The organism is Aeromonas taiwanensis, from assembly GCF_000820165.1.
GTDB lineage: Bacteria > Pseudomonadota > Gammaproteobacteria > Enterobacterales > Aeromonadaceae > Aeromonas > Aeromonas taiwanensis.
On sequence record NZ_CDDD01000001.1, the window covers coordinates 55,580 to 100,590 of the forward strand.

The window sequence follows — 45,011 nt, forward strand, 5'->3', positions numbered from 1 at the left end:
GGCGAAGCCGTAGACGTCGAGCACGCTCAGGAAGAACTGGTAGTACTGCTCCTCATTGAGCAGGTCGTAGCTGCGCACGTTGATCTTGCCGCGCACCGAGGGCTCGATGATGATGGTCTTGTTGAGGTTCTTGCCGACCGTGTTGATGAACTCCTCGATGTCGGCATTCTTGAAACTCGCGGAATACTCGGTGGCCCAGGCAGAACCTGCCATCATCAAGGCCGCGGCCATGGTGGCAAGACCCCAGCTCTTCCCTTTATTTATCATTCTTGGTGTTACTCCGATTCATTATTCTGACAAGCCGACATACACGTCGTAGAGCTGTCCTTGCCGCTCGACGGTGACGGTCATTTCCGTGGCGCCCGCTACCTGCTGCATCGCCTGCATGGCCTGTGCGTTATCCCGCAGATCCAGGCCATTGATGCTGACCGCCAGATCGTTGGCGACCAGTCCGAGTTGATTGAACAGTTCCGGATTGCGGCCCGGGTTGAGTCGATAGCCGACCATGCGGCCATCCACCCGGACCGGGGAAATATTGAGATAATCGGTGATCTTGCCTGGATTGCTCAGCAGCTCGCTGCGCACCGCGGTGAGCCCCTCCCCCTGGCGGGCCGCCTTGGGCAGAGGTTTGCCGTACTCTTCCCCGTCCAGCATCAGGGTCTCGTCACGGCCGTCGCGGGCAATGATGACCCGGTCGGCGAACACCTGGCGGATCTTCGCCTGGGTGCCGTCGATGTAATCTCCGATGCCGTAAGAATTCTGTACCCCGTTATGGGAGATGATGGCGATGGATTTGGCCGGATCCGAGCTGGCCAGCACGCCGTTGAGCTGGGCGTTGAGCTGGGTCTTGGGGGCATCGGCTGCGACAGCCTCCGCCATTTTGTCGGCCTGAGGCTGCTGCGCCTTGCCAAACAGCGAGAGGCGACTGAGGTTGGCAAGATCGAGGCGATCACCGCCGCGGCCCTGAGCCGAGGTGACGGATGGCTGCCAGGATGCGCTGCCGGATGGCTGGGCCAGTTCAAACAGGCGCCAGGTGAGCACGGCACACTGCTGCGCCAGCAACAAGAGCAGCAGCCAGAACAGGGGTTGGCTGAAACGGGAGAGTGGCACTGCCTTGCAGCGAGCCAGAAGGGAGTTCAACAAATCATCCCTGAACGGTAGCGTCATCTTTATCAAAATTGTCTGGCATCCTAGTCGGTTAGCTATTGTGTACGGCAATGGACCCAGAGACAACCGACCGGATGGGACCAAGGGGAGAAAATTCAGATTCCGTCACACCCGCCCCCAGTTTCTATCCCGGGGGTTGCCTCTGGTATAATCATGCACCTTTTCAGTCATCCCGGAGCCGAACCATGCCAAATACAGCACAGAGCAGCCCTCAGGTCCGTCTCGACAAGTGGCTGTGGGCCGCCCGCTTCTACAAGACCCGCAGTCTGGCACGGGATCAGATCGATGGCGGCAAGGTGCATTACAACGGCCAGCGCAGCAAACCGGGCAAGACCGTCGAGGTCGGCGCCCTCGTCCGTTTCTGGCAGGGCCAGGACGAGCGGGAGGTGCGGGTGCTCGAGGTGAGCGAACAGCGCAAGTCCGCCCCCCTGGCCCAGCAGCTCTATGAAGAGACCGAGGCCAGCCTGAAGAGGCGGGCAGAAAACAGCGAGGCCAGACGCTTCAACAGCCAGTTTGCCCCGAGCCCCGAACGCCGCCCCGACAAGCAGGAGCGACGCCAGCTGATCAAGGTCAAGCAATCCTAATCTGCCTGCGTGACCCCTTTATGACGGCAGGTGGAGGAAATAGTTCCTAACCACCTGTTTAACAATGTAATTATTCCCCCAAGCACATCCTAGGAAAACATGATGAGTAACCAAGACCTCCTGTATCGCTATCTGTTCGAAGAGTACGAAGTGCGGGGTGAGCTGGTCCAGCTGGATCATACCTATCGCCACATCATCGACGCCCAGAACTACCCGGTACAGGTGCAGCAACTGCTGGGTGAGCTGCTGGTCGCCACCAGCCTGCTGACCGCCACCCTCAAGTTCGAAGGCTCCATCACGGTGCAGCTGCAGGGGGACGGCCCGGTGCGCCTGGCGGTGATCAACGGCGACAACAACCAGCAACTGCGCGGCGTGGCCCGCTTCGAGGGTGAGCTGCCGAGCGATGGCAAGCTGCAGAGCCTGATCGGCAACGGCCAGCTGGTGATCACCATCACCCCGGAGCAGGGCGAGCGCTATCAGGGCATCATCGCCCTGGAAGCCGACACCCTGGCGGCTTGCCTGGAGCAGTATTTCGCCCAGTCCGAGCAGCTCGCCACCCGCCTCTGGATCCGCACCGGTCATCATGAGGGCCAGCCCCGCGCCGCCGGCATCCTGCTGCAGGAACTGCCGGCCCAGAGCGAGGATCACAGCGAGGACTTCGATCACCTGGTCCAGCTCACTACCACCATCAAGGATGAGGAGCTGTTCGGTCTGGAAGCGGAAGAGATCCTCTACCGCCTCTACCACCAGGACAAGGTGCGGGTGTTCGATCCCCAGGCCATCGAGTTCCGCTGCACCTGTTCCCGCGCCCGCTGCGAAGGGGCTCTGCTGCAGATAGAGAAGCAGGAGGCGGTGGCCATGGTGCAGGAGCTCGGCAAGATCGACATGCACTGCGATTACTGCGGCGCCCACTACGAATTTGATGGGATCGACATCGAAACCCTGTTCAGCAGGGCTCCCGGTAATGATGCAAACAAGTTACACTAATCAAAGGCGGGCAAAACCCGCCTTTAACTTAAATAACAAAAAAATACCCTATTTTATAAAGTTTGATGGCGATCGCTAAAAACTACCACCTAGGTGGTAGCATGAACGTCAGATAGAACCCTACACACCTCTGAACCCAGGAGAATACAATGACAATCGTGGTAGAACCCACCCTGGCCCAACAACTGAAGCTGGACCAGTACGGTATCAAAAATAGCCAGGAAATCGTTCGCAACCCCTCCTATGAGCAGCTTTTCGCAGAAGAGACTCGCCCTGACCTGGAAGGTTTCGAACGGGGCGTCGTCACCGAGCTCGGCGCCGTCAATGTCAACACCGGCATCTTCACCGGCCGCTCCCCGAAAGATAAATATATCGTCAAAGATGCCACCACCCAGGATACCGTGTGGTGGTCTGACCAGGGCAAGAACGATAACAAGGCGATCACACCCGAAGTGTGGTCACATCTGAAATCCCTGGTGACCAAACAGCTCTCCGGCAAGCGCCTGTTCGTGGTGGACGGCTTCTGCGGCGCCAACCCGGACACCCGCCTGGCCGTGCGCATCATCACCGAGGTAGCCTGGCAGGCACACTTCGTGAAGAACATGTTCATCCGCCCGAGCGAGGAAGAGCTCAAGACCTTCACACCGGACTTCGTGGTGATGAACGGTGCCAAGTGCACCAACCCGAACTGGAAGGAGCAGGGTCTCAACTCCGAGAACTTCGTCGCCTTCAACATGACCGAGAAGATGCAGCTCATCGGTGGCACCTGGTACGGTGGCGAGATGAAGAAGGGCATGTTCTCCATGATGAACTACTTCCTGCCCCTGCGTGGCATCGCCTCCATGCACTGCTCCGCCAACGTGGGCAAGGATGGTGACGTGGCCATCTTCTTCGGCCTCTCCGGCACCGGCAAGACCACCCTCTCCACCGATCCCAAGCGCCAGCTGATCGGTGACGACGAGCACGGCTGGGACGACCACGGCGTGTTCAACTTCGAAGGGGGCTGCTACGCCAAGACCATCAAGCTCTCCGAAGAGGCCGAGCCGGACATCTACCACGCCATCCGTCGCGATGCGCTGCTGGAGAACGTGACCGTGGCGGCCGATGGCACCATCGACTTCGACGATGGCTCCCGCACCGAGAACACCCGGGTCTCCTACCCCATCTACCACATCGACAACATCGTCAAGCCGGTCTCCAAAGCGGGTCACGCCACCAAAGTGATCTTCCTGACTGCCGATGCCTTCGGTGTGCTGCCCCCGGTCGCCAAGCTGACCAAGGAGCAGACCAAGTACCACTTCCTGTCCGGCTTCACCGCCAAGCTGGCCGGCACCGAGCGCGGCATCACCGAGCCGACCCCGACCTTCTCCTCCTGCTTCGGCGCGGCCTTCCTCAGCCTGCACCCGACCAAGTACGGCCAGGAGCTGGTGAAACGGATGGAAGCGGCAGGGGCAGAAGCCTATCTGGTCAACACCGGCTGGAACGGCACCGGCAAACGCATCTCCATCAAGGACACCCGCGCCATCATCGACGCCATTCTGGATGGTTCCATCGAGCAGGCGCCGACCAAGGTACTGCCGGTGTTCAACCTGGAAGTGCCGACCGAGCTGCCGGGCGTCAACCCCGCCATCCTCGATCCGCGCGACACCTACGCCGACAAGGCCGAGTGGGATGCCAAGGCGGCCGACCTGGCCGGGCGCTTCATCAAGAACTTCGAGCGCTTCACCGACAACGACGAGGGCAAACGCCTGGTCGCGGCGGGTCCGCAGCTGTAATCACGGCCCCAACCTGCATCAATCCCATACCGGTCAGCCCTGCTGGCCGGTATTTTTTTGGCCGATACGCGGCATATGGCTCCCGCCAAGCCTTGCCTTGCGCGCCCTCGCGCGTTAGATTCAGCCAAACTTTATACAATATACAATTTTGCAACCTGCCCGTGACGCCAGCATGACCCCACCCTACAAGACCCGTACCCAGATGGTGATGGAGAACCTCCGTGGCCGGATACTGCGCGGGGAATTTCCCGCCGGGGCCCCCCTGCGCCAGGACGCCATCGCCAAGGAGCTGGCGGTGAGCCGCATCCCGGTGCGGGAGGCCCTGATGCAGCTGGAAGCCCAGGGGCTGGTGAAGTTCGAGGCCCATCGCGGCGCCGTCGTCACCATGCTGGACGCCTCCGCCGTCGAAGAGCTCTTTTATTTGCGGGCGCTGCTGGAAGCCGATACCCTGTTTCACGCCGTCGACAAGATGACGGAAGCCACCTTCGCCGAGGCGGAGGCCATCCTCGCCCAGTTTGATCTGGCGCTGGAGTCCGGCACCCAGATCGAACACTGGGCCGAATTGAACCACCGTTTTCACGCCACCCTCTATCAGGTTGCCAATCGCCCCCAGGCACTGGAGCTGATCGCCCAGATCAATCTGAGCTGCGACCGCTATGTGCGTTTCGAACTGCTGTTTGCCCAGGGCGGCGTAGACAAGGCCGAGCGCGAGCACGCCCGGCTGCTGGAGCTGTGCCGCGCCCGGCGCAAGCACGAGGCCGTGGTACTGCTCAAGCAACACATCGAGGCGGCAGGCCAGTCGGTCAGGCAGATCCTGGCGAACAGCCACCACCCATGAACACTCACATCATCACAATCTGGCAATAACGACATGAATCATTTCGAGATTATTGAAACCCGCGTCGCCCAGGTCAGGACCACTCTGGCCACGCTGGAACTGGACGCCTTCATCGTTCCCCACGACGACGAGCACCTGGGGGAATACATTCCCGCCTACGCAGAGCGGCTGGACTGGATCACGGGTTTCAACGGCTCCGCCGGCCTTGCCATCATACTGGCGCAGCGGGCGGCCCTGTTCATCGACGGTCGTTATACAGTACAGGCCCGCATGCAGGCACCGGCCGACCTGTTCGAGTTCCTTCATCTGGTGGAAAATCCCCACGTGCAGTGGCTGGCCGAGCAGCTGCCGTCCGGCGCACGGGTCGGCTTTGACCCCCGCCTCCACAGCCTGGCCTGGTACCAGAACGCCAGGGCCGTGCTGGCGGATCGCGGTATCGAGCTGATCCGGGTCGACGACAACCCCATCGATCTGCACTGGGTCGATCGCCCCGCCCCGACCAAGAGCCCTGTCATCCTCTACAGCGAGGAACTGGCGGGCCAGTCCAGCCAGGCCAAGCGCGAGCTGCTGGCCAGCGATCTGCGCAAGCGCGGGCTGGATGCGGTGCTGCTGACCCAGGCCGAACCCATCAACTGGCTGCTGAACCTGCGCGGTCGCGACGTGGAGCGTCTGCCCGTGGTGCTGGGCTTCGCGGTGCTCTACGCCAACACCACGGTGGACTTCTTCGTCGACACCGACAAGATCGACTGCTTCGCCTTCAGCCAGCACGTGGGCCAGGATGTCTCCGTCTACCCCATCGACAAGCTGGGTGACGTGCTCAAGCGCATCGGCGAGGATCACCAGAAGGTGCTGGCCGACCCCAACACCGCCAACGCCTGGACCCAGCTGGTCATGGAAGAGGCGGGCGCCATCCTGGTGGCAGGTCAGGACCCGACCATGCTGCCCAAGGCGTGCAAGAACGCCGTGGAGCTGGCCGGCATGCAGCGCGCACACCTGCGCGACGGCGTCGCCGTCACCCGCTTCCTCGCCTGGCTGGATCGCCTGATCGCCAGCGGCGAGTTCGACGGTGTGGATGAAGGCACCCTGGCCGATCGGCTCGAGGCCTTCCGCCGCGAGCAGGATCACTATGTGGAGCCGAGCTTCGACACCATCTCCGCACTCGGTCCCAACGCCGCCATGTGCCACTACCGCCACACCAACGGCACCCCGCGCGCCTTCGGCCAGGACAGCATCTATCTGGTGGACTCCGGCGCCCAGTATCTGGACGGCACCACCGACATCACCCGTACCGTCAAGGTGGGTGAGGTGACCGACGAGCACAAGGCGATGTTCACCCGTGTGCTGCAGGGCCACATCGCCCTGGATCAGGCCCGCTTCCCGCGCGGCACCGCCGGCATCCAGCTCGACGTGCTGGCCCGCATGCCCCTGTGGCAGGCCGGCTACAACTATGACCACGGCACCGGCCACGGCGTTGGCCACTTCCTCAGCGTGCATGAAGGCCCACAGCGCATCGCCCCCAAGGGCAGCCTGGTGGCCCTGCTGCCGGGCATGGTGCTCTCCAACGAGCCGGGCTACTACCGGGAAGATGGGTTCGGTATCCGCTGTGAAAACCTGGTGGTGGTGACCGAGCAGGAAGCCCGCGGCGAACTCGCCATGCTGGGCTTCGAACGGCTAACCTATGTACCGTTCGACACCCGCCTCATCGATCGCAGCCTGCTGAGCCCGGCCGAGTTCCGCTGGATCAACGAATACCACGCCGAAGTCTATCGCCGCCTGAGCCCGCTGCTGGCCGGCGAGGATCTCGCATGGCTGGAGCAGGCGACCAGCCTCCTCTGATGACACAGGGCCTGCGGGCCCTGTTTTTTTGCCTGCGGATTGACCGCCCCTTTCCCCGACCAGGACAGACCCGCTTGCATCGCCCCGCCCGGCCTTCTACCCTGTGCCTCTTTTTTCGCTGCCAGCCGGCAGCAGAGACCCGTGACAGGAGCCCGGATGCACCCGCCCCCCGTTTTACGCATTGCCACCCACGCCGACATGCACGCCATAGGGCAGCTCGACGCCGACATCTTCGGTGAGGATGTCTATCCTCCCTTCTTCTTCCGTCAGGCCATGGATTTGTGGCCCGATCTGCTGATCGTGGCGGAGCGGGAAGGCAGACTGCTGGGCTATGCCCTGGGAGGGCTCGGTCAGGATCGGTCGCAGGGCTGGCTGCTTTCCCTGGCGGTGCGCCCCGAGGCGCGCGGCTTCGGCCTGGCCGAGCGCATGATGCTGCAAGTGGAGCAGGGCCTGACGGCACTGCAGGTTGCAAGGGTCAGACTGACCGTGGATCCGGCCAATCCCGCCCGGCGCCTCTACCTGCGCCTCGGCTATGCCTTGCTGTCCGAAGAGGCGGGCTATTTCGGTGCGGGTGAGGATCGCCTGTTGCTGGAAAAGTCCCTGATCTGACGGTCATCAGGGGTGCCGGACGGCGTCCACACTCATACCTGGTTACATTTTGCAGGTTTCATGAGCAACCTGGTTGGCGTAAAGTTGAATCCATCACCAGATTAATCCGATGCCCGCCCAGGAGGCACATCATGTTGAAACGTATTGCCCTCGTCACCCTGCTGGCCGCCACCACCGCCATCACGGGCTGTGCCAACAGCGACGTCTACTCCGGCGATGTCTACACCAAGGATCGCGCCAAGCAGGTGCAGACCGTCAGTTACGGCACCATCATCTCCACCCGCCCGGTCAAGATCCAGGCAGACGAAAACTCCCTGATCGGCACCATAGGCGGCGCCGTGGTGGGTGGCCTGCTCGGCAGCACCATAGGGGGCGGTCGCGGCAGTGACATCGCCGCCGCCGGGGGGGCCATCGCCGGTGCTGCCGCCGGCAAGGCCGCCGGTGACAAGCTCAATCAGGTGGATGGCGTGGAGCTCGAGATCAAGAAGGAGAGCGGTGAATCCATCGTGGTGGTACAAAAAGCCAGCCCGACCTTCGTGCCGGGTGCCCGGGTCCGCATGACACAGGGCAACGGCACCATCAACGTGGCCGTGGTGAACTGATCCCGCCTGAGTGCCTGAAACAACGAGTGTCCAATAAAAAAAGGTGAGCCCAGGCTCACCTTTTTGTTGTCTGTCGGGTCTGCTAGCCTGGCCCACTGCTCGCCTCAGGCATTCAGATGCAGCCAGGCGGCGATGGCCAACTGCAGGCCGACCAGGTTGGCATCGTGGAGCCGGGTCTGGAGTGATGCCGTCTCCCCGGTCGCCTCGGCCAGCAGGCGCTGCTGCACCAGAAGCTCGGGCAGCCAGGCCGGCGCAGGGCTCAGGGCCGCTGCGGCATCGGCCACCAGGGCGCAGCCCTGCAACATGCCTTGCAACGCCGGTGCCCGCACGGCATCGTCCCCTTCCAGCCAGAGCTGCTCGTGGTGTTGCCAATGCTGCAGGCCGGCCGTGATCCCAGCCTTGCCCTCCGACGCCTCGGGCAAGGGCTGCACGGCCAGGGGCTTGCCGAGCCCGGCCAGCCGGTAGCCACGCTGCGCCTTGGACTGGGCCCCCAGCCGCAATCCTCCCAGCGCCGCCAGCTGCTCCGCCAGCCCGAACAGGGCTGCGGGCTCGCCGGATTTGATCTCCAGCTCCAGCTCGTCAATCCCGGAGCGCCCCAGGGTCCCGACAATCTCCCCCCGATCCCAGGCCAGCTCGATCAGGGCGCCGTCGAAGGCAACCAGCCAGTGCCGACGCAGGAAGTCGGTGCTGAACTGCGCCACCAGACGGGACTGGATCTCGTCGCGCACCACCGGGCTCGGCCAGATCTCTGCCGGAAAGGCCGACAGGGTGGGCAGGGAACCGTCGATGGGAGCGTTGTACTCGGGTCTGGCATGCAGCCCCCCCACCACCTGACCCCGACACTTGATGGTCTGTTCAGAAAAATGATCGCTGCGGCGGATGCGCAAGCCCATGTCGAGCCGACGCAGATCCAGGGCGGGCGTGTCGAAGTAGACATTGCCGAGTCTCGCCTGATCGGAGGAGATAATCTCGAGTGAATTCAGAAAGTTGGATAGGGAATCTTGAATATCGCTGGTGACGAAAAACTTTATCTCGATCTCAGTTTGCATAGTCATTCCGGGCGGGCAGGCAACTTTGGGGGGCATGATCCGGGTCGCGAGGATATAATGCCAGCGACAGCTCAGGATTAATTCACGGTTTTATTGATGGCACAGTTCGGTTACCATGCGCCCCTCATAAAATCGTATCGAGTGTTTTTTCACCGACACAGGTTTGGCCATGCCAGTAAATACTATTTTGGGTCTTTTTGCCAAGTCCCCCATCAAGCCGCTGCAGAAGCATATCGTCAAGGTTCACGTGTGCTGCGAGCAGCTCATTCCCTTCTTTGATGCCGTTGCCGAAGACCGCTGGGAAGATGCCGAGAAAATCCGGCAACAGATCGCCCAACTGGAAAAAGAAGCGGACATCCTCAAGCGCGAAATTCGCCTGAAACTCCCCCGCGGCCTGTTCCTGCCGGTCGCCCGTACCGATCTGCTGGAGCTCTTGACCCAGCAGGACAAGATAGCCAACCGTGCCAAGGATATTTCCGGCCGCATGCTTGGCCGCAAGATGGAATTCCCCACCGAGATGCGTGCCGATTTCATGGCCTATCTCAAACGCTGTATCGATGCGACCGCCCAGGCCGAAAAAGCCATCGAAGAACTCGATGAGCTGCTCGAAACCGGCTTTAAAGGACGTGAAGTTGAAATGGTTGCCGAGATGATCCACCAGCTGGATCTCATCGAGGACGATACTGACACCATGCAGATCGGGCTGCGCCAACAGCTGCAAGCCGTTGAGCACAAATACAATCCGATTGACGTTATGTTCCTCTACAAGATCCTCGAATGGGTAGGTGACCTGGCTGATCAGGCAGAGCGCGTTGGCGCCCGTCTGGAATTGATGCTGGCTCGTTCGTAATCGACTGACTGGGTAAACACTACTAATGGACATTATCGCAAATTACGGCACCACCCTGGTGCTCGTGGCGGCCTTGTTCGGCTTTTTGATGGCCTGGGGCATTGGTGCGAATGACGTCGCCAACGCCATGGGGACATCGGTCGGCACCAAATCCCTGACCATCCGTCAGGCGATCATCATCGCCATGATCTTCGAGTTCGCCGGTGCCTATCTGGCCGGCGGCGAGGTGACGGCCACCATCCGCAGCGGCATCATCGACAGCAACGCCTTCGCCGACACGCCGGATCTGCTGGTGCTCGGCATGATCGCCTCCCTGCTGGCGGCGGGTCTGTGGCTGATCCTGGCCTCCTATTTCGGCTGGCCCGTCTCCACCACCCACTCCATCATCGGCGCCATCGTCGGCTTTGCCGTAGTGAGCGTGGGCCCGGAAGCGGTACAGTGGAGCAAGTTTGGCGGCATCGTCGGATCCTGGGTGGTCACTCCGGCCATCTCGGGCATCATCGCCTACTTCATGTTCATCAGCGTGCAGAAGCTCATCTTCAACACGGACAACCCCCTGGACAACGCCAAGCGTTATGTCCCCTTCTACATGTTCCTGACCGCGCTGGTCATCTGCCTGGTCACCATCAAGAAGGGGTTGACCCACGTCGGTCTGCACCTGAGCAATGGCGAAGGCGTCCTGCTCTCCGTTGCCCTCTCCATCGCGGTGGCATTCGCGGGCTGGCTCTATATCCGCGGCCAGAAGTACAACCCCAAAGATGACAGCAAGATGCACTTCGCCAACGTGGAGAAGGTGTTCGGCATCCTGATGATCATCACCGCCTGTGCCATGGCCTTCGCCCACGGCTCCAATGACGTGGCCAACGCCATCGGCCCGCTCTCCGCAGTCGCCTCCATCGTGGCGGCCGGCGGCGAGATCGGCGGCAGCTCCCACATCGCCTGGTGGATCCTGCCCCTCGGCGGCATCGGTATCGTCATCGGTCTGGCCACCATGGGCGAGAAGGTGATGGCGACCGTCGGCACCGGCATCACCCACCTGACCCCGAGCCGTGGCTTTGCCGCCCAGCTGGCGACCGCCGCCACCGTGGTGATCGCCTCCGGTACCGGCCTGCCCATCTCCACCACCCAGACCCTGGTGGGTGCGGTCATGGGCGTAGGTCTGGCCCGCGGCATCGCGGCGCTGAATCTGGGTGTGCTGCGCAACATCGTGGTCTCCTGGGTCATCACCCTGCCCGCAGGCGCCATCCTGGCCATCGCCATTTTCTATGTGCTGCAGGCCTGCTTCTCCTAAGCAGTCCAGGCCGCACGAAAAAAAGCCCGGGTCACAGACCCGGGCTTTTTTTATGTTTCGCTGTTGTCTCAAACGGTCGATGATGCGCCGCCAATCGGCCCCGCAGCGGCAACTACTCCTCGATAAAGGTCCACTCGTCGCGCACCCGGCTGATGGCATCGAGCCGGCGCTTGGCCAGTTGCTCGCGGATCGCCTCCCCCTTGAAGCCCGCCGCCACTATCTCCTTGACCGGCACCGCCAGGGCCGCGTCCAGGGCCTGGGCGACGTAGTCCGGCTGGCTGTAGACCTTCTCTTCGAAGCCGGTGCGACCATGGAAATCGGCGCGGCAGGCATCCAGCAACTGGGCAAAACGCTCCGGCTTGCGCCAGGCATCCGCCTTGTCGAACACCTTGAGCAGAGTTGCCGGCTTGAGCTCGAAGGCAATGTGAATGTGAGTATGCAGATCGCTCACCAGCAGCGCGAGATCGCGGCACTCGTTCGGTACCCGGAAACGCTCGCAGAAGTCGCGAATGAGGGGCAGCCCCTTCTGGCCATGGCCGTGGTGACTGGGCCAGAACGCCGGTGGCGTCACCCCCTTGCCAAAGTCGTGGCACAGGGCGGCGAAACGCACCGCCAGTTCGGGGGAGAGACGGCACGCCTGCCCCAGCACCATCATGGTGTGGATGCCGGTGTCGATCTCCGGGTGCCACCTGGCAGGGGCCGGCACGCCGAACAGGGCATCGAGTTCGGGGAAGAGCGCCTTGAGGGCGCCGCATTCCCGCAGCACCTCGAAGAAGACGTGGGGCGTCGGACCAAGCAGCACCTTCTCGAGCTCCTTCCAGACTCGCTCCGGGGTCAGGTGGGCAAGCTCCCCAGCCTCCGTCATCTCACGCATCAGCCCCAGCGTCTCGGGGGCCACCACGAAGCCCTGTGCATGGAAGCGAGCGGCGAAGCGGGCCACCCGCAGGATACGCAGGGGATCCTCTGCAAACGCCGGGGAGACGTGGCGCAGTACCCGCCGCTCCAGATCCTGGATACCGCCGTAGGGGTCGTGCAGCTGTCCCTCTTCATCTTCGGCGATGGCATTGATGGTGAGATCCCGGCGCAGCAGGTCCTGCTCCAGCGTCACCTCGGGGGCAGCATGGCAGACGAAGCCGGTATAGCCCTGCCCCTGCTTGCGCTCGGTGCGGGCCAGGGCGTACTCCTGCTGGGTCTTGGGGTGCAGAAACACGGGGAAGTCGCGACCGACCTGGGTAAAGCCCAGCGCCAGCATCTGCGCCACAGTGGCACCGACCACCAGGTGATCCCTGTCACCCTGCGGCAACCCCAACAGGCGATCCCGAACCGCCCCTCCGACCAGATAAATCTGCACGCACACTCTCCCTCGATAAACCTGTCGCCATGATACCGCTTTTGTCCGCCAGAGACGATGAGAGGCCGCCACGGCGTCGCCCGCCAACCCTGTACCGTTGTTCCATGCTCCGGGTGCCATCCACCCGGAGTTCGAGCCGCCCCCTCTTATGGTTCCCGGGTCTTTGACATCCCTCTGGGGAGGCTTTAACCTCCCGCCCATAACAATGGAATGGATCCTTATGTACACACAGTTCTTCGGTCTGTCGGAGCCCCCGTTCTCCATCTCGCCCAACCCCAAATACCTCTACATGAGCGAGCGTCACGGGGAGGCCCTCGCCCACCTCAGCTACGGGTTGCAGGACGGTGGCGGCTTCGTGCTGCTGACCGGGGAAGTGGGTACGGGCAAAACCACCGTCTCCCGCTGCCTGCTCCAGCAGCTGCCCCCCGAGACCGAGATCGCCTACATCCTCAATCCCTCCCTGACCGAGCGGGATCTGCTGGCCGCCATCTGCGACGAGTACCAGCTGCCCTACGCCGACGAGGCCAGCCTCAAGCAGCTGTTCGACCTCATTCGCGATCACCTGCTGGCCAACCTGGCGGCGGGCAAACGCAGCGTGGTCCTGGTGGATGAGGCACAGCACCTGCTGCCCGGTGTGCTGGAGCAGTTGCGCCTACTCACCAACCTGGAAACCGACGACAAGAAACTGCTGCAGGTGGTGCTCATCGGCCAGCCCGAGCTGCAACAGATGCTGCGCCAGCCCCTGCTGCGCCAGCTGGCCCAGCGCATCACGGCCCGCTACCACCTGCTGCCGCTCTCCCGCCAGGACGTGGACGCCTACGTGCGCTTCCGGCTGCAGGTAGCAGGTTGCATCCAGCCCCTCTTCACCCCGAGGGCCATCCAGACCCTGCACCGTCTCTCCGGCGGCATCCCGCGCCTCATCAACCTCATCTGCGATCGCGCCCTGATCGCCGCCTTCGCCCGCGGCAGTCACAAGATAGTGCACGGCGACATCAGCCAGTCCGCGTATGAGGTCAGCGGCATTCGCGACGAAGGAAGCTGGCAGTCCGGCCTTGCCGTCACCCTGGGCGGAGCCCTGCTGGTGGCCGCCGGTTGGTGGGGCTGGCAATTCTTTGGCATCTTCCCGGAGCGCCCCCTGATCAAGGTGGAAGTGCCGGTGAAGATAGACGACACCCTGGAGCAGCAGGAACAGCTGACCCGCGCCATCAATCAGGCGCTGGAGCCGGACGTCGCCATGCAGAATCTCTACAAGGTGTGGGGCTACCAGACCGAACTGGAAGAGGCGACCTGTGACAATGCCCCCCGTGCCGGGCTGCGCTGTCAGGAAGGAGAAGCGACCCTGGCCCAGTTGCAGGCCCTGCAGTACCCGGCCCTCATCAGCCTCACCGACGAGACCGGCGGCATCTATTACGCCACCCTGGTGAGCCTGGGGGCGGACAAGGCCAGCCTGCTCATCGGCAACCAGAGCTGGCAGGTGGACAGACAATGGCTCTCCGATGCCTGGGGCGGCAGCTATACCCTGCTCTGGCGCATGCCCAAGGGCAACGTGACCCTGATCGGCAACAACGCCGGCGCCACCCAGGTGCAGTGGCTGGACAACGCGCTCAACCGCGCGATGCAGCAACCGGATCGCAAGGTGAGCCGCTTCGACGCAACCCTCAGAAACAAGCTGCTGCAGTTCCAGCGTGATCAGGGGCTGACCCCGGACGGCATCGCCGGCAGCAATACCCTGCTGCGCCTGAACGCGCTGTCGGGTGAACCCATGCCCAGGCTGGAGGATGAATCCCTGCGTGCCAGCACCCCGGTCGATCTCGACACCGTGGCGGATGACGCCATGGATCCCCAGGTAGAGGAGGCCTCCTGATGTCCACCTTGCTCAAGGCCCTGCGCCGGGCCGATCAACCCCAGTACACCGCCCACACGCCACTCATGGGCCTGCCCGTGACCCAGGAGGAAGAAGCCAACCGCAGCTGGATCTGGTGGGCCCTGGCCCCCTTGGCGCTGGCGATGGGCGCCGCCGCCAACTATGGCTGGCACCTCTATCACCTCAAACCCATCGAGCAGCAGGTCGAGATCAAGGAGGTGGTGACGCCACCCTTCGTGCGGGTCGAGCCCAGGCCGATGATCACCCGTCCGCTGCCACCGCCCCTGCCCGAACCCGTGGTCGCCCCCAGGCCCGCGGCCGCGCCGGCCACGGCCACCGCCAGCCAGGGCGAGAGCCTGGCCGAGCGCCTCATGGCCGCCCTCAACAACACCCCGCTGGTGGAAGAGACGGCGCCGCAAACCCAGGTTAGCGCCATGCCCCTCAGCGCCCTGGCCCCCGCCCTGAAGCAGCAGATTCCCCCGCTGGCCTATGGCGCCCACAACTACTCCTCCGATCCGGCCAAGCGGGCCGTGGTGCTCAACGGGCGGGAGTGGCACGAGGGGAGCGAGATAGCCCCGGGTGTGCTGCTGGCGGCCATCGCCCAGGACTACATCATCCTGCAGGTCGGCGGCCAGCATGCCAGCCTCAAGGCGCTGCAGGACTGGCGCGGCTGACCCCTGGGCCGAGTGGCCGGCCAGACCGCAATCCATTCAGAGGGAGCCTAAGAGCTCCCCTTTTTAATCAATAATATGAGTGCAACGTGAGCAATTCGAACGACACCACCTTCGCCACCCGCATCCTGGACTGGTACCAGATCCACGGGCGCAAGACCCTGCCCTGGCAGCAGGACAAGACCCCCTACCGGGTCTGGATCTCCGAGATCATGCTGCAACAGACCCAGGTCGCCACCGTCATCCCCTACTACGAGCGGTTCATGGCCCGCTTCCCCGACGTGCTGGCACTGGCGAATGCCCCCATCGACGAGGTGCTTCACCACTGGACCGGGCTCGGCTACTACGCCCGTGCCCGCAACCTGCACAAGGCAGCCCAGCAGGTGCGCGATCTGCACGGCGGCCTGTTTCCGGAGCGGCTGGAGGAGGTGATGGCCCTGCCCGGCATCGGCCGCTCCACCGCCGGCGCCGTGCTCTCCCTCTCCCTGGGCCAGCCCCACGCCATCCTGGACGGCAACGTGAAGCGGGTACTCACCCGCTGGCTGGCGCTGCCGGGCTGGCCCGGCCAGAAGCAGGTGGAGAACAGCCTCTGGGAGCTGGCTACCCGCCTCACTCCGAGAGTCGGCGTCGCCCAGTACAACCAGGCCATGATGGACATGGGGGCCACCGTCTGCACCCGCAGCAAGCCCGCCTGCGAGCGCTGCCCGGTGCGGGACGATTGCCAAGGGCTGTCGCAGGGCAAGCCCACCGACTACCCCCACGGCAAACCGAAGAAGAGCATCCCGGCCCGCAGCGGCATCATGCTCATCATCCGCCAGGGGGAGCAGTTGCTGCTGGAGAAACGCCCGCCGCAGGGGATCTGGGGCGGGCTCTACTGCTTCCCGCAGGTGGAGTCCCTCGCCGAGGTGGCAGACCGCCTGCAAGATCTGGGGCTGGATGGCTCCGAGTATCGGGAACTCGCTGGATTCCGCCACACTTTCAGTCACTTCCACCTCGACATCCGTCCCTTGCTGATCGAAATGGCTGCGCCGCCGCCCCCCATGCTCATGGAAGCGGATACCCGACTCTGGTATAACTTACGCCATCCTGCCGAGGTGGGGTTGGCGGCCGCGACAGCCCGCCTGCTCGCCTATCCGGACTTACAACCCTGACTTGCAACCACAGAGGTCAACATGAGCCGTACCGTATTTTGCCAGCGTCTGAAGAAAGAGGCGCCGGGTCTCGATTTCCAACTCTACCCCGGTGAACTCGGCAAGCGGATCTTCGACAACATCAGCAAGGAAGCCTGGGCCGATTGGCAAAAGAAGCAGGTGATGCTGATCAACGAGAAGAAGCTGAACATGATGAACCTCGAGCACCGCCAGTTGCTGGAAAAAGAGATGATCAGCTATCTGTTTGATGCGGGTGAAGTCCAGATCGACGGTTATACCCCTCCCAGCCAGTGAATGGAGAGGGTGCCAGACGATGGCACCTCTCCTGGTTCAAGCCAATCAGTGACGGGTGGCCCGGCCGCCCGGTTTGAGGATCCCTATGGGCCGACTTTTCTGGCTGCTGTGCGCCTTGCTGTTTCTCTCTGCCTGCTCATCCTCTCCCCAGCCCAGCGGGAGCGACGATGATGATCTGGTCAACGGCAAGGACGTGCGCGGCTTCGAGCACATGATCAGTGCACTCTCCCACAACGTGAACGAGATCTGGGGGCGGGAGGCGCTGTTCGCAGGCAAGTTTGACTACGTCAAATACACGGATCAGTACAAGAGCCGTGCCCACATCGACTTCTCCAGCGGTCACATCATGGTGGAGACGGTCTCCGGCATCGAGCCCCGTGCCCACCTGCGCCGCGCCATCATCGAAACCCTGCTGACCCCGGACGATCCGGCGGAAGTGGATCTCTATTCGGACAGGGAGATCATGACAGGTGGCGAACCCTTCCTCTATGGCCAGGTGCTGGACAACCAGGGGCAACCCATCCGTTCCGGCTGGCGCGCGGAACGCTATGCCGACTATCTGCTCGACACAGCGATGAAGAAGCGCACCCTGGGGATCCGCAACATCTTCTTCATCGACATCCCCATGGTGGCAAACCACGAGGACAGGCGGGGCTACAAGTACGCCAGCATCATCCGCGACGCCTCCCGCAAGTACGGAGTCGCCGAGAGCCTGATCTATGCGGTGATCAAGACAGAGAGCAGCTTCAACCCCTATGCGGTCAGCCATGCCAACGCCTATGGCCTGATGCAGGTGATCCCGGCTACCGCCGGGCGGGATGTCTATGTGCGGGTCAAGGGCAAGAACGGCCAGCCCACCCGCGAGGATCTGTTCAACCCGGCCTACAACATCGACGTGGGGACCGCCTATCTGCACCTGCTGCAGACCGTCTATCTGGCGGATATCCAGGATCCCCAGTCCCGTCGCTATGCGGTCATCTCCGCCTACAACGGTGGCGCCGGCGGGGTGCTCAACACCTTCTCCAGCAACCGCAAGGTGGCCCCCGACATGATCAACCGCCTCTCCCCCGAGGCGGTCTATCAGGTGCTGACCGAGCAGCACCCCAAGGCGGAGGCGCGCCGCTACCTCTACAAGGTCAATCAGGCCGAAAAGGGGTTCAAGCGTACCGTCGCCAGCCGGGCCGGCTGACGGCATCCAAAGAAAGAGGGGCGCTGATAGCGCCCCTCTTTCTGCTGACTCTCTCACTTGGCGATAAAGCCGCCCTTGCTCCGGGGTGCCTCTCCCACCTTCTCCAGGTGCTCCACCTCGACTTCTGTCTTGTTCCAGCTGTGATCCACCTCGCCACGCACGCGGATCAGATCGTCCGGACCCACTTCGGTGCCGCGCCACACATCCTCGTCAACTTCCACTTCCACCTCGCCGCTGCCATCACGGAAGAGATAGTTTTCACCGCCAAGATGCTTGACCAGCTTGCCTTCCAGGGTCACCCACTGGTCATCGGCCACGTCTTTCAAGTGGGCGACCGACACCTTGTTCTGCTCCTTGGGGCCTGTGTAGGCCGCCATGGCGAAGGAAGAGACGGACATCAGTGCCACCAGGGTGATTGCCTTTGCTTTGTTCATTTCATGCTCCTGTCATTGGGGAATGCAGGCATCTTGCCCGGCTGTGCGTGAAACAAACGTGAAGCCTCCCCATCCAGGGGGGCTGATGTGACCGCAATCGCTTTAATGGTCCGGAACGGCTGCAAACATGTATTCGGGTGGATACCTTCCTGCCTGGTCAAGCGGGTTCCCAGCCCGCTGCCATCGAGGAACCGCCCGCAGGCCTCGCCTGCCTTCAACCCATGAGAACACCCAGATGAAAAAATGGCTTCTGTGTTTATTGGGGCTCGTCGCGCTGACGGCCCAGGCCACCGAGACGCGTCCCCCCTTCTCCCGGATCGTGATGTTTGGCGACAGCCTCTCCGACACCGGCAAGATGTACGGCAAGATGCGGGGTTATCTCCCCTCCAGCCCCCCCTACTACCAGGGGCGTTTCTCCAACGGCCCGGTCTGGCTGGAGCAACTGGCCCGGCAATTTCCGGGGCTGACCATCGCCAACGAGGCGGAGGGGGGAGCCACCGCCGTGGCCTACAACAAGATCTCCTGGAATCCCAAGTATCAGGTCATCAACAACCTGGATTACGAAGTAACCCAGTTTCTGGAGAAGGACAGCTTCAAACCGGATGATCTCGTGATCCTCTGGGTTGGGGCCAACGACTATCTAGCCTATGGCTGGAACACCGAACTGGATGCCAAGCGAGTGCGCGACGCCATCAGTGACGCGGCGAACCGCATGGTGATGCACGGGGCCAAGCAAATCCTGCTGTTCAACCTGCCTGATCTCGGCCAGAACCCCTCGGCCCGCAGCCAGCAGGTGGTGGAGGCAGCCAGCCATGTCTCCGCCTACCACAACCAGCTGCTGCTGAACCTGGCTCGCCAGCTCGCGCCCACCGGCATGGTGAAGCTGTTCGAGATCGACAAGCAGTTTGCCGAGATGCTGCGCGAGCCGCAGAATTTCGGCCTGAGCGACACAGAAAACGCCTGTTACGGCGGCGGCTACGTGTGGAAGCCATTCTCTTCCCGCAGCACCACCGACAGTCAGCTCGCCCCCTTCAATCCGCAGGAGCGCCTCGCTATCGCCGGCAACCCCTTGCTGGCCCAGGCCGTCGCCACGCCGCTGGCCCGCCGCAGCGCCGCACCCCTCGATTGCGAAGGCAAGATGTTCTGGGATCAGGTCCATCCGACCACGGTCGTGCACGCCGCCCTGAGCGAGCGGGCCGGCGCCTTCATCGAACAGGAGTACGAATTCCTCCCCCGGTGAGGCACAACCCGGTGCGACAGGCCGACCCAGCGTCGGCCTTTCCACCCGGAGCAGATAACAACACTCATATGACCCCCATCACAGATTTGTGCCACGCTCCCCCAGCCATGCCCCCGATTCCACTATGATGCAAATGGATACCACAATATGTTTTATATCAGTTGCTTGTGGATGCAGAAAAACGAGCTACGTTTAAACATGTTGTGGCCGAACACAAGGCCCAACCCATGAGGCGAGGCGACCCGGATTCGCGCTCCCTACAAACAAAATTGCAGAGGCATCTATGAACAAAACACTGATTACCTTGCTGGTTTCAGGCCTGTTTGCGGCCAACGCCCAGGCAGCCGGACAAGACAACACCTGGTATGGCGGTGCCAAACTGGGTTGGTCCAACTTCTACGGTGTCGATGAAAGCAACTCCATCACCATCGATGACAAAGACGACGATGAATTCGGTGCCGGTGCCTTCGCCGGTTACCAGATCAACCAGAATCTGGGGATCGAGCTCGGCTACGACTATCTGGGCAAGCTCAAGTACAGCGGCACCCACAACGGGGGCGCCTTCAATGATTCCGTCGAGGCCCAACTCGCACAGCTGACCCTGAAACTCGGCTTCCCGGTCGCGGACAACCTGGACCTCTATGGTCGCCTCGGTGGCGGCTACGGCTGGACAGACAGCGACAACATGGGCAGCGACGACCGTGCGGTCTTCGTCGGTGCGCTGGGCGCCGAGTACGCCTTCAATCTGGACTGGGCCGCACGCCTCGAGTACCAATACAGCACCCCTTATGGCAGCAGGGATGACACCGGCCTGCGCATGGACAACGGCCTGCTCTCCCTGGCCGCCGTCTATCGCTTCGGCCAGGTCGCCCCCGTCGTAGCTGCCCCCGCACCAGCCCCGGCCCCCGAACCCGTGATGGTCGACAAACAGTTCACCCTGAGTTCGGATGTGCTGTTTGACTTCAACAAGGCCACCCTCAAGCCGGAAGCCGGGCAGGCTCTGGATACCCTCTACAGCCAGATCGAAGAGGCCAGACCCAAGGATGGCTCTGCCACTGTCATCGGCTATACCGACCGCCTCGGCTCCGAAGCCTATAACCAGAAGCTGTCCGAGCAACGTGCCCAGACTGTTGCAGACTATCTGATCGGCAAGGGGCTGCCTGCCGGCAAGGTCAATGTGGAAGGACAGGGTGAAAACTCCCCCGCCACGGGCGACAGCTGCACCAGCAAGTCCAAGCGTGAGCTGATCGTCTGCCTGGCCCCGGATCGCCGCGTCGAGGTCAGGGTACAGGGTGTGTCGGAAGTGCAGCAATAAGTTGCTGGCACCGTAAATCCCATAAAAAAACGGGAGGCCAATGCCTCCCGTTTTTTATTGTTCCCGCCACTCAACCTCGCGTGCGCACGTCCGCCGCGATCTGATCCAGCAACAGCTGCCAGCCCTGGCCCAGCTCGTCCACCAGGGTGCCGTAGCCATCCGCCGGCAGGACACGCTCCTGCTGGAAGGGCACATCCCGCAATACGGCCCCCTCCTCCGTCAGCAGACGCCAGCGACCGCTCAACAGGGCCCGGCCATCTTGGCGCCCCTGGAAGCGCTCGACAGTGATGCTCAGGACGGGCCCCTTGCGGGCTCCGTCCTGGCGCACCACCCAGCCCGGCAGTCTGCTGGAGAGACCATTGAGGGTCAGCTGGTTCAGCTGGGCATCGAGTGAGCCCGCCCAGCGATGGTACTCGGCAAAGTGCAACTCATTACCTTCCAGCTGATACACCAGGCTCATCCGGTCCAGCTGGCCGGAGAGCACAACGGGCCTCAACACCAGCTGGTGCTGAGGCTGCGCCATGACGCCCTGGGGATGCGGGCTCTGTGCATCAAGGGAGTAGTAGTGCAGCGTCTCAGGGGCGGCGCTGCAACCCGCCAGCAGGCCCAGCAAGGCCAGGGTCATCATCCGTTTTTTCATTGTGTTCCTCGCTTTGGCTCAGGATCCCGGGGGCGGGAGCGATCGAAGATCAGCGAACTCGGCTGTTCGTTCAACGAATGCACCAGGGGCTGCAACTCGCTCATCAGCTGGTTGAGGGACTGCACCGACTGGCGCAACTCCTGATTGGTCTGGGAGCTGGCATCATAGGCCTGCAGCGTTTCCTGCAACTGCTTGAGACTCTGGTTGAGGGAAGCCGGCAGCTGCTGGGTCGCCTCCTTGCTGGTCAACTTGTCCAGATTGGCGCTGACCGCGCTGATGTTCTTCAGAGTGCCATCCAGAGTGGAAAGGGAGGTGTTGACCTTGCCCAGGGTGGTCGCCATGTCCATGTCGACAAACTTGTCGAGGATGAGGTTCACCTTGCGTTCGATCTGATCCAGCCCCGCCTGCACGGTCGGGAAGACCTGATAGCCAGACAGCTTGGCCTGCTCGAAGCGGGGCGCATCCGGGTAGAAGTTGAGATCGATGAGCTTGCCACCGGTCAGCAGGCTGGAGGTCTTGAGACTGGCTCTGAGCCCCTCCTTGAACTGCTTGCTGAACAGGGCCCGCCACTGCTCCTTCTCCGCCTTGGCATAGCGGTGGGAGAGGCGCTGCACTTCGATGCGGGCCAGTACCGGGATCTGGCGATCCTGGAACAGGCGCACTCCCTTCTCTTCGATGAGATAGGGAGCCGAGATGACGGTACCGACACGGATGCCACGGTACTGCACGGCTGCCCCCGGATGCAGGCCGGCCACGTTGTCATCGAACAGGAAGACATAGTCGATGAACTGATCCAGGCTACCGGCCAGTACGCTCGCCTCATCCTGGAACAGGGTGAACTCGTCGCGCTGCTTGACCTGCTCGCCAGGGGACCAGCCAGGCGGCAGCCCCATGGTGATACCGCCGTCTATCAAGCTCTCGAGCGAGTCCATTTTGACCTTCATCCCCTCGCTGTTGACGGACAGCTCGAAGCCCGGGGTCAGCCAGAAGCGTGAGTTGCTGCTCACCAGGATGTCATAGGGGGCGTTGATGAAGATCTGGTACTGCATCTCGCTCTTTTCGGGCAGGAAGGTGGCTTCCTCCACCTGGCCTATGGTGAAGCCCTGGTAGTTGATGGGGGAGCCTTCCCCCAGCGCCCGCGTGTCGTGGCTCGAGAGGAACAGCCGCAACCCCTTGGCGTTCTGTGAAGCGAGCGGCGGCTTGTCCAGCATGGCGTACTCGTCACGCGCCTTGCCCTTCTTGCCGGGCATGAGTTCGATGTAGGCACCTGAGAGCAGGGTACCGAGGCCGGAGACTCCCTCCCGCCCGACCCTGGGCTTGACGACCCAGAACTGGCTGTCTCCCTTGAGCATGCCGGAGGCGGCATTGGTGAGACGGCCACGCAGCACGGCATGGCTGTAGTCATCGCTCAGCTCGACCGCCTCGATACGGCCGACATCGACCTCCCGGGAGCGGATCACCGTCTTGCCTGCCACTATGCCTTCGGCGGTAGCGACCGTCAGGGTGAAGCCGGGGCCTTGTGAATACCAGTGCTGGAACAGCATCCAGGCGCCGATGAACAGCGCCAGCAGCGGCACCATCCAGATAGCGGCGGCCGAACTCATGAAATCAGAGCCCGGTTTCCACCTTGTCTTACGCTCACTCACGTTCGCGTTCTCCTTGTTGTAAATCCCAGATCAGGCGGGAATCGAAACTCATGGCGGCCACCATGGTGATCAGCACGACCCCGGCAAAGGCAATGGCCGCGGGGCCGGGGTAGATGCTCATCAGATTGTCCAGGCGGATAAGGCCGGCCAGGATGGCCACCACGAAGACGTCGATCATCGACCAGCGCCCCACAAATTCGGTCATGCGATAGAGCTTGAGCTTGCGCAGCGGCGAGGCCGACTGGCCACTTTGCACCGCAAAGCAAAGCCACAACAGCGCCAGGATCTTCACCAGGGGCACCACCACGCTGGCGAAGAAGATGACGGCGGCGATGGGGTAGGACCCCATGGCCCACAGCAGTACCACCCCCCCCATGATGGTCGAGGGACTGTCATCCCCCAGAAAGACGGTATCCATGATGGGGTAAAGGTTGGCGGGAATATAGAGGATGATCGAGGTGACGAGCAGAGCCCAGGTGCGGTTCAGGCCACCCGGTTTGCGCTGGTGCAGGTGATCGCCGCAACGCACGCAGGTATGGGCATCCCCCTCGTTCAGGGCGCCGCAGATGTGGCACCCCACCAGCCCGGACGCCAGGGCGCTCGCCTCGGGATCCACCTCTCGGGCGGCGGTCGGCCCGAACAGTCGCTGCCACAGCCACATCCTGTCCAGGGACGAGATCATCTTGATGAGCAACAGGGTATAGCCGACGAAGGCCCAGAACGACAGCCCCATCTTGATGTCGGCCATGCCCATTAGCTTGACCAAAGAGATGAGCACCCCGATGAGGAAGACATCGACCATCAGCCAGGGCTTGATCCGGCACAGCAGGCGGCCGAGGGATCTCAGGGCATGGCTGTGCAGATCCTTGTCGAGGCGCCACAGTACCAGCATGATGGAACCGATGTAGACCAGCGGCAGGCCGATCAGGGTCAGGCTCAGCACCACTCCCAGGAACAGGTAGCCCTGATCCACCAGGGTGGTGATGCACTGCAGGAAGGTCATCTCCTGCCCCACCCCCTTGGCCGAGAACGACATGAAGGTGAAGGCGTTGGAGAGCACGAACATGATAAGGGCGGCAAAGCCGTAGGCCAGCGGCCTGCGCTCCTGCTCCGGCAGATGGCGGCTCAGGGTATGGCCGCAGCGTGGACAGCCGCTCGCCTCTCCCACGACCAACGTCGTGGCCGGCACCAGCAGATCACACTCTTCGCACGCCGTTGCGTCATGGGTATAGGTGGTTGGATGTTGGTGTGAAACCGGATGCAAATTTTGAGACCCCAGCGTGAGGCCCGCCACGGGGCCAGAACCGCCAATTATTGCAGCTGTTGCCCACGCCCACCAGCCCTGTCGTTTTACCATCCGCGGCGGGGATGAGAATGACTTTGACAAGGCAGTGACCATTTAGCACAATCAAACGCCACTTTTTTTCCGCGGGACAATAATTTATGACAACCGAATCCCCAAGCTACTCCACCATTGAGCAGGCCTTCTCCCTCGGGAACGGGCAAGATTCCGCCCTCAACTGGTTGCGCAAGAACCGCAGCCAGGTCGCCATCTTCCTGGTAAGCGGCATCAAGCTGGAGGGGACCATCAGCGGCTTCGATCAGTACAGCGTGCTGCTGACAGATGCACACGGCAACCAGCAACTGGTCTACAAGGCCAAGATTTCCACCATCGCCATGCACTCCGGCCGCCCTGCGGTCAGCATCCAGCGCGCCCGCAAACCGCGCGTCTCCATGGCGCCGCGCCCCCACGGTGCCCCGAGCCGCTATGACGACAATCAGGGTGGCAGCAGCGAGCAGTAATGCTCGCCTTCTTCCTCCGCCGGGCGTGTCGCTGCGTCAGCCAGTGACCTCCCCAAGATCCCCACTCTCATGTTTTGCCTGTCCCGTATGAGAGTGGGTCTTCTCCTCCGCTTCGGCGCTCATGGCCGTCACGCCATGATCAGTAGGTCAGCCCGACCGGCATTCCCTCTCTGACCATGCAGACCTGCATGCCCGCGGCCTCACCGGCCTGCGCACCTATACCCGTATCCTCGAACACCAGACATTGACCCGGCTCCACACCCAGGCGGCGTGCAACCAGCAGGAAGGTATCCGGATGGGGTTTGTGCAGATCCACGTCGTCGGCGGTGACCACCACGGGGAAATAGCGATCGAGCCCGGTATTGCGCAGTACTGCCTCGGCATTGATGCGGGGGGAGCCGGTCCCGATCCCCATGGGAATGCGACCGTGATAGCGCTCGACCAGATCCAGCATGGCCGGGAAAGGGGTCGCCTTGTGCAGGTTGGCCACGTAGTGTTCCGTCTTGCAGCGGGTCACCACCAGCGGATCCAGTGCCACTTGCTGCACCTCGGCCACCAGCAGGGCTATCTTGCGGCTGGGCATGCCCCCCAGTTCATAGAACCAGTCGGCATCGAACTGAAAACCAAACTCGCGGGCGGTGTGCTCCCAGGCGGCCAGGTGCAACGGCATGGAATCCACCAGGGTACCGTCGAGGTCGAAAACCAGGCCTTGAAATCCGGATAGGGTCATGGTGCAGGATCTGTCTGTCGAAAATGGGCCTTCATTCTAGCCAGAGCCGGGGGGCATCGCCATGTGCCAGATGGCGATAAACGCTTGCCACCGCATTAATCTCGTCCCCCAGAGGGAGGGCCTTCGACAACGGGTCAGCCCGACAGATAGGCCAGGGTACGGGCCCGTCCCTGGGACTTGGCATGATAGAGCGCCTGATCCGCCTGCTCGGTGAGGGTCTGCCACCCCTTGTCCGATGAGGGGACGAGATAGCTGAAGCCGATGCTGACCGTGAGCTGAGGTGCCACCCGGGATGCGGGATGCGGGATCTGCAGCGCAGACAAGCCCCGATGGATTTGCTCCGCCAGCCGCTCCGCCTCCCCCGGTTGCGGGGTACACAGCAGGATCACGAACTCCTCCCCGCCATAGCGGGCCACCAGGTTGGTGCGCCGCCGCTCCGTCTCCTGCAGCAGGGCCGCGACCCGCTGCAGACACTGATCCCCCTTGCCGTGGCCGAAGTGATCGTTGTAGGACTTGAACTCGTCCACGTCGATCATCAGCACTGCCAGGACCCCCTGGTGGCGGCGTGCCCGCTCCCACTCCCGCTCCATGGTGATATCCCACTGGCGGCGGTTGGCGATCCCGGTCAGGGGATCCTCCAGGGACAAGAGGGAGAGACGCCGGTTCGCCTCTTCCAGCGCCCGGTTCGTGTCGGCCAGCTGCCGGGTTCGCTCTTGCACCCGCAGTTCCAGATCCCGGTTGAAGCGCTCCAGCTTGGCCTGGGTGCGCTGGCGGATCAGCAGTTGGGAGAGCACGGCGGCATACTGCTTGAAGATCTCGCTCTGGTACGTTTTGAGGGGACGCCGCCAGAGCAGGTTGTCGGCGGCGATCCAGCCGATGGGGGTACTCCCGTCCCAGAGCGACACCATGGCGTTCCAGCCGCGACCCACCTCCTGTTTCTCGTAATAGAGAGGCGTGTCCTCCAGCACCAGGACATAGTCTTTTCGTCGCAGCGCCTCCTGCACCGTGGGGTGATCCGGAATGGGGCTGATGAAATGGCGCTCGTCGATGAGCTCACCCGCCTCGTTGGTGCCCCAGGTGCCGTGCATGGTCTTGAATTCGCTGTCCGTCAGGAAAATGGCGATGCGGTCAAACTGCAACTCCTGGCGGGCAAGTGCCACTGCATCGTGCAGCAGACGATCCTCGCTTTCGCAGCGGGAGAGCTTGACCCCCACCTGATGCAGCGCCTGCAGCATGCTGAGGAAGGAGTCCTGCAGGGCCTGGCTGCGCACGAGATCGGCCTGGGTGTGGAGCCGCTGATCCCGCTCCTGATCGACTTGCCCCGCGAGTCGCCGGCTCTCCAGCTCGGCGGCAAGATAGTGCATCAGCAACTGGATGCTCTGCTGCTGGCGTCGGGGCAGGCGATCGAGACGGCGCCGGGTCTCCAGATAGACCACGGCCTCCAATCCCTTGTGGCGTTTGAGGGGGAAACAGGCCCGCAGGCGCGGGAACTCCGGCTCCACGCTATCCCAGATGGCATGAGTCGGCGCGAGCGGCTCCACCAGCAGCTGGCCGAGTTCGAGGGACTGTTCGATGAAGAGGATGGGCAGTTCGAGGGAGGCCAGGTTGTCGGCGCTCAGGCAGAGCAACCCCTGTTCGGGGCGATAGTGATAGAGCTGGGCCGTCGGAGCCCGCAGCCACAGATAGATCTGTTCGGCCTCGGTCTTTTCTCTGACCGCAGACAGCGTCACTTCACAGAGATGTTCAAAACTGGTGAAGTGCTCCGGATCCCATTCTTTCATGCCAAATCATCCTTGGTTGTATCCAAGCGAGTATATCGGCAAAGCCCGGCCATTAATTGACCGGACAATCAAAAGCGAGATCCAGAGCTCAGTTTTTACAGCAGATTCAAGGCCTGCATGGCGCTGCGGATCCGCTCGCGGGTGGCATCCGACAGCGGCATCACCGGCAGGCGGCACTCCTCGCTGCACAGCCCCAGCAGGGAGACCGCATACTTGGCGCCCGCCGGGCTCGGCTCGGCAAACATGGCCTGGTGCAGCGGAATGAGCTTGTCCTGCAATTCGCGGGCGGCCTGCCACTCGCCGGCCAGGGCCAGGTTCTGGACTTCGGCCACCAGCTTGGGGGCCACGTTGGCAGTGACCGAGATGCAACCCTGACCACCGCCGATGTTGTAGGCCACGGCGGTGGCATCTTCACCGGAGAGCCAGGCAAAGGGCTTCTTGATGAGCTGACGCTCCACCCAGGGGCGGGCCAGATCGCCGGTGGCGTCCTTCACGCCGGCGATGCGCGGCAGCTCGGCCAGACGGGCCAGGGTTGCCGGTTGCACGTCGACGATGGCACGGGGCGGAATGTTGTAGACGATGATGGGCTTGGTGGTGGCGTCATGCACCGCCTTGAAGTGGTGATAGAGCCCCTCCTGGTTGGGACGGTTGTAGTACCCCGCCACATGCAGGGTCGCATCCGCGCCGGCCTGTTCGGCGTAACGGGTATATTCAATGGCTTCGACCGGGTTGTTGGACCCGGCACCGGCGATGACGGGAATGCGCCCCGCCACCTGCTTGACCACCAGCTCGACCACGCGGCAATGCTCGTCGTGGGTCAGGGTCGGGCTCTCCCCCGTCGTGCCGACCGGCACTATGCCATGGGTCCCCTGCTCTATGTGCCACTCCACCAGGCGAGTCAGTGCGGCCTCGTCCAGCTGGCCCTGTCGAAATGGGGTGATCAGGGCGACTATCGAACCTTGAAACATGGGATTTCCTTCTCCTAAACAAATGAATTGGCCAATAAAAAGCCCCGGTACGGGGGTCGCTACCGGGGCTTGAATCGTCTCAGGGATGAGAGGTTACGCGCGCACGCCAGCAGGCCCGAATGTCAGGCTGTGTTTATGCTTTCGTTTCGATACGCATGACCGCATTGCATCATCTCTGGGTAAATAAGGTGTCTTGGCATATTTCGGGAACACGGCATAAATGTCAAGGCGAAAGCAGCCATGTATAATAGCCGCCCCAAAATGCGTGGAGAGTCCCAATGAGCCGTCCTGTCAGTGTCGTCAGCCAGATGCTGGAACGTAACCAAGCCCTCTTTGTCGGCAAGCGGCTGTTGGTGTGCGGCGCCCTGGAGGACGACTACCCCCGGCAACTGGCCGAACTGGCCGATTCCCTGACCGTCTTCACCACCGACTACTGCTACTACCGAAGCCAGCATAGCGTGCTGGGAGAGGCCATCCAGTTCGGTCACCAGATCGGCGGAGCCCCTCGCTTCGACGCCCTGCTGCTGCTGATGCCCAAGGCCAAGGCCGAGGCGCAGTACCTGCTCGCCATGATGACGCCGCTGCTGGAGAGCGGTGCCGACCTGTTCCTGGCTGGCGAAAACCGGGGCGGCATCAACGGCGCCGACAAGCTGCTGGCCCCCTACGGGGAAAAACCGGTCAAGCGAGACTCGGCACGCCGCTGCTCCCTTTTCCACGGCGTGCTCAACAAGCCGGTCGCCCCGTTCGAGCTGGATGCCTGGTTCAGCCGCTACGAGTGCCAGGCGGGCGACACCGCCCTGACCGTCATGGCCCTACCAGGTGTCTTCAGCGCCGACGGCCTGGACCTCGGCACCCAGATGCTGCTGGCCAGCCTGCCCCCCATGGCGGGCAAGCTGCTCGACTTTGGCTGCGGCGCTGGCGTCATCGGCTCGGTCCTGGCCAGGCGCAATCCTGACCTGGCCGTCACCATGGTGGATATCAACGCCCTGGCGCTGGAGTCCAGTCGCCGCACCCTGGCGGTCAACGGCCTGACCGGGCGCGTCCATGCTTCCGACGTGTACTCCGATATTGACGAAAGATTCCAACACATCGTCTCGAATCCCCCCTTCCATGCCGGACTCAAGACCTTCTATGCCGCCACCGAAACCTTCCTGGCCAAAGCCCCCGACTATCTGGCCCGCGACGGTGCACTGACCATAGTCGCCAACGCCTTCCTGAGATACCAGCCTATACTGGAAGCGCATTTCAGACAGACCGGGGTGATCGCGGGCGATGCCAAATTCAAGGTGTATCTGAGCAAAGCTTAAATAAGTGCAACGGTTGTAATAAAACAAGTAGAGAGTGCCAGAAGGGATCTGTTAAGGTACCAAGAAAACGTTTACCACCCCTTTAGGGGTGTTTTTTCGCAGCAACATGAAAACCTTTTCAAGGCATGAATTCAGGGAGAGAAAGACGATGGCAGGCATACTCACCATGATACTGGCTGGCGGTGAAGGCACCCGGCTGCAGCCACTGACCACCACCCGCAGCAAACCCTCGGTCCCCTTCGGCGGCAGTTACCGCCTGATCGACTTCGTCCTCAACAACTTCGTCAACGCCGACTTCCTGCGCATCTACGTGCTGACCCAGTTCAAGTCCCAGTCTCTCTACCTGCATATGAAGAAAGGCTGGAACATCGTCGGCATCACCGACCGCTTCATCGACCCCATTCCGGCCCAGATGCGGATGGGCAAGCGCTGGTATGACGGCACCGCGGACGCCATCTACCAGAACCTGCGCTTCATCGAGATCTCCGATCCCGAGCACGTCTGCATCTTCGGCTCCGATCATATCTACAAGATGGACGTGAGCCAGATGGTGAGCTTCCACAAACAGAAGGCCGCCGCCCTGACCGTCGCGGCACTGCGCATGCCCATCGAGGAAGCGAGCGCCTTCGGGGTGATCGAGGTGGATCAGGAAGGGCGCATGATCGGCTTCGAGGAGAAGCCGAAGCACCCGAAACACATCCCCGGCGATCCCACCCAGGCGCTGGTGTCGATGGGCAACTACATCTTCGAGACCGAGGCTCTCTATCGCGAGCTCAAGCGGGATGCCGCCGAGGAGCACTCCAGCCACGATTTCGGCAAGGACATCATCCCCAGCCTGTTCCCCCGTGCCCCTGTCTATGTCTACGACTACAGTACCAACGTGATCCCGGGGGAGAAGCCCAACGTCTACTGGCGCGATGTGGGGACACTCGACTCCTATTGGCAGGCACACATGGACCTGGTGGCAGACGATGCCCCCTTCTCCCTCTACAACCGCAAGTGGCCGCTGCACACCCACTATCCGCCTCTGCCCCCCGCCACCTTCATCGACACCGATGACTGCAAGGTCAAGATCGCCAACTCTCTGATCTCTGGCGGCTGTTTCATTCAGGGCAGCCAGATCCAGCGATCCATTCTGGGATTCCGCTGCAATATAGGCCCCTGCAGCCACATCAGCGAATCCGTGCTGCTCGGGGATGTGAAAATCGGTGAGGGCTGCTCAATTCGGCGCGCTATCATCGACAAAAACGTTGAAATTGCACCCGGCACCGTGATCGGTGAGAATCTGGACCATGACAGAGAAAGGTTTACCGTGTCCGAAGGCGGTATCGTCGTGGTACCTAAGGGAGCAAGAGTTGGCTATTAACCCACTGAAAATCCTGTTTGTAGCCTCGGAGGTCGAGGGGCTGGTGAAGACCGGGGGCCTGGCGGATGTCGCCAAGGCCCTACCGCTGCATCTCGCCCGGGAGGGCCACGATGTGCGCATCATTCTACCCTTCTACAAGACCATCAAACGCCGGGACGAAGCCACCCTGCTCGCCTCGCGATGGCTGCCCACTCCGCAGGACAGCAGCGACATCGATTATCGTATCCATCAGCTGGATCTGGACGGAATCTGTGTCTATCTGATCGATTGCCCGCAGTATTTCGACCGCCCTCAGCTCTACGCCGAGAACAATCAGGCCTATCCCGATAACGGCGAGCGTTTTGCCTTCCTGGCTGCAGCGGCCCTCCATGCCTGTGAACAGCTGGGTTTTGCTCCCGACATCGTCCACTGCAACGACTGGCATACCGGCCTGCTGCCGCTGTTGCTCAAGACACGCCATGCCCACAACCCCTTCTTCCAGCGCACCCGATCGGTCATCAGCATCCACAACGCCGCCTTTCAGGGGGTGTTCGACCGCCAGCAATTCTGGGCCGTGCCGGAGATCAGCGACTACGAGCGGCGGATCAACTACGACTACGGTCACATCAACCTGCTCAAGTGCGGGGTGCTCTATGCGGACAAGATCAATGCGGTGAGCCCAAACTACGCCAGCGAGCTGCTGACCCACCTCGGGGCCCACGGCATGGCCAGCGTCTTCCAGCAGCGCGCAGCCGACCTGAGAGGCATCCTCAACGGGTGTGACTATCACGACTGGGATCCCTCAAGCGATCCCTTGCTGCCCGCTACCTATGACGCCGACAACCTGGCCGGAAAACACGTTTGCAAGCGCGTCTTGCAACAGGAGACGGGGCTGCCCGTCGACGATCTGCCCATCTATGGCATGGTATGCCGGCTGACCGAACAGAAGGGGGTGCACCTGCTGATCCCGACCCTGGACAAGTTCCTGCAACACCGGGTCCAGGTGGTGATAGTAGGCTCTGGCGATCCCTCTCTCGCCGCCCAGTTGCAGGCCATTGCCCAGCAGCATCCAGACAAGTTTGCCTTTATCAACGCCTATGACGACCGCCTGGCCCACCTGGTGGAGGCTGGCGCCGACTTCTTCCTGATGCCCTCCCTGTTTGAGCCGTGCGGACTCAACCAGATGTACAGTCTGGCCTATGGCACCCTGCCGCTGGTGCGGGCCGTCGGCGGTTTGAAAGATACTGTGGTGGATTGGGATGCCAACCCCGAACACGCGACCGGGTTCTGCTTCAACGATCCCACCGCCAGCACCCTGCTCGATGCCATGCGGCGCAGCCTGCTCCACTACCTGCAAGAGCCCGAGCATTTCGCCAGGATCCAGCACAACGCCATGAACACCCGCTTCGACTGGGCGGACTCCGTCCCCCTGTACGAGCAGATGTATCGCGATGCACTGGCCACGAACTGACCCCTATTGCTGAAGTTTTGTGCCCTTGATGCAGCTTTATCCGTCAACAGCGAAAAAAGTCCCTTTTGGCTGTTGACGCCCCCCCAAAACTCTATAGAATCCCCCACCGCAGTGATGCGAAGGTGGCGGAATTGGTAGACGCGCTAGCTTCAGGTGTTAGTGTCCCACGGATGTGAGGGTTCGAGTCCCTCTCTTCGCACCATACTGCAATATGCTCTTATCAGACGGCATATAAATCCAGACTGATAACCCNNTCTCTTCGCACCATGCTTTTATCAGACAGCATGTAAATCCAGACTGATAACCCGATGTGCGAAGGTGGCGGAATTGGTAGACGCGCTAGCTTCAGGTGTTAGTGCCCCCCGGGTGTGAGGGTTCGAGTCCCTCTCTTCGCACCATGATTCTGACATGTAAACACAGAGCAATGCGCTCCAACCGCATTTAAAAACCAGCTGGAAAAAATCAGTGTGCGAAGGTGGCGGAATTGGTAGACGCGCTAGCTTCAGGTGTTAGTGTCCCACGGATGTGAGGGTTCGAGTCCCTCTCTTCGCACCATTCATTATGCAAAAGGCCCATCACGAAAGTGACGGGCCTTTTGTTTTTACCCCTTGTTATGACTATGCTTTTGACGACTCACCGCCCATCGTCATGCCAAGGAATGCATATGATCCTGGATACCGACATTCACAACTTCTACGAACATCTGGTGCTCAAGGAAATAGAGAAACAGGGGCTGGATCGCACGCTGCCCGCACACCAGCTTGCCGACCTCTGCTGTCTGGCCCTCAATCAGCTTCCCTCCCACTACATCCGTCACGAGGTAGACATGCTCTACTTCACCACCGAGGCCGAGCGCACCGAGATGGAGCAGAAGGTCATTGCATCGCTGCGCCGGGCCTATGACCAGATCCAGGCCGTCCCCGCTCGCTGACTACATCCAGCTCTGCTGCCAGAGCAGGGTGACGACCCCCGTCATACCGGCCACCGGCAGCAGGATCAGCGCCGGCCTCAGCCTGGGTTCCACCATGACCCAGGCTGCCAGCAAGAAGCCCAGGCTCCACAGACCGTATGCCCTCTCCTGAGCCCAGGCCAAGGTCAGCAGCAAACCCGCCAATAGAAGACAGCGCACTATCCAGATCATGGTCATGATACCCACAGCACAAAGATGATAATGATTATCACTTGCTATCAGCAGGGGCGCAATCGGACTTTTCTATGGGTTTTCCTCAATTGAGCGACGGCTCCCAGAGATGAAAGAAACCTCGTTCAGATCAACAATTTTGTAGATTTATCAAACAAAAATACATTTTTGATAAATAAGTTGGAAATTCATACCTTCTGTTTATGGTAGATTGCGCCCTCTTTTGGGTGGGCCCCTCGGGATACGTGTATCCACAGGACGAGAGGGACCGACCTTGGCGAGCAAGAGTTTAGGACGTATCTATGCAAAACCAACACAACCACATCCGATTGCCGAGCATGCTGCAGGTGTTTGCCTGCCTGGCCATTTTCCTGGCCCTGGCCTTCTCCTTCACCAGCGTGCTCGATCTGCCGATCCAGCTGGCCCTGTTCATCGCCTGGTTCGTCATCATGGGGCTCGGCATCAAGCTGGGTCACGATTACAAATCCCTGGAGCAGGCCGCCGTCGATGGCGTCGCCAAGGGGATGGGGGCCATCCTGATACTGATCTCCGTCGGTGCTCTGGTCGGTACCTGGATTGCCGGCGGCATCGTCCCCAGCATCATCTATTTCGGCCTCAAGGTGATACACCCCTCCATCTTCCTGCTGGCGACCCTGCTCATCTGCTCCCTCACTTCCCTGGCCACCGGCACCTCCTGGGGCTCGGCCGCCACCGCTGGCATCGCCATGATGGGGATCGGCCACAGCCTGGGAGTCCCGGCACCGCTGGTCGCCGGTGCCGTGCTCTCCGGCGTCTACTTCGGTGACAAGCTCTCTCCGCTCTCCGACTCCGTGGTGCTGGCCTCCACCATGTCCAACGTCGACGTGATGGAGCACATCAAGGGGATGCTGCCCATCAGCCTGTTCTCCTACGTCATCACCGCCGCCCTGTTCACCGTGGTCGGCATGCAGTACTCCGGCAACGTCAGCCTGGAGCAGGTCAACCTGGTGATGGAGGCCCTCGACAAGCAGTTCAACATCACCCCCCTGGCCATAGTACCCGTGGTGCTGGTGCTGGGCCTGTTGGCCAACCGCAAGCCCGCCTTCCCGGTGATCAGCTTCGGCGCCCTGCTGGGCCTTGTCTGGGCCATCCTGTTCCAGGACATGGATCCGGTGAAGGCGATGCACTCCGCCTACAGCCCGTTTGCCATCACCTCCGGCGTCGACTTCATCGACAACATACTGGGGCGCGGCGGCATGGAGTCCATGCTGGGATCCGTGGCCGTCATCATCTTCGGCTTGGGGTTTGGCGGTCTGCTGGAGAAGGTCGGCATTCTGGAAGTGATAGCCAGCGCCTTCGAGAAGCGCATCAACGGTGCCGGCAGCCTGACCACCCACACCATAGGCACCGCCTTCCTGGCCAACGTATTCGGCTCGGCCATGTACGTGTCGCTGATCCTGACCCCCAAGATCATGGCCAAGAACTATGACCGCCTGGGGCTGGCGCGCAAGAACCTCTCCCGCAACGCCGAGTTTGGCGGCACCCTCACCTGCGGCATGGTGCCCTGGAGCGACAACGGCATCTTCATGGCCGGCGTGCTGGGGGTTGCCACCCTCGACTATCTGCCCTACATGTGGCTCAGCTTCACCTGCATCATAGTGACCATCACCCTCGCCTATCTGGGCAAGGGGGTGACCCGGGTGCCGGTGATCGAGGCAGCCAGTTCCCGCTAACCGCAGGAAAAATCACGACAAAGGCGCCAGCACGGCGCCTTTTGTCTGGGCGCGATTCGAGGTTAAGCTTGCCATCACCCAGGTCACACGTGGCAGGATGCCCAGATGAACTTCACCTTTCGCCAGATCCGCTATTTCGTGGCGGTAGCCGACAGCTTCTCCGTCAGTCGGGCCGCCGCCGAGCTGCACATCTCCCAGTCGGCGGTCACCAGCGCCATCCGCGAACTGGAGACCGAACTCGGCGCCCCCCTGTTCGAGCGCAATCCGCGCGGGGTCAGTCTCACCACCCAGGGCCACCAGTTTCTGCTCCACGCCCGCCGCATCCTCGGCGCCATGACAGAGGCCAGCCAGTCTCTCAAGGCGGTGGCCCAGCAGGATCAGGGAAAGCTCACCATAGGGGTGACGACGCTGGTAGCCGGCTACTACCTGTCGGAGGCCCTTGGCCGCTTTCGCCGTGCCTTTCCCGCGGTGCAGATAGAGGTGAAGGAGGACGAGCAGCCCTACCTCGAGCATCAGATCGTCAACGGCGAGGTGGATGTAGGGATCCTGATGACCAACCGCACCATCCGCCAGGAGGCATTCGATACCGAACTGCTGACCCGCTCGCCGTTGCGGGTCTGGCTCGCCGCCAACCACCCCCTCTGCGCCGAGTCGACTCTCTCCCTCAAGGCGCTCGGTGAAGAGCCCATGATCTCCCTGACCGCCGACCAGCTGGACCAGATCATCGGTGGCGGCCTGCGGCGCTATGGCATAGCGCCGCGCATCGTGCTGCGCACCGCCTCGGTGGAAGCGGTGCGCAGCCTGGTAGCGAGCCAGCTAGGGCTCGCCCTGCTGCCGGATTTTGCCTATCGTCCCTGGTCCCTGGAGCAGGAGCGGGTCGAGGCCCGCACCATCAAGGAGCCCATCCCCGCCATCGATATCGGCCTGGTGTGGCGGCGGGGTTCACGACTGGAGTGGACCGCCCGCGAGTTCATCGACATCGCGCGAGACCAGAGTCGGCTGCGGTCACGCCAGCCCCTCCCCCGCTGACTCAGACCCCGTGCGACTGACTAGGGGGCTGCAACCAAAAATCAGATTCATATGCAATCGGTATTGATTTTTCAGATACCTAAGCCGTTAAAAATTGAAATTCTCATTACTGTCGGCTTCTCCTACGCTCATGGCTGGTTAACATGATGTTAATTGTCAGTGAGGCACCACAACCGTGCCCGCCCATGCAAGGAGAGCAAGATGAAACTGACCCCCCTGACCCTGGCTCTGATCCCCGTCCTGATGGTCGGCCAGACCCAGGCCGCCCCGACCACCCTCGGCAAGGGTGAAGGCCAGCTCAACATCGTGGCCTGGGCTGGCTACGTGGAGCGCGGCGAGACCGACAAGAACTACGACTGGGTCACCGGCTTCGAGAAAGAGACCGGCTGCAAGGTCAATGTCAAAACGGCCGCCACCTCGGACGAAATGGTGGCGCTGATGAACGAGGGGGGCTTCGACCTGGTGACCGCCTCCGGTGACGCCAGCCTGCGCCTCATCGCCGGCGGCAAGGTGCAGCCACTCAATCTGGCGCTCATTCCGAGCTACAGCAAAATTGATCCCCGGCTGCAGAATGCCCCCTGGCACACGGTGGACGGCAAACATTACGGTGTGCCCTACCAGTGGGGCGGCAACATATTGATGTACAACACCAAGGTGTTCCCCAAGGCGCCGGACTCCTGGAACGTGGTGTTCGAAGAGCAAACCCTGGCAGATGGCAAGTCCAACAAGGGGCGGGTGCAGGCGTTTGACGGCCCCATCCACATCGCCGATGCCGCCCTCTATCTGATGACCCACCAGCCGGCGCTCGGCATCAAGGATCCCTACGAGCTGAACGAAGATCAGTACAAGGCCTCCCTCGACCTGCTGCGCAAGCAACGCCAGCTGGTGGGACGCTACTGGCATGACGCCTTCGTCCAGATCGACGACTTCAAGAACGAAGGGGTGGTGGCCTCCGGCTCCTGGCCGTTCCAGGCCAATACCCTGATCGCCGACAAGCAGCCCGTCGCTACCACAGTGCCCAAGGAAGGCGTCACCGGCTGGGCCGACACCAGCATGGTGCACAGCGAGGCCAAGAACCTCACTTGTGCCTATAAGTGGCTGGAGCACTCCCTCAACAACAAGCTGCAGGGGGATCTCGCCTCCTGGTTCGGTTCCGTGCCCGTGGTGCCGGCCGCCTGCGAGGGCAATGCCCTGCTGGGCCCGGAAGGGTGCAAGACCAACGGCATCGACAACTTCGATCGCGTGCACTTCTGGCGCACCCCCGTCTCCCAGTGCAAGAGCCAGGGAACCTGTGTGCCCTACTACCGCTGGGTCTCGGACTATATCGCCATCCTGGGTGGCCGCTGATCCAGGCAATGCTGTAACCACTGGGCCGGACAGGAGTCCGGCCCGCTTCCCACAGACAAGGACGTACCATGACAGCCGTACAATTTGACCGGGTCAGCCGCCACTATGGCGAGGTGAAGGCGGTCGACGACATCTCCTTCCAGATCCCCGCCGGCGAGTTCTTCACCCTGCTGGGGCCGAGCGGTTCCGGCAAGACCACCTGCCTGCGGATGATCGCGGGCTTCGAGTACCCGAGCGAGGGGGAGATCCGGCTGTTCGGTGAACCCTGCTCCACCGTGCCCCCCTACGATCGCAACCTCAATACCGTGTTTCAGGACTACGCCCTGTTCCCCAACATGGATGTGCGCGACAACATAGGCTACGGCCTGATGCTCAAGGGGGTGGCCAAGGCGGAGCGCTATCGCAAGGTGGACGAGATGCTGGAGCTGGTGCGCCTGCCCGGCGTCGGCAACCGCAAGCCCGGCCAGCTCTCCGGCGGCCAGCGCCAGCGCATCGCCATCGCCCGGGCGCTGATCAACCAGCCGCGCATCCTGCTGCTGGACGAGCCGCTGGGGGCGCTCGACCTCAAGCTGCGCGAGCAGATGCAACTCGAGCTCAAAGCCTTGCAGCGCCAGCTCGGCATCACCTTCATCTTCGTCACCCACGATCAGCAGGAGGCGCTCTCCATGAGCGACCGCATCTGCATCTTCAATCAGGGCAAGATCGAGCAGATCGCCGCGCCGGACACCATCTACGACGCCCCCGCCACCCCCTTCGTCGCCCGCTTCGTCGGCACCGTCAACCTGTTTGAAGGGGAGCAGGCCCGCCGTCTGTGCGGTGATGCTCGCCAGATGATGGTGCGCCCGGAGCGGATCCGCCTCGCCGAGGCCGGCACGCCCGGCTGGTCCGGGGAGGTGCGCGAGGTGGAGTACCTCGGCCCCTTCGTGCGCTACCGGGTCGATCTCGGTGAACAGCTCGAGCTTATCGTCAACCATCCCAACGAGGGCCAGGCCCGCCTGCCCCGTGGCACCCGGGTCAGCCTCAGCTGGCCGGAACAGGCGATCCATCGTCTGCACACCGCCCACCAGGGAGCTCAATCATGAGCGCCCCCCACAGTGCGAGCCTTGCCATGAGCCACGCTACCGACTCCGTTCGCGTCAGGCCGCTGCGGCGCCTCTCTACCCTGCTCTACGGCCGCTCCGGCCTGCTGCTGGCCATCCTGCTCGGGCCGCCCCTGCTCTGGCTCGGCATCATCTACGTGGGCTCCCTGCTGATGCTGCTCTCCAACGCCTTCTTCGGGCTGGACGAGTTCAGCGGCCAGATCCGCCACGAGCTGGGCCTGCAGAACTTCGTCGCCCTGCTGCGGGTAGAGAACCTGGACGTGATCCTGCGCACCGTCGGCATGTCCCTGCTGGTGACCCTGGCCTGCGCCCTGCTCGGCTTTCCGGTGGCCTACTACATGGCGCGCTACACCAGCGGCAAGACCCGGGCCCTGTTCTACGTCGGCATCATGTTGCCGCTCTGGTCCAGCTATCTGGTGCGGGTCTACGCCTGGAAGCTGATCCTGGCCAAGGAGGGGGTCATCAGCTGGCTGGCGGATACACTGGGGCTGGACTGGCTGCTGGACGCCATCCTATCGCTGCCAGTGATCGGGGGGCCGTCGCTGTCGTTCTCGCGCATCGGCACCTTCATCGTGTTCGTCTATGTCTGGCTGCCCTTCATGATCCTGCCCATCCAGGCAGCGGTGGAGCGGATCCCGCGCTCCCTGCTGGAGGCGAGCGGCGATCTCGGCGCCACCCCGGCCCAGACCTTTCGCACCCTGATCCTGCCGCTGGCCCTGCCCGGTGTGGTGGCGGGCTCCATCTTCACCTTCTCCCTGACGCTGGGGGACTACATCATCCCCGGCATCATAGGCAACTCCACCATGTACATAGGCCAGGTGGTCTACATGCAGCAGGGCACGGCGGGCAACCTGCCCTTCGCCGCCGCCTTCTCGCTGGTGCCCATCCTCATCATTGCCATCTATCTGGCGATAGCAAAACGTCTGGGGGCCTTCGATGCGCTCTAATCCCTCTACGAACCAGCCATCCGGCCTGCTCAAGTACGCGGCCATCGGCGGCCTCCTGTTCCTGCACTTCCCGATCCTGTTCATCTTCCTCTACGCCTTCACCAGCGAGAGCAAGAGCTACCAGTTCCCGCCCCCCGGGCTCACCCTCAAGTGGTTCGAGGTGACCCTGAACCGCCCCGACGTGTGGCGCGCCATCCAGCTGTCGCTGGAGGTGGCCGGGCTCGCCACCCTGGTAGCCATGGTGCTCGGCACTCTGGCGGCGGGGGCCATCGCCCGCAGCCGCTTTTTCGGCCAGGAGGTGGTGTCGCTCTTGCTGGTGCTGCCCATCGCCCTGCCCGGCATCGTCACCGGCATCGCGCTGCGCTCCGCCTATGGGGTGATGGAGATCCCCTTCAGCTTCTGGACCATCGTCATCGGTCACGCCACCTTCTGCGTGGTGGTGGTCTACAACAACGCCCTGGCACGCTTTCGCCGCACCAACCAGAGCCTCATCGAGGCGTCGATGGATCTCGGTGCCGACGGCTTCCAGACCCTGCGCTACGTGATCCTGCCCAACCTCGCCACCGCGCTGCTGGCGGGGGGCATGCTGGCGTTTGCGCTGAGCTTTGACGAGGTGATCGTCACCACCTTCACCGCCGGCCAGCAGACCACGCTGCCGATCTGGATGTATCAGGAGCTGATCCGGCCACGGGACAGGCCGGTCACCAACGTGGTGGCGCTCATCATAGTGGCCTTCACCACCATTCCCATTCTGCTTGCCTACTACCTCACCCGCGACGGCCAGGACGTCGCCGGCAGTGGCAAATAACGACTCAACGCGTGCGCAAGGATGCAACCATGAAACTCTCTACCCAACTCTTGATCGACGGTCAGTTCGTCACCGGTGACGGCCAGGCCGAGCCCATCCTCAACCCGGCCACCGGTGAGCTTCTCGCCTCGGTGCCAGAAGCCTCGTTCGAGCAGGTGAACCGGGCGGTGAACGGCGCCCAGCGCGCCTTCGCCCAGTGGAGCCGCACCACACCAGCTCAGCGCAGTACCCTGCTGCTGCGCCTGGCCGATGCCATCGAACGCCACGCCGAGGAGTTTGCGGCGCTCGAATCCCTCAACTGCGGCAAACCCTATCTGGCGGTGCTCAATGACGAGCTGCCGGCGGTGGTGGACTGCTTCCGCTTCTTCGCCGGCGCCGCCCGCTGCCTGCAGGGGCCGCTCGCCGGGGAGTATATCGAGGGGCACACCAGCATGATCCGCCGCGATCCCATCGGCGTGGTGGGCAGTATCGCCCCCTGGAACTATCCGTTGATGATGGCGGCCTGGAAGATGGCCCCCGTGCTCGCCGCCGGCAATACGGTGGTACTCAAGCCCTCCGAACAGACCCCGCTCACCGCCCTGCGCCTGGCGGAGCTGGCCAGCGAGTTCTTCCCCCGCGGCGTCATCAACATCGTCTGCGGCCGGGGCGAGAGCGTGGGGGCACCACTGGTGGAACACCCGCTGGTACGCATGGTGTCGCTGACCGGTGACATCGCCACCGGCCAGAAGATCCTGCAGAGCGCCGCTCGCACCATGAAGCGCACCCACCTTGAGCTGGGGGGCAAGGCGCCGGTCATCATCTTCGACGATGCGGATCTGGAGGCCGTGGTGGCGGGCATCCGCACCTTCGGCTTCTACAACGCCGGCCAGGACTGCACCGCCGCCTGCCGCATCTATGCCCAGGGCAAGATCTACGACAAGTTCGTCGCCGCCATGACGGATGCGGTGACCTCCATCAAGGTGGGCGGCCCACGCGAGGAGGGGGTGGAGATGGGGCCGCTCATCTCGGACCGGCAGCGCAACCGGGTGGCCAGCTTCGTGGAGCGGGCCCAGAGCAGCGGTCATGTTGAGGTGACGGCGGGGGGCAAGATCCGCCCCGGCAACGGCTTCTTCTTCGAGCCGACCCTGATCGCCCATGCCCGTCAGGAGGATGAGATCGTGCGCCGGGAGGTATTCGGCCCCGTGGTGTCGGTGACCCGCTTCAGCGACGCCGAGCAGGTGGTGCAGTGGGCCAACGACTCGGACTACGGCCTCGCCAGCTCGGTCTGGACACGGGATCTCGGCCTTGCCAGCAAGGTGGCCAGCCACCTGCAGTACGGCTGCACCTGGATCAACACCCACTTCATGCTCACCTCCGAGATGCCCCACGGCGGCATGAAGATGTCAGGCTACGGCAAGGATCTCTCCCTCTACGCGCTGGAAGATTACACTGTGCCGCGCCACATCATGGTCAAGCTCTAGGCTCCTGCCTCCCTGAAAACAAGATGGCCCTGAGGGGCCATCTTGTTTGATGTCGTCAAGGCAGTACGCAGATACTGAGCCGCCATTCACCTTGTCCTGGCTCCCATCGGCGTCACGACAATCGCCACAGCCAGTGGTGATCCAGGATCAGCAGACCAAACAGCAGCATCAGGTGATAGATGGAGAAGCGGAAGGTGCGCATCGCCTGACCGGGCCGCTCCCCGTACTTCAACAGCCAACCATGCCAGCAGAATACGAGGTTCAACCCCAGGCTACCGACCAGGTAGATGAGCCCGGACATGCCTATCAGGTAGGGCAACAGACAGACCAGAGTCAGGATCAGCAGATAGAGCAGGATGGCCGTCTTGGTGAATCCGATGCCATGGGTGACCGGCAGCATGGGGATATCGGCGCCGGCATAGTCATCACGCCGATGGATGGCCAGGGACCAGAAGTGGGGAGGCGTCCAGGTAAAGATGATCATCACCAGCAGCCAGGGCTCAGCCGAGAGCTGCCCAGTGATGCTGGTCCAGCCCAGCAGCGGCGGCATGGCACCCGCCAGCCCGCCGATGACGATGTTCTGCGGGGTCGCCCGCTTCAGCAGCAGGGTATAGACGACCGCATAACCGAGGAGGCTGGCCAGGGTCAGCCAGGCGGTCAGAGGATTCACCCCCCAATAAAGCAGCACAAATCCCAGCAGGGCCAGCGAGGCGGCGAAGGTCATCGCCTGCCCCGGTCCTATCCTTCCCCTGGCCACCGGGCGCCAGCGCGTCCTGCGCATCCGGGCATCGATACCGTGGTCAAGGGAGTGATTCATGGCCGCCGCCCCGGCGGCGAGCAGCCCTATTCCCCCCAACCCCAGCACCATCTCGTCCAGAGAGGCCTGCGTCGGCTCGGCCAGCAGCATGCCCACCCAGGCCGTCAGCAACAGCAACGCCACTACCTTGGGCTTGGTCAACTGGTAATAGTCCCGCCACAGCCGGGGAGCGACACGTTGTGCCAGCGGTTTGCCATTCATATCCGGCTCCTGGCCACCACGGGCGACAGCACGGGAGGACCATGGGGGCGAGATAAGCACCCACGGGCCAGGACACAGCACACCAGCAGATGGGCCGCCACCAGGTTGTGCGCGAGTGCATTGGCCAGCGGCAAGGCCAGATGAACGTTCGCCAGCCCCAACGCAATCTGGGCGAGCAGCAGGACCAGCAAGAGCCCGCCGAGCCACCGCAGAGAAGCCCTCTGGCGGATCAGGGCGAGGGCAAAACCGCCCACCAGCAGGGCGGTAGCCAGGGCGCCCAGACGATGGGCGATATGGATGGTCTGACGCGCCTCCTTGCTCAGCACTCCGAATTCATAGCTGGTATGCCCCAGCGGCAGGTGGAAGGCCTCTTCCCAATGCAGCTGATCCTGCCAATCCCCCTGACAGAATGGCAACTCGACGCAGGCCATGGCGGCGTAGTTCGCCGACGTCCAACCTCCCAGTGCAATCTGCAGTAGCAACACGCCACAGGCGGCGCTCCCCAGCCAGGGCAATCCCTGGCCATGGTGGCTGCGGGGGGGCGCCGACGGGCGCGCCAGTGCGAGGCGATAGAGCCACAGCAGAGTCAGGATGGTGAACCCACCCAGCAGATGGGTGGTGACGACCAGGGGATGCAGTGCCAGGGTCACTGTCCACATGCCCAGCGTCGCCTGCCCCACCACCAGCGCCAGCAAGGTGCCCGACAGCAGACGCAGACGACCGCCTGCGCGCCAGCTCAGCGCGAACAGGGCCGCAATCAGGCACCCCAGCACACCGGCCAAGTAGCGGTGTACCATCTCGCTGCGCGCCTTGTGAGGCACTAGCGGGCTGTCAGGGTAACGCTGGGCCGCCTGCTCGACGTGATCGGCGTGGGGGATGGCCAGGGAGCCGTAACAACCTGGCCAGTCTGGACAGGCCAGCCCGGCATCCGTCAAGCGGGTGTAGGCACCGAGCATGATCACCAGCACCGCCAGCACTATGGCCATGGATGCCAACATCTTCTGGATCTTCATAGGCTACCTCGCCGACGCCAGGTTCCGGGTTATGCAACGGACAGGGCCATGTCGCCCGCCCCCATCGTGATCTCCGCCTTCATTGCACGCCTCGCTGATACTTGAGCAGCTGCTGCAGATCCGACAGCACAGACTTGCCAAACAGCGGCCATTGCGCCGTGCTGGCAGGGACCTCGTAACGCAGTATGGCCAGCCCCTGCGAGTCCACCAGCAGCATGTCGCCCACCCTCACCTCGCCATCCGTACCACTTCGAGGGGGCAGTTGTACCAGCTCCAGCTTGTCCAGATTGCGACCCAGTGCGGTCTGGATCCGCGCCATCAACTCCGGCACCTGGCGGCACAGCCCCTCGCACTCTCGGGCCGCCAGATAGACCAGCCGCCATTTGCTCTGCTGGGACGGGAGGGGGGGCAGCAGATAGATCTCCTGATTCATCCAGACCCCCTTGCTACGGGTGCCCGCTTCATACCAGCCCTGCTTCAGGGTCAGGGCCGCCAGTAGCACCGGCAGCAGGATCACCAGAGCAAAGAGCACGGGAACGCGCCATCTACGCCATGGATTCATGGTGACATCCTCCTCGTTAGCACCAGACCGCCCACCAGCACCACCAGCGCCAATCCGAGCCATTGCACCGCATAAGCCCGGTGCTT

Annotated in this window: 43 protein-coding genes and 3 tRNA genes (1 of these 46 cut by a window edge); 31 read left to right on the forward strand and 15 right to left on the reverse strand. The window is 62.5% G+C overall.

From position 1 onward, the window contains the following. On the reverse strand, positions 1-267 hold the 5' portion of the coding sequence (gene exeD / locus BN1136_RS00255) for a GspD family T2SS secretin variant ExeD (RefSeq protein ID WP_043807878.1). Its footprint begins 1,782 nt before the window's first position; the window shows 267 of its 2,049 coding nt (coding positions 1-267); the start codon lies at positions 265-267; its stop codon lies off the left edge, out of view. A gap of 21 nt (positions 268-288) precedes the next feature. Next, a complete protein-coding gene (exeC, locus tag BN1136_RS00260; protein WP_304521052.1) occupies positions 289-1,143 on the reverse strand; it encodes a GspC family type II secretion system variant ExeC in 855 nt (284 codons plus the stop codon). Positions 1,144-1,352: 209 nt separating this feature from the next. Between exeC and hslR the strand changes: the two genes are divergently transcribed. The 7 genes from hslR to BN1136_RS00295 all read left to right on the forward strand — a co-directional run bounded on the left by hslR (position 1,353) and on the right by BN1136_RS00295 (position 8,398). Further along, a complete protein-coding gene (hslR, locus tag BN1136_RS00265; protein ID WP_043763034.1) occupies positions 1,353-1,751 on the forward strand; it encodes a ribosome-associated heat shock protein Hsp15 in 399 nt (132 codons plus the stop codon). A 102-nt stretch (positions 1,752-1,853) separates the two neighbouring features. Continuing rightward, entirely contained in the window at positions 1,854-2,738 is an 885-nt protein-coding gene (gene hslO / locus BN1136_RS00270; protein ID WP_043763031.1) for an Hsp33 family molecular chaperone HslO, read from the forward strand. A gap of 149 nt (positions 2,739-2,887) precedes the next feature. Continuing rightward, complete coding sequence (gene pckA, locus BN1136_RS00275; protein WP_043763029.1) at positions 2,888-4,513, forward strand: phosphoenolpyruvate carboxykinase (ATP); 1,626 nt, start codon at positions 2,888-2,890, stop codon at positions 4,511-4,513. Between the two features lie 172 nt (positions 4,514-4,685). Continuing rightward, positions 4,686-5,351 (forward strand): GntR family transcriptional regulator, encoded by a 666-nt coding sequence (locus BN1136_RS00280; protein WP_043763026.1) that lies wholly within the window; start codon positions 4,686-4,688, stop codon positions 5,349-5,351. A 33-nt stretch (positions 5,352-5,384) separates the two neighbouring features. Then, positions 5,385-7,187, forward strand: a complete 1,803-nt coding sequence (locus BN1136_RS00285; protein ID WP_043763023.1) for an aminopeptidase P family protein — start codon at positions 5,385-5,387, stop codon at positions 7,185-7,187. Between the two features lie 156 nt (positions 7,188-7,343). After that, the gene (locus BN1136_RS00290; RefSeq protein WP_043763020.1) at positions 7,344-7,796 is read left to right on the forward strand and encodes a GNAT family N-acetyltransferase; all 453 of its coding nucleotides are present in this window, start codon (positions 7,344-7,346) and stop codon (positions 7,794-7,796) included. Positions 7,797-7,927: 131 nt separating this feature from the next. After that, complete coding sequence (locus BN1136_RS00295) at positions 7,928-8,398, forward strand: outer membrane lipoprotein (protein WP_043807879.1); 471 nt, start codon at positions 7,928-7,930, stop codon at positions 8,396-8,398. A gap of 104 nt (positions 8,399-8,502) precedes the next feature. Here the strand turns inward: BN1136_RS00295 and BN1136_RS00300 are convergent, their stop codons facing one another. Continuing rightward, complete coding sequence (locus BN1136_RS00300; protein ID WP_043763017.1) at positions 8,503-9,447, reverse strand: CYTH domain-containing protein; 945 nt, start codon at positions 9,445-9,447, stop codon at positions 8,503-8,505. Between the two features lie 169 nt (positions 9,448-9,616). On the opposite strand from BN1136_RS00300, the gene BN1136_RS00305 reads away from it, so the two are divergent. Continuing rightward, positions 9,617-10,297, forward strand: a complete 681-nt coding sequence (locus BN1136_RS00305) for a TIGR00153 family protein (protein ID WP_043763013.1) — start codon at positions 9,617-9,619, stop codon at positions 10,295-10,297. Between the two features lie 25 nt (positions 10,298-10,322). Beyond that, positions 10,323-11,588 (forward strand): inorganic phosphate transporter, encoded by a 1,266-nt coding sequence (locus tag BN1136_RS00310; protein ID WP_043763010.1) that lies wholly within the window; start codon positions 10,323-10,325, stop codon positions 11,586-11,588. Between the two features lie 112 nt (positions 11,589-11,700). Here the strand turns inward: BN1136_RS00310 and BN1136_RS00315 are convergent, their stop codons facing one another. Then, a complete protein-coding gene (locus BN1136_RS00315; protein WP_043763007.1) occupies positions 11,701-12,939 on the reverse strand; it encodes a multifunctional CCA addition/repair protein in 1,239 nt (412 codons plus the stop codon). A gap of 220 nt (positions 12,940-13,159) precedes the next feature. On the opposite strand from BN1136_RS00315, the gene BN1136_RS00320 reads away from it, so the two are divergent. From BN1136_RS00320 to mltC, 5 genes are all read left to right on the forward strand, one after another. Beyond that, positions 13,160-14,803, forward strand: coding sequence for an ExeA family protein (locus BN1136_RS00320; RefSeq protein WP_043763003.1), 1,644 nt, complete (start codon positions 13,160-13,162; stop codon positions 14,801-14,803). Continuing rightward, positions 14,803-15,477 carry a GspB family T2SS assembly factor variant ExeB gene (exeB, locus tag BN1136_RS00325; protein WP_043763000.1) on the forward strand — a complete coding sequence of 225 codons (675 nt, stop codon included), beginning with the start codon at positions 14,803-14,805 and terminating at the stop codon, positions 15,475-15,477. Before BN1136_RS00320 ends, exeB begins: the two co-directional genes overlap by 1 nt. 86 nt (positions 15,478-15,563) lie before the next feature. Continuing rightward, the gene (gene mutY / locus BN1136_RS00330; RefSeq protein WP_043762996.1) at positions 15,564-16,625 is read left to right on the forward strand and encodes an A/G-specific adenine glycosylase; all 1,062 of its coding nucleotides are present in this window, start codon (positions 15,564-15,566) and stop codon (positions 16,623-16,625) included. 21 nt (positions 16,626-16,646) lie between these two features. Beyond that, positions 16,647-16,919 (forward strand): oxidative damage protection protein, encoded by a 273-nt coding sequence (locus BN1136_RS00335; RefSeq protein WP_043762993.1) that lies wholly within the window; start codon positions 16,647-16,649, stop codon positions 16,917-16,919. An 85-nt stretch (positions 16,920-17,004) separates the two neighbouring features. Next, positions 17,005-18,108: a membrane-bound lytic murein transglycosylase MltC gene (gene mltC / locus BN1136_RS00340; RefSeq protein ID WP_043762990.1), complete on the forward strand. Its 1,104-nt coding sequence runs from the start codon at positions 17,005-17,007 to the stop codon at positions 18,106-18,108. 53 nt (positions 18,109-18,161) lie between these two features. Here the strand turns inward: mltC and BN1136_RS00345 are convergent, their stop codons facing one another. Beyond that, positions 18,162-18,542, reverse strand: coding sequence for a YgiW/YdeI family stress tolerance OB fold protein (locus BN1136_RS00345; RefSeq protein ID WP_043762987.1), 381 nt, complete (start codon positions 18,540-18,542; stop codon positions 18,162-18,164). A 235-nt stretch (positions 18,543-18,777) separates the two neighbouring features. Between BN1136_RS00345 and BN1136_RS00350 the strand changes: the two genes are divergently transcribed. Beyond that, positions 18,778-19,782: an SGNH/GDSL hydrolase family protein gene (locus BN1136_RS00350; protein WP_043762984.1), complete on the forward strand. Its 1,005-nt coding sequence runs from the start codon at positions 18,778-18,780 to the stop codon at positions 19,780-19,782. Positions 19,783-20,065: 283 nt separating this feature from the next. Next, positions 20,066-21,097 (forward strand): porin OmpA, encoded by a 1,032-nt coding sequence (ompA, locus tag BN1136_RS00355; RefSeq protein ID WP_043762981.1) that lies wholly within the window; start codon positions 20,066-20,068, stop codon positions 21,095-21,097. A 70-nt stretch (positions 21,098-21,167) separates the two neighbouring features. On the opposite strand, the gene BN1136_RS00360 is transcribed toward ompA, so the two are convergent. Genes BN1136_RS00360 through BN1136_RS00370 form a run of 3 tightly spaced genes read right to left on the reverse strand, consistent with a single transcriptional unit; the run spans position 21,168 to position 24,647 of the window. Next, positions 21,168-21,737 (reverse strand): PqiC family protein, encoded by a 570-nt coding sequence (locus BN1136_RS00360; protein ID WP_043762979.1) that lies wholly within the window; start codon positions 21,735-21,737, stop codon positions 21,168-21,170. Beyond that, positions 21,734-23,383, reverse strand: coding sequence for an intermembrane transport protein PqiB (gene pqiB / locus BN1136_RS00365; RefSeq protein WP_043762975.1), 1,650 nt, complete (start codon positions 23,381-23,383; stop codon positions 21,734-21,736). Before pqiB ends, BN1136_RS00360 begins: the two co-directional genes overlap by 4 nt. Beyond that, entirely contained in the window at positions 23,376-24,647 is a 1,272-nt protein-coding gene (locus BN1136_RS00370; protein ID WP_043762974.1) for a paraquat-inducible protein A, read from the reverse strand. The genes pqiB and BN1136_RS00370 overlap by 8 nt, the downstream gene beginning before the upstream one ends. 179 nt (positions 24,648-24,826) lie before the next feature. On the opposite strand from BN1136_RS00370, the gene hfq reads away from it, so the two are divergent. Next, positions 24,827-25,186, forward strand: a complete 360-nt coding sequence (gene hfq / locus BN1136_RS00375; RefSeq protein ID WP_010675750.1) for an RNA chaperone Hfq — start codon at positions 24,827-24,829, stop codon at positions 25,184-25,186. Between the two features lie 139 nt (positions 25,187-25,325). On the opposite strand, the gene BN1136_RS00380 is transcribed toward hfq, so the two are convergent. From BN1136_RS00380 to dapA, 3 genes are all read right to left on the reverse strand, one after another. Further along, positions 25,326-25,916 carry an HAD family hydrolase gene (locus tag BN1136_RS00380; protein ID WP_043762971.1) on the reverse strand — a complete coding sequence of 197 codons (591 nt, stop codon included), beginning with the start codon at positions 25,914-25,916 and terminating at the stop codon, positions 25,326-25,328. 134 nt (positions 25,917-26,050) lie between these two features. Beyond that, on the reverse strand, positions 26,051-27,697 hold the full coding sequence (locus BN1136_RS00385; RefSeq protein ID WP_043762968.1) for a sensor domain-containing diguanylate cyclase: 1,647 nt from the start codon (positions 27,695-27,697) through the stop codon (positions 26,051-26,053). A 95-nt stretch (positions 27,698-27,792) separates the two neighbouring features. Continuing rightward, entirely contained in the window at positions 27,793-28,665 is an 873-nt protein-coding gene (gene dapA / locus BN1136_RS00390; RefSeq protein WP_043762966.1) for a 4-hydroxy-tetrahydrodipicolinate synthase, read from the reverse strand. A gap of 278 nt (positions 28,666-28,943) precedes the next feature. Here dapA and rsmC point away from each other — a divergent pair, with 278 nt between their 5' ends. The 7 genes from rsmC (at position 28,944) to BN1136_RS00425 (ending at position 33,719) form a co-directional block, all read left to right on the forward strand. Next, positions 28,944-29,972 (forward strand): 16S rRNA (guanine(1207)-N(2))-methyltransferase RsmC, encoded by a 1,029-nt coding sequence (gene rsmC, locus BN1136_RS00395; protein WP_043762963.1) that lies wholly within the window; start codon positions 28,944-28,946, stop codon positions 29,970-29,972. Positions 29,973-30,078: 106 nt separating this feature from the next. Next, entirely contained in the window at positions 30,079-31,338 is a 1,260-nt protein-coding gene (glgC, locus tag BN1136_RS00400; RefSeq protein ID WP_081843862.1) for a glucose-1-phosphate adenylyltransferase, read from the forward strand. Then, positions 31,328-32,788, forward strand: a complete 1,461-nt coding sequence (glgA, locus tag BN1136_RS00405) for a glycogen synthase GlgA (protein ID WP_043762956.1) — start codon at positions 31,328-31,330, stop codon at positions 32,786-32,788. The genes glgC and glgA overlap by 11 nt, the downstream gene beginning before the upstream one ends. Positions 32,789-32,904: 116 nt before the next feature. Next, a tRNA-Leu gene (locus BN1136_RS00410) sits at positions 32,905-32,990 on the forward strand. Positions 32,991-33,100: 110 nt separating this feature from the next. After that, positions 33,101-33,186, forward strand: a tRNA-Leu gene (locus BN1136_RS00415). A 71-nt stretch (positions 33,187-33,257) separates the two neighbouring features. Next, positions 33,258-33,343, forward strand: a tRNA-Leu gene (locus BN1136_RS00420). 109 nt (positions 33,344-33,452) lie between these two features. Beyond that, the gene (locus BN1136_RS00425) at positions 33,453-33,719 is read left to right on the forward strand and encodes a late competence development ComFB family protein (RefSeq protein ID WP_043762951.1); all 267 of its coding nucleotides are present in this window, start codon (positions 33,453-33,455) and stop codon (positions 33,717-33,719) included. Here the strand turns inward: BN1136_RS00425 and BN1136_RS00430 are convergent, their stop codons facing one another. Continuing rightward, positions 33,720-33,929: a hypothetical protein gene (locus BN1136_RS00430; RefSeq protein WP_043763164.1), complete on the reverse strand. Its 210-nt coding sequence runs from the start codon at positions 33,927-33,929 to the stop codon at positions 33,720-33,722. A 302-nt stretch (positions 33,930-34,231) separates the two neighbouring features. Here BN1136_RS00430 and nhaC point away from each other — a divergent pair, with 302 nt between their 5' ends. The 7 genes from nhaC (at position 34,232) to BN1136_RS00465 (ending at position 42,332) form a co-directional block, all read left to right on the forward strand. Further along, positions 34,232-35,641, forward strand: a complete 1,410-nt coding sequence (gene nhaC, locus BN1136_RS00435) for a Na+/H+ antiporter NhaC (RefSeq protein WP_043762948.1) — start codon at positions 34,232-34,234, stop codon at positions 35,639-35,641. Between the two features lie 105 nt (positions 35,642-35,746). Next, positions 35,747-36,670 carry a LysR family transcriptional regulator gene (locus BN1136_RS00440; RefSeq protein WP_043762946.1) on the forward strand — a complete coding sequence of 308 codons (924 nt, stop codon included), beginning with the start codon at positions 35,747-35,749 and terminating at the stop codon, positions 36,668-36,670. 201 nt (positions 36,671-36,871) lie between these two features. Continuing rightward, a complete protein-coding gene (locus BN1136_RS00445; RefSeq protein ID WP_043762943.1) occupies positions 36,872-38,017 on the forward strand; it encodes an ABC transporter substrate-binding protein in 1,146 nt (381 codons plus the stop codon). Positions 38,018-38,085: 68 nt separating this feature from the next. Further along, positions 38,086-39,099 (forward strand): ABC transporter ATP-binding protein, encoded by a 1,014-nt coding sequence (locus tag BN1136_RS00450; protein ID WP_043762941.1) that lies wholly within the window; start codon positions 38,086-38,088, stop codon positions 39,097-39,099. Continuing rightward, entirely contained in the window at positions 39,096-40,064 is a 969-nt protein-coding gene (locus BN1136_RS00455) for an ABC transporter permease (protein WP_052365700.1), read from the forward strand. The genes BN1136_RS00450 and BN1136_RS00455 overlap by 4 nt, the downstream gene beginning before the upstream one ends. Beyond that, positions 40,054-40,872 carry an ABC transporter permease gene (locus BN1136_RS00460; protein WP_017779087.1) on the forward strand — a complete coding sequence of 273 codons (819 nt, stop codon included), beginning with the start codon at positions 40,054-40,056 and terminating at the stop codon, positions 40,870-40,872. Before BN1136_RS00455 ends, BN1136_RS00460 begins: the two co-directional genes overlap by 11 nt. A 29-nt stretch (positions 40,873-40,901) precedes the next feature. Continuing rightward, positions 40,902-42,332, forward strand: a complete 1,431-nt coding sequence (locus tag BN1136_RS00465) for a gamma-aminobutyraldehyde dehydrogenase (protein ID WP_043762937.1) — start codon at positions 40,902-40,904, stop codon at positions 42,330-42,332. Positions 42,333-42,444: 112 nt separating this feature from the next. On the opposite strand, the gene cyoE is transcribed toward BN1136_RS00465, so the two are convergent. From cyoE to BN1136_RS00480, 3 genes are all read right to left on the reverse strand, one after another. Then, a complete protein-coding gene (gene cyoE, locus BN1136_RS00470; protein ID WP_043807881.1) occupies positions 42,445-43,350 on the reverse strand; it encodes a heme o synthase in 906 nt (301 codons plus the stop codon). After that, the gene (locus tag BN1136_RS00475) at positions 43,347-44,348 is read right to left on the reverse strand and encodes a COX15/CtaA family protein (RefSeq protein WP_231557815.1); all 1,002 of its coding nucleotides are present in this window, start codon (positions 44,346-44,348) and stop codon (positions 43,347-43,349) included. Before BN1136_RS00475 ends, cyoE begins: the two co-directional genes overlap by 4 nt. Before the next feature lie 94 nt (positions 44,349-44,442). Beyond that, positions 44,443-44,925 carry a hypothetical protein gene (locus BN1136_RS00480; RefSeq protein ID WP_043762930.1) on the reverse strand — a complete coding sequence of 161 codons (483 nt, stop codon included), beginning with the start codon at positions 44,923-44,925 and terminating at the stop codon, positions 44,443-44,445. Between the last annotated feature and the right edge of the window lie 86 nt (positions 44,926-45,011).

What these genes read in the sequence shown, in the direction of transcription:
- hslR (WP_043763034.1), top strand. Translation starts at nt 1,353, where the DNA reads ATGCCAAATACAGCACAGAGCAGCCCTCAGGTCCGTCTCGACAAGTGG.
- hslO (WP_043763031.1), top strand. Translation starts at nt 1,854, where the DNA reads ATGAGTAACCAAGACCTCCTGTATCGCTATCTGTTCGAAGAGTACGAA.
- pckA (WP_043763029.1), top strand. Translation starts at nt 2,888, where the DNA reads ATGACAATCGTGGTAGAACCCACCCTGGCCCAACAACTGAAGCTGGAC.
- BN1136_RS00280 (WP_043763026.1), top strand. Translation starts at nt 4,686, where the DNA reads ATGACCCCACCCTACAAGACCCGTACCCAGATGGTGATGGAGAACCTC.
- BN1136_RS00285 (WP_043763023.1), top strand. Translation starts at nt 5,385, where the DNA reads ATGAATCATTTCGAGATTATTGAAACCCGCGTCGCCCAGGTCAGGACC.
- BN1136_RS00290 (WP_043763020.1), top strand. Translation starts at nt 7,344, where the DNA reads ATGCACCCGCCCCCCGTTTTACGCATTGCCACCCACGCCGACATGCAC.
- BN1136_RS00295 (WP_043807879.1), top strand. Translation starts at nt 7,928, where the DNA reads ATGTTGAAACGTATTGCCCTCGTCACCCTGCTGGCCGCCACCACCGCC.
- BN1136_RS00300 (WP_043763017.1), bottom strand. Translation starts at nt 9,447, where the DNA reads ATGCAAACTGAGATCGAGATAAAGTTTTTCGTCACCAGCGATATTCAA.
- BN1136_RS00305 (WP_043763013.1), top strand. Translation starts at nt 9,617, where the DNA reads ATGCCAGTAAATACTATTTTGGGTCTTTTTGCCAAGTCCCCCATCAAG.
- BN1136_RS00310 (WP_043763010.1), top strand. Translation starts at nt 10,323, where the DNA reads ATGGACATTATCGCAAATTACGGCACCACCCTGGTGCTCGTGGCGGCC.
- BN1136_RS00320 (WP_043763003.1), top strand. Translation starts at nt 13,160, where the DNA reads ATGTACACACAGTTCTTCGGTCTGTCGGAGCCCCCGTTCTCCATCTCG.
- exeB (WP_043763000.1), top strand. Translation starts at nt 14,803, where the DNA reads ATGTCCACCTTGCTCAAGGCCCTGCGCCGGGCCGATCAACCCCAGTAC.
- BN1136_RS00335 (WP_043762993.1), top strand. Translation starts at nt 16,647, where the DNA reads ATGAGCCGTACCGTATTTTGCCAGCGTCTGAAGAAAGAGGCGCCGGGT.
- mltC (WP_043762990.1), top strand. Translation starts at nt 17,005, where the DNA reads ATGGGCCGACTTTTCTGGCTGCTGTGCGCCTTGCTGTTTCTCTCTGCC.
- BN1136_RS00345 (WP_043762987.1), bottom strand. Translation starts at nt 18,542, where the DNA reads ATGAACAAAGCAAAGGCAATCACCCTGGTGGCACTGATGTCCGTCTCT.
- BN1136_RS00350 (WP_043762984.1), top strand. Translation starts at nt 18,778, where the DNA reads ATGAAAAAATGGCTTCTGTGTTTATTGGGGCTCGTCGCGCTGACGGCC.
- ompA (WP_043762981.1), top strand. Translation starts at nt 20,066, where the DNA reads ATGAACAAAACACTGATTACCTTGCTGGTTTCAGGCCTGTTTGCGGCC.
- BN1136_RS00360 (WP_043762979.1), bottom strand. Translation starts at nt 21,737, where the DNA reads ATGAAAAAACGGATGATGACCCTGGCCTTGCTGGGCCTGCTGGCGGGT.
- hfq (WP_010675750.1), top strand. Translation starts at nt 24,827, where the DNA reads ATGACAACCGAATCCCCAAGCTACTCCACCATTGAGCAGGCCTTCTCC.
- BN1136_RS00380 (WP_043762971.1), bottom strand. Translation starts at nt 25,916, where the DNA reads ATGACCCTATCCGGATTTCAAGGCCTGGTTTTCGACCTCGACGGTACC.
- BN1136_RS00385 (WP_043762968.1), bottom strand. Translation starts at nt 27,697, where the DNA reads ATGAAAGAATGGGATCCGGAGCACTTCACCAGTTTTGAACATCTCTGT.
- dapA (WP_043762966.1), bottom strand. Translation starts at nt 28,665, where the DNA reads ATGTTTCAAGGTTCGATAGTCGCCCTGATCACCCCATTTCGACAGGGC.
- rsmC (WP_043762963.1), top strand. Translation starts at nt 28,944, where the DNA reads ATGAGCCGTCCTGTCAGTGTCGTCAGCCAGATGCTGGAACGTAACCAA.
- glgC (WP_081843862.1), top strand. Translation starts at nt 30,079, where the DNA reads ATGAAAACCTTTTCAAGGCATGAATTCAGGGAGAGAAAGACGATGGCA.
- BN1136_RS00425 (WP_043762951.1), top strand. Translation starts at nt 33,453, where the DNA reads ATGATCCTGGATACCGACATTCACAACTTCTACGAACATCTGGTGCTC.
- BN1136_RS00430 (WP_043763164.1), bottom strand. Translation starts at nt 33,929, where the DNA reads ATGATCTGGATAGTGCGCTGTCTTCTATTGGCGGGTTTGCTGCTGACC.
- nhaC (WP_043762948.1), top strand. Translation starts at nt 34,232, where the DNA reads ATGCAAAACCAACACAACCACATCCGATTGCCGAGCATGCTGCAGGTG.
- BN1136_RS00440 (WP_043762946.1), top strand. Translation starts at nt 35,747, where the DNA reads ATGAACTTCACCTTTCGCCAGATCCGCTATTTCGTGGCGGTAGCCGAC.
- BN1136_RS00445 (WP_043762943.1), top strand. Translation starts at nt 36,872, where the DNA reads ATGAAACTGACCCCCCTGACCCTGGCTCTGATCCCCGTCCTGATGGTC.
- BN1136_RS00450 (WP_043762941.1), top strand. Translation starts at nt 38,086, where the DNA reads ATGACAGCCGTACAATTTGACCGGGTCAGCCGCCACTATGGCGAGGTG.
- BN1136_RS00455 (WP_052365700.1), top strand. Translation starts at nt 39,096, where the DNA reads ATGAGCGCCCCCCACAGTGCGAGCCTTGCCATGAGCCACGCTACCGAC.
- BN1136_RS00460 (WP_017779087.1), top strand. Translation starts at nt 40,054, where the DNA reads ATGCGCTCTAATCCCTCTACGAACCAGCCATCCGGCCTGCTCAAGTAC.
- BN1136_RS00465 (WP_043762937.1), top strand. Translation starts at nt 40,902, where the DNA reads ATGAAACTCTCTACCCAACTCTTGATCGACGGTCAGTTCGTCACCGGT.
- cyoE (WP_043807881.1), bottom strand. Translation starts at nt 43,350, where the DNA reads ATGAATGGCAAACCGCTGGCACAACGTGTCGCTCCCCGGCTGTGGCGG.
- BN1136_RS00475 (WP_231557815.1), bottom strand. Translation starts at nt 44,348, where the DNA reads ATGTTGGCATCCATGGCCATAGTGCTGGCGGTGCTGGTGATCATGCTC.
- BN1136_RS00480 (WP_043762930.1), bottom strand. Translation starts at nt 44,925, where the DNA reads ATGAATCCATGGCGTAGATGGCGCGTTCCCGTGCTCTTTGCTCTGGTG.